Source organism: Haloarcula sp. JP-L23 (genome assembly GCF_011602445.1).
GTDB lineage: Archaea > Halobacteriota > Halobacteria > Halobacteriales > Haloarculaceae > Haloarcula > Haloarcula pellucida.
Genome location: NZ_CP050014.1, coordinates 1,012,775 through 1,067,969, shown reverse-complemented (window position 1 = coordinate 1,067,969; position 55,195 = coordinate 1,012,775). Strand labels below are relative to the sequence as shown.

General features: G+C 66.0%; 59 protein-coding genes and 1 tRNA gene (2 of these 60 cut by a window edge). 29 read left to right on the top strand and 31 right to left on the bottom strand.

Annotation, left to right across the window (positions count from 1 at the left end; all coding sequences use genetic code 11):
• From tuf to G9465_RS05365, 6 genes are all read right to left on the bottom strand, one after another.
• Positions 1-329 carry the beginning of a translation elongation factor EF-1 subunit alpha gene (tuf, locus tag G9465_RS05390; protein WP_166968188.1) on the bottom strand. It extends 937 nt beyond the left edge of the window, so 329 of the gene's 1,266 nt are visible here — the first part of the coding sequence; its start codon is at positions 327-329; its stop codon lies off the left edge, out of view.
• A 300-nt stretch (positions 330-629) separates the two neighbouring features.
• Positions 630-803 carry a hypothetical protein gene (locus G9465_RS05385; RefSeq protein ID WP_166968187.1) on the bottom strand — a complete coding sequence of 58 codons (174 nt, stop codon included), beginning with the start codon at positions 801-803 and terminating at the stop codon, positions 630-632.
• A gap of 69 nt (positions 804-872) precedes the next feature.
• Positions 873-1,826, bottom strand: coding sequence for a homoserine dehydrogenase (locus G9465_RS05380; protein WP_166968186.1), 954 nt, complete (start codon positions 1,824-1,826; stop codon positions 873-875).
• Positions 1,823-2,356, bottom strand: a complete 534-nt coding sequence (locus tag G9465_RS05375) for an amino acid-binding protein (protein WP_166968185.1) — start codon at positions 2,354-2,356, stop codon at positions 1,823-1,825. The genes G9465_RS05380 and G9465_RS05375 overlap by 4 nt, the downstream gene beginning before the upstream one ends.
• Positions 2,357-2,445: 89 nt before the next feature.
• Positions 2,446-2,667 carry a hypothetical protein gene (locus G9465_RS05370; protein WP_166968184.1) on the bottom strand — a complete coding sequence of 74 codons (222 nt, stop codon included), beginning with the start codon at positions 2,665-2,667 and terminating at the stop codon, positions 2,446-2,448.
• Between the two features lie 164 nt (positions 2,668-2,831).
• A complete protein-coding gene (locus G9465_RS05365) occupies positions 2,832-5,018 on the bottom strand; it encodes an elongation factor EF-2 (protein WP_166968183.1) in 2,187 nt (728 codons plus the stop codon).
• Positions 5,019-5,207: 189 nt separating this feature from the next.
• Between G9465_RS05365 and G9465_RS05360 the strand changes: the two genes are divergently transcribed.
• Positions 5,208-6,005, top strand: coding sequence for a DUF5781 family protein (locus G9465_RS05360; RefSeq protein ID WP_166968182.1), 798 nt, complete (start codon positions 5,208-5,210; stop codon positions 6,003-6,005).
• Here G9465_RS05360 and G9465_RS05355 read toward each other — a convergent pair.
• The 5 genes from G9465_RS05355 to G9465_RS05335 form a co-directional block, all read right to left on the bottom strand.
• On the bottom strand, positions 6,002-6,715 hold the full coding sequence (locus tag G9465_RS05355; protein ID WP_166968181.1) for an energy-coupling factor transporter transmembrane protein EcfT: 714 nt from the start codon (positions 6,713-6,715) through the stop codon (positions 6,002-6,004). The two genes, G9465_RS05360 and G9465_RS05355, sit on opposite strands and share 4 nt — an antisense overlap.
• The gene (locus tag G9465_RS05350; RefSeq protein ID WP_166968180.1) at positions 6,709-7,413 is read right to left on the bottom strand and encodes an energy-coupling factor ABC transporter ATP-binding protein; all 705 of its coding nucleotides are present in this window, start codon (positions 7,411-7,413) and stop codon (positions 6,709-6,711) included. The genes G9465_RS05355 and G9465_RS05350 overlap by 7 nt, the downstream gene beginning before the upstream one ends.
• Positions 7,410-7,994: a biotin transporter BioY gene (locus G9465_RS05345; RefSeq protein ID WP_166968179.1), complete on the bottom strand. Its 585-nt coding sequence runs from the start codon at positions 7,992-7,994 to the stop codon at positions 7,410-7,412. Before G9465_RS05345 ends, G9465_RS05350 begins: the two co-directional genes overlap by 4 nt.
• Positions 7,995-8,146: 152 nt before the next feature.
• Positions 8,147-8,764, bottom strand: a complete 618-nt coding sequence (locus G9465_RS05340) for a 30S ribosomal protein S7 (protein WP_166968178.1) — start codon at positions 8,762-8,764, stop codon at positions 8,147-8,149.
• 2 nt (positions 8,765-8,766) lie between these two features.
• Positions 8,767-9,195: a 30S ribosomal protein S12 gene (locus G9465_RS05335; protein WP_135305350.1), complete on the bottom strand. Its 429-nt coding sequence runs from the start codon at positions 9,193-9,195 to the stop codon at positions 8,767-8,769.
• 214 nt (positions 9,196-9,409) lie between these two features.
• Between G9465_RS05335 and G9465_RS05330 the strand changes: the two genes are divergently transcribed.
• Positions 9,410-11,818: a methyl-accepting chemotaxis protein gene (locus tag G9465_RS05330; protein WP_166968177.1), complete on the top strand. Its 2,409-nt coding sequence runs from the start codon at positions 9,410-9,412 to the stop codon at positions 11,816-11,818.
• A 16-nt stretch (positions 11,819-11,834) separates the two neighbouring features.
• Here G9465_RS05330 and G9465_RS05325 read toward each other — a convergent pair whose 3' ends face one another.
• From G9465_RS05325 to G9465_RS05300, 6 genes are read right to left on the bottom strand one after another with little or no spacing between them, the layout of a single operon-like run.
• The gene (locus G9465_RS05325) at positions 11,835-12,260 is read right to left on the bottom strand and encodes a NusA-like transcription termination signal-binding factor (protein ID WP_166968176.1); all 426 of its coding nucleotides are present in this window, start codon (positions 12,258-12,260) and stop codon (positions 11,835-11,837) included.
• A complete protein-coding gene (gene rpoA2, locus G9465_RS05320) occupies positions 12,260-13,435 on the bottom strand; it encodes a DNA-directed RNA polymerase subunit A'' (protein ID WP_166968175.1) in 1,176 nt (391 codons plus the stop codon). The genes G9465_RS05325 and rpoA2 overlap by 1 nt, the downstream gene beginning before the upstream one ends.
• A 2-nt stretch (positions 13,436-13,437) precedes the next feature.
• The gene (locus G9465_RS05315) at positions 13,438-16,347 is read right to left on the bottom strand and encodes a DNA-directed RNA polymerase subunit A' (protein WP_166968174.1); all 2,910 of its coding nucleotides are present in this window, start codon (positions 16,345-16,347) and stop codon (positions 13,438-13,440) included.
• Between the two features lies 1 nt (position 16,348).
• The gene (gene rpoB, locus G9465_RS05310) at positions 16,349-18,175 is read right to left on the bottom strand and encodes a DNA-directed RNA polymerase subunit B (protein ID WP_166968173.1); all 1,827 of its coding nucleotides are present in this window, start codon (positions 18,173-18,175) and stop codon (positions 16,349-16,351) included.
• A gap of 1 nt (position 18,176) precedes the next feature.
• Positions 18,177-19,742 (bottom strand): DNA-directed RNA polymerase subunit B'', encoded by a 1,566-nt coding sequence (locus G9465_RS05305; protein ID WP_166968172.1) that lies wholly within the window; start codon positions 19,740-19,742, stop codon positions 18,177-18,179.
• Positions 19,742-19,969, bottom strand: coding sequence for a DNA-directed RNA polymerase subunit H (locus tag G9465_RS05300; RefSeq protein ID WP_166968171.1), 228 nt, complete (start codon positions 19,967-19,969; stop codon positions 19,742-19,744). Before G9465_RS05300 ends, G9465_RS05305 begins: the two co-directional genes overlap by 1 nt.
• Positions 19,970-20,257: 288 nt before the next feature.
• Here G9465_RS05300 and G9465_RS05295 point away from each other — a divergent pair.
• From G9465_RS05295 to G9465_RS05280, 4 genes are all read left to right on the top strand, one after another.
• Positions 20,258-20,330, top strand: a tRNA-Asp gene (locus G9465_RS05295).
• Positions 20,331-21,002: 672 nt separating this feature from the next.
• The gene (locus tag G9465_RS05290; protein WP_166968170.1) at positions 21,003-21,653 is read left to right on the top strand and encodes a hypothetical protein; all 651 of its coding nucleotides are present in this window, start codon (positions 21,003-21,005) and stop codon (positions 21,651-21,653) included.
• A gap of 320 nt (positions 21,654-21,973) precedes the next feature.
• Positions 21,974-22,279, top strand: coding sequence for a winged helix-turn-helix transcriptional regulator (locus G9465_RS05285; protein WP_193571736.1), 306 nt, complete (start codon positions 21,974-21,976; stop codon positions 22,277-22,279).
• A gap of 46 nt (positions 22,280-22,325) precedes the next feature.
• Positions 22,326-22,814, top strand: coding sequence for a metallophosphoesterase family protein (locus G9465_RS05280; protein ID WP_166968168.1), 489 nt, complete (start codon positions 22,326-22,328; stop codon positions 22,812-22,814).
• Between the two features lie 12 nt (positions 22,815-22,826).
• Here the strand turns inward: G9465_RS05280 and G9465_RS05275 are convergent, their stop codons facing one another.
• A complete protein-coding gene (locus G9465_RS05275) occupies positions 22,827-23,189 on the bottom strand; it encodes a hypothetical protein (RefSeq protein WP_166968167.1) in 363 nt (120 codons plus the stop codon).
• A 92-nt stretch (positions 23,190-23,281) separates the two neighbouring features.
• On the opposite strand from G9465_RS05275, the gene G9465_RS05270 reads away from it, so the two are divergent.
• Together G9465_RS05270 and G9465_RS05265 are read left to right on the top strand one after the other, a co-directional pair.
• Positions 23,282-24,055 (top strand): coenzyme F420-0:L-glutamate ligase, encoded by a 774-nt coding sequence (locus G9465_RS05270; RefSeq protein WP_166968166.1) that lies wholly within the window; start codon positions 23,282-23,284, stop codon positions 24,053-24,055.
• Positions 24,042-25,025: a 5,10-methylenetetrahydromethanopterin reductase gene (locus G9465_RS05265; RefSeq protein ID WP_166968165.1), complete on the top strand. Its 984-nt coding sequence runs from the start codon at positions 24,042-24,044 to the stop codon at positions 25,023-25,025. Before G9465_RS05270 ends, G9465_RS05265 begins: the two co-directional genes overlap by 14 nt.
• On the opposite strand, the gene G9465_RS05260 is transcribed toward G9465_RS05265, so the two are convergent.
• Positions 24,973-25,200, bottom strand: a complete 228-nt coding sequence (locus G9465_RS05260) for a hypothetical protein (protein WP_166968164.1) — start codon at positions 25,198-25,200, stop codon at positions 24,973-24,975. The two genes, G9465_RS05265 and G9465_RS05260, sit on opposite strands and share 53 nt — an antisense overlap.
• 91 nt (positions 25,201-25,291) lie before the next feature.
• Between G9465_RS05260 and G9465_RS05255 the strand changes: the two genes are divergently transcribed.
• The 6 genes from G9465_RS05255 to G9465_RS05230 all read left to right on the top strand — a co-directional run bounded on the left by G9465_RS05255 (position 25,292) and on the right by G9465_RS05230 (position 31,746).
• The gene (locus G9465_RS05255) at positions 25,292-25,582 is read left to right on the top strand and encodes a hypothetical protein (RefSeq protein WP_166968163.1); all 291 of its coding nucleotides are present in this window, start codon (positions 25,292-25,294) and stop codon (positions 25,580-25,582) included.
• A 171-nt stretch (positions 25,583-25,753) separates the two neighbouring features.
• Positions 25,754-26,713: a MoxR family ATPase gene (locus G9465_RS05250; RefSeq protein WP_166968162.1), complete on the top strand. Its 960-nt coding sequence runs from the start codon at positions 25,754-25,756 to the stop codon at positions 26,711-26,713.
• A gap of 1 nt (position 26,714) precedes the next feature.
• Positions 26,715-27,689 carry a DUF58 domain-containing protein gene (locus G9465_RS05245; RefSeq protein ID WP_166968161.1) on the top strand — a complete coding sequence of 325 codons (975 nt, stop codon included), beginning with the start codon at positions 26,715-26,717 and terminating at the stop codon, positions 27,687-27,689.
• Positions 27,686-29,908, top strand: coding sequence for a DUF3488 and DUF4129 domain-containing transglutaminase family protein (locus G9465_RS05240; RefSeq protein ID WP_394353975.1), 2,223 nt, complete (start codon positions 27,686-27,688; stop codon positions 29,906-29,908). Before G9465_RS05245 ends, G9465_RS05240 begins: the two co-directional genes overlap by 4 nt.
• A 54-nt stretch (positions 29,909-29,962) precedes the next feature.
• Positions 29,963-30,256 (top strand): stress response translation initiation inhibitor YciH, encoded by a 294-nt coding sequence (gene yciH, locus G9465_RS05235; RefSeq protein ID WP_004516073.1) that lies wholly within the window; start codon positions 29,963-29,965, stop codon positions 30,254-30,256.
• A 137-nt stretch (positions 30,257-30,393) separates the two neighbouring features.
• Positions 30,394-31,746: a HAMP domain-containing sensor histidine kinase gene (locus G9465_RS05230; protein ID WP_166968160.1), complete on the top strand. Its 1,353-nt coding sequence runs from the start codon at positions 30,394-30,396 to the stop codon at positions 31,744-31,746.
• A 187-nt stretch (positions 31,747-31,933) separates the two neighbouring features.
• Here G9465_RS05230 and engB read toward each other — a convergent pair whose 3' ends face one another.
• Complete coding sequence (engB, locus tag G9465_RS05225; protein ID WP_166968159.1) at positions 31,934-32,551, bottom strand: GTP-binding protein EngB; 618 nt, start codon at positions 32,549-32,551, stop codon at positions 31,934-31,936.
• A gap of 193 nt (positions 32,552-32,744) precedes the next feature.
• Here engB and G9465_RS05220 point away from each other — a divergent pair, with 193 nt between their 5' ends.
• The 4 genes from G9465_RS05220 to G9465_RS05205 all read left to right on the top strand — a co-directional run bounded on the left by G9465_RS05220 (position 32,745) and on the right by G9465_RS05205 (position 36,077).
• A complete protein-coding gene (locus G9465_RS05220) occupies positions 32,745-32,921 on the top strand; it encodes a hypothetical protein (RefSeq protein WP_166968158.1) in 177 nt (58 codons plus the stop codon).
• Between the two features lie 39 nt (positions 32,922-32,960).
• Positions 32,961-34,241: a TIGR00341 family protein gene (locus tag G9465_RS05215; protein WP_166968157.1), complete on the top strand. Its 1,281-nt coding sequence runs from the start codon at positions 32,961-32,963 to the stop codon at positions 34,239-34,241.
• A gap of 61 nt (positions 34,242-34,302) precedes the next feature.
• Entirely contained in the window at positions 34,303-35,016 is a 714-nt protein-coding gene (locus G9465_RS05210; RefSeq protein ID WP_166968156.1) for an SIMPL domain-containing protein, read from the top strand.
• Between the two features lie 77 nt (positions 35,017-35,093).
• Complete coding sequence (locus G9465_RS05205) at positions 35,094-36,077, top strand: calcium/sodium antiporter (RefSeq protein ID WP_166968155.1); 984 nt, start codon at positions 35,094-35,096, stop codon at positions 36,075-36,077.
• An 8-nt stretch (positions 36,078-36,085) separates the two neighbouring features.
• On the opposite strand, the gene G9465_RS05200 is transcribed toward G9465_RS05205, so the two are convergent.
• Positions 36,086-37,084, bottom strand: coding sequence for an NOG1 family protein (locus tag G9465_RS05200; protein ID WP_166968154.1), 999 nt, complete (start codon positions 37,082-37,084; stop codon positions 36,086-36,088).
• A gap of 126 nt (positions 37,085-37,210) precedes the next feature.
• Between G9465_RS05200 and G9465_RS05195 the strand changes: the two genes are divergently transcribed.
• Positions 37,211-37,528 carry an ASCH domain-containing protein gene (locus G9465_RS05195; protein ID WP_166968153.1) on the top strand — a complete coding sequence of 106 codons (318 nt, stop codon included), beginning with the start codon at positions 37,211-37,213 and terminating at the stop codon, positions 37,526-37,528.
• A 65-nt stretch (positions 37,529-37,593) separates the two neighbouring features.
• Here the strand turns inward: G9465_RS05195 and G9465_RS05190 are convergent, their stop codons facing one another.
• The 3 genes from G9465_RS05190 to pdxT all read right to left on the bottom strand — a co-directional run bounded on the left by G9465_RS05190 (position 37,594) and on the right by pdxT (position 39,725).
• Positions 37,594-38,310: a hypothetical protein gene (locus G9465_RS05190; RefSeq protein WP_166972910.1), complete on the bottom strand. Its 717-nt coding sequence runs from the start codon at positions 38,308-38,310 to the stop codon at positions 37,594-37,596.
• Positions 38,311-38,795: 485 nt separating this feature from the next.
• Positions 38,796-39,089: a phosphoribosyl-ATP diphosphatase gene (gene hisE, locus G9465_RS05185; RefSeq protein WP_166968152.1), complete on the bottom strand. Its 294-nt coding sequence runs from the start codon at positions 39,087-39,089 to the stop codon at positions 38,796-38,798.
• Positions 39,090-39,131: 42 nt separating this feature from the next.
• Positions 39,132-39,725 (bottom strand): pyridoxal 5'-phosphate synthase glutaminase subunit PdxT, encoded by a 594-nt coding sequence (gene pdxT / locus G9465_RS05180; RefSeq protein WP_166968151.1) that lies wholly within the window; start codon positions 39,723-39,725, stop codon positions 39,132-39,134.
• Positions 39,726-39,853: 128 nt separating this feature from the next.
• Between pdxT and G9465_RS05175 the strand changes: the two genes are divergently transcribed.
• Entirely contained in the window at positions 39,854-40,888 is a 1,035-nt protein-coding gene (locus tag G9465_RS05175) for a PrsW family intramembrane metalloprotease (RefSeq protein WP_166968150.1), read from the top strand.
• Here G9465_RS05175 and G9465_RS05170 read toward each other — a convergent pair.
• A complete protein-coding gene (locus G9465_RS05170; protein WP_166968149.1) occupies positions 40,885-41,463 on the bottom strand; it encodes a riboflavin synthase in 579 nt (192 codons plus the stop codon). The genes G9465_RS05175 and G9465_RS05170 overlap by 4 nt on opposite strands.
• A gap of 154 nt (positions 41,464-41,617) precedes the next feature.
• Between G9465_RS05170 and G9465_RS05165 the strand changes: the two genes are divergently transcribed.
• Positions 41,618-41,761, top strand: coding sequence for a hypothetical protein (locus tag G9465_RS05165; protein ID WP_166966280.1), 144 nt, complete (start codon positions 41,618-41,620; stop codon positions 41,759-41,761).
• Here the strand turns inward: G9465_RS05165 and G9465_RS05160 are convergent.
• Together G9465_RS05160 and gap are read right to left on the bottom strand one after the other, a co-directional pair.
• Positions 41,758-42,963, bottom strand: coding sequence for a phosphoglycerate kinase (locus G9465_RS05160; RefSeq protein ID WP_166968148.1), 1,206 nt, complete (start codon positions 42,961-42,963; stop codon positions 41,758-41,760). The two genes, G9465_RS05165 and G9465_RS05160, sit on opposite strands and share 4 nt — an antisense overlap.
• Positions 42,964-43,118: 155 nt before the next feature.
• On the bottom strand, positions 43,119-44,126 hold the full coding sequence (gene gap / locus G9465_RS05155) for a type I glyceraldehyde-3-phosphate dehydrogenase (protein ID WP_166968147.1): 1,008 nt from the start codon (positions 44,124-44,126) through the stop codon (positions 43,119-43,121).
• A gap of 198 nt (positions 44,127-44,324) precedes the next feature.
• On the opposite strand from gap, the gene G9465_RS05150 reads away from it, so the two are divergent.
• On the top strand, positions 44,325-44,711 hold the full coding sequence (locus G9465_RS05150; protein ID WP_166968146.1) for an Hsp20/alpha crystallin family protein: 387 nt from the start codon (positions 44,325-44,327) through the stop codon (positions 44,709-44,711).
• A gap of 63 nt (positions 44,712-44,774) precedes the next feature.
• Here G9465_RS05150 and G9465_RS05145 read toward each other — a convergent pair whose 3' ends face one another.
• Positions 44,775-45,638 carry a RimK family alpha-L-glutamate ligase gene (locus G9465_RS05145; protein ID WP_166968145.1) on the bottom strand — a complete coding sequence of 288 codons (864 nt, stop codon included), beginning with the start codon at positions 45,636-45,638 and terminating at the stop codon, positions 44,775-44,777.
• Between the two features lie 120 nt (positions 45,639-45,758).
• Here G9465_RS05145 and G9465_RS05140 point away from each other — a divergent pair, with 120 nt between their 5' ends.
• The 3 genes from G9465_RS05140 to G9465_RS05130 all read left to right on the top strand — a co-directional run bounded on the left by G9465_RS05140 (position 45,759) and on the right by G9465_RS05130 (position 47,827).
• Complete coding sequence (locus G9465_RS05140; RefSeq protein WP_166968144.1) at positions 45,759-47,027, top strand: hypothetical protein; 1,269 nt, start codon at positions 45,759-45,761, stop codon at positions 47,025-47,027.
• Positions 47,028-47,133: 106 nt separating this feature from the next.
• Complete coding sequence (locus G9465_RS05135) at positions 47,134-47,493, top strand: helix-turn-helix domain-containing protein (protein WP_193571735.1); 360 nt, start codon at positions 47,134-47,136, stop codon at positions 47,491-47,493.
• Position 47,494: 1 nt separating this feature from the next.
• Entirely contained in the window at positions 47,495-47,827 is a 333-nt protein-coding gene (locus G9465_RS05130; RefSeq protein WP_166968143.1) for a hypothetical protein, read from the top strand.
• Between the two features lie 68 nt (positions 47,828-47,895).
• On the opposite strand, the gene G9465_RS05125 is transcribed toward G9465_RS05130, so the two are convergent.
• On the bottom strand, positions 47,896-48,117 hold the full coding sequence (locus tag G9465_RS05125; RefSeq protein ID WP_166968142.1) for a hypothetical protein: 222 nt from the start codon (positions 48,115-48,117) through the stop codon (positions 47,896-47,898).
• 163 nt (positions 48,118-48,280) lie between these two features.
• A complete protein-coding gene (locus tag G9465_RS05120) occupies positions 48,281-48,814 on the bottom strand; it encodes a 50S ribosomal protein L16 (protein ID WP_166968141.1) in 534 nt (177 codons plus the stop codon).
• 173 nt (positions 48,815-48,987) lie between these two features.
• Here G9465_RS05120 and G9465_RS05115 point away from each other — a divergent pair, with 173 nt between their 5' ends.
• Positions 48,988-49,986: a glutathione S-transferase family protein gene (locus tag G9465_RS05115; RefSeq protein ID WP_166968140.1), complete on the top strand. Its 999-nt coding sequence runs from the start codon at positions 48,988-48,990 to the stop codon at positions 49,984-49,986.
• A 78-nt stretch (positions 49,987-50,064) separates the two neighbouring features.
• Positions 50,065-50,565, top strand: coding sequence for a type IV pilin (locus tag G9465_RS05110; protein WP_166968139.1), 501 nt, complete (start codon positions 50,065-50,067; stop codon positions 50,563-50,565).
• On the opposite strand, the gene G9465_RS05105 is transcribed toward G9465_RS05110, so the two are convergent.
• Positions 50,562-51,611 (bottom strand): TrmB family transcriptional regulator, encoded by a 1,050-nt coding sequence (locus tag G9465_RS05105; RefSeq protein WP_166968138.1) that lies wholly within the window; start codon positions 51,609-51,611, stop codon positions 50,562-50,564. The genes G9465_RS05110 and G9465_RS05105 overlap by 4 nt on opposite strands.
• A gap of 134 nt (positions 51,612-51,745) precedes the next feature.
• Here G9465_RS05105 and G9465_RS05100 point away from each other — a divergent pair, with 134 nt between their 5' ends.
• Positions 51,746-54,145: a glycoside hydrolase family 15 protein gene (locus G9465_RS05100; RefSeq protein ID WP_166968137.1), complete on the top strand. Its 2,400-nt coding sequence runs from the start codon at positions 51,746-51,748 to the stop codon at positions 54,143-54,145.
• Between the two features lie 79 nt (positions 54,146-54,224).
• Positions 54,225-55,195: the start of a glycoside hydrolase family 15 protein gene (locus G9465_RS05095; protein WP_166968136.1), read on the top strand. Its footprint extends 1,039 nt past the window's final position; 971 of the gene's 2,010 nt are visible here — the first part of the coding sequence; it begins with the start codon at positions 54,225-54,227; the stop codon falls past the right edge of the window.

The following is a 55,195-nucleotide window of genomic DNA, read 5'->3' as shown; positions in this document are numbered from 1 at the left end:
TTGTCGGCCTGGCTCGCGCCCGTGATCATGTTCTTCACGAAGTCGCGGTGGCCCGGACAGTCGACGATGGTGAAGTCGTAGGCGTCCGTGCTGAACTCCTGGTGGGCGATGTCGATGGTGACACCACGCTCTCGCTCTTCGGCGAGGTTGTCCATGACGTAGGCGAACTCGAAGCCGCCCTTGCCCTTCTCCTCGGCCTCTTCCTTGTGCTGTTCGATGACGTGCTCCGGTACCGATCCTGTCTCGTAGAGGAGTCGGCCGACGAGCGTGCTCTTACCGTGGTCGACGTGGCCGATGATGGCCAGGTTCTGGTGTTGTTCGTCGCTCATTGTTGTTTCTCACGCGCAGGGGCGCTATATCGGAGTCTTTGGCCGGTGGTTCATAAAACGATTTCGAAAGCAATCGCGGGCGAGAACCGCGCTGTCTGGCGATTTGGGACGCGGTGTCACGCAACGGGGCCTGCACCCGGTCTCACCGACCGCCTGTCGTTCGGGCAGTCAGTGCACGTCCGTGAAGACTGCACAACCCCTGCGTTCGTATCGTCAGTCGCGTACGAAATTGAGAGTCGCTGCCGGGCAGTGTGTGAAAATGCTGACAGAGTCTGAGTGAGGGAACTGAGAACGGGACGGTTACAGATCCGCACTCAGCTTTTTGCCAGCCTCGTGTAGTTCGTAGGCGAGGTACACCATCCCGACGATGCTGATGGGCGGAATCAGGAGGGCAGCGCCGAGACCCGGTTTCCACCGGGGTAGCAGGGCAAGTCTCGCTTCGACTTTCTCGATAACGTTTCTGCTACGTGTCATAATTCGGCGCTGTTTCGTCGCAATACATATTTGGTGGGGAGTACCGGCACACCTGCGAAACCGCGCTTCCTACCGTTCGGGGAGACGGCCGACGTCGGCGAGGACGGCACTCGCCGTCTCGGGACCGCCGGCACCGCGGCCCGAGATGTTGAGTCGCCCGGCGTGTTCGGTCTCTAGCTGGACGATGTTGCGCGTGCCCGTCGGGGCCAGCGGTGCGTTCTCGGGGACGAGTCGCGGGCCGACTCGGACCTCGCCGTCGGCCACTTCGGCGATTAGCCGCACCGTCCGCCCGTCTTCGGCGGCCAGTTCGAGTGCGCTCCCCTCGATGTCCTCGATGCCCTCGACGTCGGCGTCTTCGAGCGTGTACTCGCGACCATCGTCGGCGAGGACGTTGGCGACGATGACGCCCTTGAGGGCGGCGTCGGTGCCGTCTACGTCGAAAGTCGGGTCGGCCTCGGCGACGCCGAGGTCCTGGGCCTCGGCGAGGACGTGTTCGTAGCCCAGTCCCTCGGCGCTCATCCGCGAGAGGATGAAGTTCGCCGTGCCGTTGAGGACGCCTCGGACCGCGTTGATGTGTTCGGGGTCGAAGTCGTCGATAGTCGAGAGGACGGGCATCGCACCGCCGACGGTCGCCTCGAACAGCACCGTCCCCGCGCTCTCACGTTCGAGTGCGCGCACGTCCGCGTAGCGCTCGGCGACGGGGCCCTTGTTCGCCAGCACGACGTGACGGTCGCGTTCGAGCGCGGCCTCGACGTGACCGAAGCCGGGTTGGGCGTCGCCCAGCGTCGTCGGCGTCGCCTCGACGAGCACGTCGTAGGCGCCGTCGAGGGCGTCCTCGGGGGTGGCGTCGCCGACGATGCCGTCGGTCGCTTTCCGGTCGATGGCGCCAGCCACGTCGATGCCGTCCGGGTCGACGGCGGCACTCTGGGAGTCCGCGTAGGCCGTGACCGTGTGGCCGTAGCCGGCCGCCAGTTCGGCGACCGAGGAGCCGACCGCACCGGCACCGAGGACGGCGAGTCTCATAGGTCACCTCCGGCCGCGAGGGGTTCGATGACGCGTAAGTCCTTCTCGGCCGCGAGGGCACGGACCGTCTCCATCACGCCGTCGGCAGCGCCCTGTTCGGTCGCCAGTCGGATGCGTGCGCTGGAGGCGTCCTCGGTCCCCTCGGGGGCAGACAGCGAGAGGTCGGTCACCGTGGCGTTCGTCGATTCCTGGATGCGCGAGAGCGTATCCGAGAGGTCCGTGTTGATGAGATGTCCCGAGAGGACGACCGTCAGCGTCTCGCTGTAGCGTTCGGCACCGGCCTGGATGACGTTGATGCCGGCGTCACGGACGGCGTCGACGATAGCCTCGAATCGCTCGGGGGTCGCCTCTAGGTCGACCTCCACGGGGATGTGCCCGCGGGGCGTGACGTTGCCCCGCTCGTGGAAGATAGAGAGGAGGTTCCCGCCGTTGTTGGCGATGGGTTCGAGCGCCCGCAACAGCTCGCCCGGTTCGTCGACCAGTTCGAGCCGCAGTGTGTAGGACCGAACCTCGTCGGTCGAGTCGCTCATCGCCCGCTCACCTCCTGTGGAGTAGTACCGCTCATTGTGGGTGACTCAGCAGGGGCACGTATAAGAAACCGTCCGTTTGGTCGGCGGTGTCAGGGCAAGTACTGGTCGTAGAGGTCGTCGATCCACTCGTTGTACTCCTCGCCGCGCGGAGAGCCCCACGGGTTCCGCGAGAAGTAGTAGATGGCCGCAAACAGCGTCGATATCCAGAGCGCGATGGCCGGCGAGACGACCAGTTGCCAGAGGAACGTCGACGTGCCGGCGACGAGCGCGGCGATAAGGAGGTCGACGATTTGGTGGAGTCGGTTCGACATATCCGTCGGTTAGCCGTGCAGTGGCCTAAGCGTGGGGGCTCGTCGCCGTACGTCGCTCCGCGGCGGACAGACAACTACACGACACCGTCGCTCGGTACCGAGACGGCAGGAGAGAGAGCGAAATCGCGGACCACGCCCGGTGGCGCGGCCGTCTCGCGAACAGGTTAGAAGTAGTCGATAGCGGCGGGCAGTTCCGTCTTCATGCCCTTGCGCTCTCGAATCTCGGTGATCTTCTCGGGCTGGAGGTTGTCGGCCATGACCTGGAAGCCGGCGTTCTCCGTGTTCCAGGAGGCACGACCCTCGGTGGCCGAGCGGATGTCAGAGGAGAACCCGATCATCTCGTCGACGGGCGCGACGCCCTCGACGACCATCAGGTCCCCTTCCTGGTACATGTCGTCGACGCGGCCACGGCGACCCTGAATCTCGCCGGAGGCGGCGCCCATGTGTTCGTTGGGGACGTCGATGCGGACCTGCTGAATCGGCTCCAGCAGTTTGATGTCCGCGTCGATGAGGGCGTTGTGGACGGCCTCACGCACGGCCGGGATGACCTGGGCCGGACCGCGGTGGATGGCGTCCTCGTGGAGACGGGCGTCGTGGAGACGCAGGAGCGACCCCTGGACCGGCTCCGCGGCGAGGGGACCGTCATCGAGGGCCTCTTCGAGCCCCTCGATGACCAGTTCCATCGTCTCGTTGAGGTGCTGGATACCCTTCGTCTCGTCGAGCAGGATGTTGGTCCCGTGGATGTGCTCGATGTTCTGGGAGTCGTCCTTGTCCATGCCGGCCTCCTGCAGCGCCTCGCGGCGCTCCAGTTCGGGCATGTCCATCGAAGCCTCGCCGAGCTTGATGGTCTCGACGATGTCGTCGCTGAGCGGTTCGACGGTGATGTAGAACCGGTTGTGGTTGTTCGGCGAGCGACCCTCGACCTCGCGGGACTCGCTCTGGGGAGCCTCGCGATAGACGACGATCGGTTCCCCGGTGTTGATGGGGATACCCTGGTTGCGCTCGATACGCTGCCCGATGACCTCGAGGTGGAGTTCGCCCTGCCCGGAGATGAGGTGTTCGCCGGTGTCCTCGTTGATCTCGATCTGGATGGTCGGGTCCTCCTTCGCGACCTGCTGGAGCGTCTGGATGAGCTTCGGCAGGTCGTCCATGTTCTGTGCCTCGACGGACTTCGTGATGACCGGCTCCGAGATGTGTTCGATGGACTCGAAGGGGGTCATCTCGACGGAGGACACCGTGGAGCCGGCGATGGCGTCCTTCAGACCGGTGACGGCGGCGATGTTGCCGGCGGGTACTCGCTCGACTTCCTCGCGCTCGCCACCCATGTAGATGCCGACGCTCTGGATGCGGTTCTTGCCCGCGGTCCCGGAGACGTACAGCTCCTGGCCTTTCTCCAGCGTGCCGGAGAAGACGCGGCCGGCGGCGATCTCGCCGGCGTGGGGGTCGACGCCGATGTCGGTGACCATCAGGACGACCTCGCCGTCCTCGTCGACCAGTCGCATCTGCTCGGCGAGTTCGGACTCGGCGTCACCACGCCAGATGCGCGGGATACGCATCGGCTGGGCGTCGACGGGGTTCGGGAAGTGCTCACAGACCATGTCGAGTACGACGTCCGACAGCGGCGTGCGCTCGTGGAGCTCCTGGCGCTTGTCGTTGCGCTCCAGTTCCATGATCTCACCGAAGTCCATCCCGGTGCGCTGCATCGACGGCATCGAGACGCCCCACTTGTAGAGGGCGGACCCGAAGCCGACAGTCCCCTCCTCGACGGAGACCGTCCAGTCCTCGACGTCGTCCATCTCCTCGGTCATCCCGCGGATGAGCTCGTTGACGTCCTGGATGACCGCGAGAAGACGCTGTTGCATCTCTTCGGGACCTTCCTGCAGTTCGGAGATGAGGCGGTCGACCTTGTTGATGAACAGCGTCGGCTTGACGCCCTCGCGGAGTGCCTGCCGGAGCACCGTCTCCGTCTGGGGCATGGCGCCTTCGACGGCGTCTACCACGACGAGCGCGCCGTCGACGGCACGCATCGCACGGGTCACGTCGCCACCGAAGTCGACGTGGCCGGGGGTGTCGATGAGGTTGATGAGGTGGTTCTGGTCCTCGTACTCGTGGGTCATCGAGACGTTCGCGGCGTCGATGGTGATCCCACGTTCCTGCTCGTCTTCCTCCGTGTCCATGGCCAGCTGCTGACCGGCCGTGTCGTCGGAGATCATGCCCGCACCGGCGAGCAGGTTGTCCGTCAGCGTCGTCTTGCCGTGGTCGACGTGAGCGGCGATGGCGATGTTCCGGATGTGCTCCGGGTCGTCCATCAGTGTCTCACATTCTTGAACGATTTTCTTACGTCGGCCCATTATACAGAAGCGTATCCACAGGAGGGTCAAAAGGATAGTGTTTCCGTGTGAGCGTGCTATTCGCACGCGAACGTAGTACTCGGGAGACGGGAGGGACGTCGGACCGCCAAGCCGAGCGCCCGGATAGGGAAAAACGGTGTGCAGACCGCCACAAGAGCCATACGTTCTCGACGAGTGTGAACAACACACATGGATGTCCACGTACGGAGTGGGCCGGCGGAACCGTTTCTCAGCGCGCGGGACCTCTTCTCGACCGAGTACGACCTCGACCGCCCGGTGACAGTACGGGTGGAAGCGGACCCGGACGAACGGACCCGCGTGAGTCACGACGACGACAGCCACCGACTGACGATCTCACGGAAGGCCGCGACGAGTGCGATGGCCCGCGAACTCGCACTCCACGAGTTCGCACACATGCACCACTACGAACGGGGCCATCCCTCACACACGCAATCGACCGAGGAGGCCATCTACCTCGCACTCGCCGGACGCTCGGTCGAACGGCGGAAACTGATTCACTGTTATCAGATCGCGAACCACATGAAAGACGTCTACGCCGACGACGTCTGGATGGCGATGGCGCCGGGCGACAAACTCGTCGGCTTCCTCGAGGCGAGTCTGGCGGCCGCAGTCGCCGACCGCCCGGCCGAGATGCGCGGGTGGGGGAGTATGGCCGCCCCACCCCGGCATCGGCGAGCGAGCGATGCAGCGACCCGTCTCACGCCTGCCGCGGACCCGGACATCACGGCGGTCAATGCCGCCTTCGCGCTGGCACTCTGTGAGCGCCACGGCCTCGTGGCCGACGGCCACCGACTGTACGACCTCGCGCACGCGGCCGCACACGACGCCGCCGACGTCGACCTCGTGGAGTTCAAGCGCCATTTCGAGTCGCTCGCGCCGGACCCCGACGAGTCGGAGTTCCGCAAGGCGCTGGTCGACGTGACCAGAGCGTACGCCAGCGACGAGAGCGGTCGCGCCGCCGACTAGAAGAGAGTCAGCACCGGCGAGAGCGTCAGTGCCAGCCCCAGCGCCAGCACCGGGTAGTCGGCCCGAGCGAACGCGAGGGGCGGGAGCGTCGGGTTCCACGCGAAACAGCGCGCCCGGAGCGCGACGCCGAGTCGGTCAGAGCGGGCAAGCGTCCGCTCTAGGGACCGGACGACGAGCAATCGCGCCCGCTCCCACGGCGGGCGACGCTCGCCACCGCGGGCCCGTATCGCGTCGCGAATCTCGCGAACGTCGACGAGGACGACGGGAAAGAGCCGAACGACCAGCGCCGTGCCGACGCCGAGCAACTGCCCGGCTTTCCCCGGGACGAGACGCTGGACCGCCGCACGCGTCTCCCGGACCGGCGTACTCCGCAGGTAGGCGGAGCTTACGAACAGGACGGGAACGACCCGAGCGACGAGACGTGCCGAGCGAAGCGCCGGGTCGACCCGAAACCACGGCGGCCCCAGCGTGACGCCGGCGAGCAGCGGCGCGAGTGCCAGCACCACGAGGACGACCCGGTACGACCGGACGACGGCCAGCGGCGAGAGTCTCGCCGTCGCGGCCGCTAGCAGGCCCAGCACCGTCGCGCCGGCGAGCCACGGCACCGTCGGGTGGGCGACGACGGCGACGGCGAGGCCGAACTGGACCAGCAGTTTCGACCGGGGGTCCAGCCGATGGGCGAACGTATCGCCGGGTCGGTAGCTCAGCATCGCGGGTCACGCACGCCGAGGTCGGTGACGCCATCGAGCGCCGTCTCGGGGTGGTCGTCGAGGACGACCCGTCCCGCCCGCATCCCGACGACGCGGTCGGCCCGTTCGTGGAGGTCACGCAGGTCGTGGGTCACGACGAGGAGCGCGGTACCGTCGGCGTAGAGCGAATCGAGATGCGAGAGGACGCGCTCACGGGCCGGCCAGTCCAGCCCCGCCAACGGTTCGTCCAACACGAGATAGTCTGGTTCCATCGCGAGCGCGCCCGCGATGGCCGCACGCGCCTGTTCGCCGCCGGAGAGTTCGTCGAGTCGTTCGTCGGCCCGGCCGTCCAGCCCCACGGCCGCGAGCGCGTCCTCGACGCGCCTGTCTATCTCGACTCTGTCGAGGCCGAGGTTCTCCGGACCGAAGGCCACGTCGGCGCCGACCGTCGCCGCGACGAACTGGTCGCGAGGATGCTGGAACACCATGCCAACCGTCGTCCGTGCGACTACCGGCGCCTCGCTCACGTCGGTCCCGTCGACTTCGACCGCCCCGCTGTCGGGAGTCAACAGCGCGTTCAGGTGGCGGACGAGCGTCGTCTTCCCGCTCCCGTTGGGGCCGACGAGCAGACAGAACTGGCCCTCGGGAATCGAGAGCGACACGTCGTCGAGGACGACCCGGTCGTCGTACCGGAAGGTGAGGTCCCGAACCGTTATCATCGCCGTACGAGGTAGCCACCCTCGACGATGGCGACGGCGATACCGAGTTTCAGCAGGTCGAGCGGGACGTACGGCGCCATCACCCCGGCGGCACGCGGGAGCGGGAGACCGGTGACAGCGGAGAGCCACGGGACACCGATGGCGTAGACGACGACGAGCGACGCGAACAGGCCCGTGACTTGAACGAGAACGGACACCGAAGAGAGGGAACGCGGTTCGACGCCCCGGTGGACGATGGCACCGGCGACGACGGCGCCGACGAGAAAGCCGACGAGGAAGCCGCCGGTTCCCTGTCCGACGAGGACGTAACCCAGTCCGGCATTGCCGTTCGAGAACACCGGCACCCCGGCGATACCGACGAGGATGTACAGCGTCAGCGCGAACCCGCCCCAGAGCGGTCCGAGGAGGAGGCCCGCGAAGAACATCCCGAACGGCTGGAGCGAGAACGGTGGCAGCGTCCCCGGAATCGGTATCGACACCTGGGAGAGCGCCGCCGTCAGCGCTGCGACGAGGACAGCTTTCGTGAAGTGCTTGACCGTCTCCTCGCCCACCAGTTCGACCGACTCGTGCTGTTGTGACATGCGCTATCCTCTCTCGTCAACCAGAATATAACCGACGGTTGACGGCCTCGTGCTGGCGGTCGGCGCGTCTCGGACCGACCAGCGAACCGACGAGCCAGACGGCGACGCCGCGGCTGAGCGGGCGAGAAAATCGAGAAAGACAGTCGGTCAGATTAGCGAGCGGCGGCCGCGACGCGCTCTTTTTCCTCTTTCTGGTTGACGGCGTACGTCTGGACGTCGTCGTTGGCGGCACCGATGAGCTGCTGGGCGAGTGCCTCGGCAGCGCTGGTGGTCGTCTTGTACGTGCTCCCGTAGACGCCCTCGGAGAGGTACTTCAGGGCCTGATCGACGCGGCGCTGGGGGGCGACGTCGACGGCCTTCGGGACGGAGATGCCACCGTACTTCAGGCGGACGGTCTCCTCTCGGGGGGCGCTGTTCTCGACAGCGCGGACGAGCACCTGCACGGGGTTCTCCTCGGTGCGCTCGTGGACGATGTCGAAGGCGTCCTGCACGATGGAGGTAGCGAGCTGCTTCTTGCCCGTGTTCTCGTCGGTCTGCATCAGACGGTTGATGAGACGCTCGACGACGCTGATCTCGGACTTCTTGAACTGCTTGTCCGCGTGGCGACCCATCGTGTGGGCGATGGGCGTCACGGTGATGTAGCGCTCGGTCGAGGGGTCGGTGTACTCGATGTCGGTGACCGACCACGTACCGAACAGTTCGGCGCGGGCCGTCTCTTCCTCGTCTGTGCCGGCGGGTGCGTCGGGTTCGGGTTGTTCTTCCTCGCTCATGATTATCGGACCGGTTTCTCGGCGTTGCCGCGGACGAGTTCGATCATGGAGACGCCGTTGACCTTCTCGACCTTGTAGTTGACACCGGAGAGGTCGCCCATCGCACGACCCTTCGCCCCACCGATACCGGCGATGGTGACCTCGTCGTGCTCGTCGATGAAGGAGATAGCGCCGTCACCGGGACAGAACGCAGTGACCTGCTTGCCGTTCTTGATGAGCTGAACACGCACACATTTCCGAATCGCTGAGTTGGGCTGTTTCGCTTCGATGCCCACCTTCTCCAGTACGATGCCTCGACCCTGCGGCGCGCCCTCGAGCGGGTCGGACTTCTTGCCGAGTCCGCGTTCGCGGCGCGCGTAGTCAGAGTCGGACCACCGGTGCTTCTGGCGGTCCTTCTTGAGTTTGCGCGCGGCGTATTTGCCGTTTGCCATAGTAGGCATCGTTATCCTGCCGAGGTACTTAAGACTCCTCTTTTGTCGGCGCCGTACCGCCCGCCTGAGGCGGTCTCCCCCACGTGAACCGGTCACATCGTCAGCCCCGATATTTGTTGTTGATAACCGGGGAGTAGCCTTTACAATTCCCTTTAGGAAAGTAGGGGCAACGTACACGACCGAATATGGCCGCAAAAGAATCCGACACAGACCCATGAATAGTGCGAAACTCCTCCCTGACGCCGTTCGGCAGAGCTACCTCCGGAAGTTCGCACTCGCCGTCGCCGTCATCGCGGTGGTGGTCACGAGCGCCGGCCTCGTCGCCCAGAGCACCATCGCCGCCGAACTCACCGAGCAACGCGAAGGCGAACTCTCGACGACGACACAACAAGAGGCCCAGTCGATGTCCGACTGGCTCGAACGACAGAAACGGACGACGAGGCTCCTCTCGAATCACTACTACGTCGCCGGCGCGACCGCGACGCGAGCACAGGGAACCTTCGAGAACGAAAAGCAACGTCTCGATGGCTCCGTCCACGCTATCAACTACGTCTCGTCGGCGACCAACCGCATCGAGCGAAGCACGGTCAACGCCTACCGCGACCAGACGCTGAGCGACTTCGGCATCGCGTGGCATCGGGGCGTGCTCACGTTCGAGGACGCCGACGACGTCGCCCGGTCGCGCGTGTTCCGCTACGACGGTCACTTCTACATCGCGTTCGCGAGCACCATCCCAGAGAGCGAGTCTCACACCGTCGTCTTCTACAACGTGAGCAAGCGGTCACAAGCGTTCAGTAACTCCATCGAGGGGAGCGAGACGTACGTCGTCGAGTCGACCAGCGGTCGGAACGAAATCGTCTTCGCGGACAACGTGTCCCAGATATTCGGTTTCTACGACGGTCCGTCCGAATCGGCGGCCGTCACGGCCGCTGCCAACGGCACCAGCGGCATCGTTCAGACGGACGAGTCGGTGCTGAGCTATGCTCCCGTCGAGGGGACCAACTGGGTCGTCGTCAAGAGCGCGCCGACGGGGAACGTCTACGCCCTCCGTAACCAGGTCGAGCGAGATCTGTTCGCGCTTATCGGCCTCGCGCTGGTCGGATTCGTCGTCTTCGGAGCGTTCGTCGGCCGCGACATCCGACGCTCGCTGACCCGGGTCGCCGACCGCGCCGAGGCGTTGGCCGCCGGTCGTATCAACGAGGGCAGCGAGACGAGCGACCGACTCGACGAAATCGGGCAGGTCGAGCGGGCGTTTACCGACATCCAGTCCTATCTGGGGACCGTCGCCTCGCAGGCCGACGCACTCTCCAGACAGGAGTTCGACGACCCGGTCCTCGAAGAAGACGTTCCGGGACGCCTCGGGGAGTCCCTGGACGCGATGCGGACCGACCTCCAGCGGTTCATCTCGGAGATAGAAGACGCGAAGGCCGACGCCGAGGATGCACAGCGGGAGGCCGAAGAACTGGCGAACTCGCTGGAACAGCAAGCCGAGGAGTTCTCGGCCGTGATGCGCCGGGCCGCCGACGGCGACCTGAGCCAGCGCCTCGACACCGAGACGGGCACCGATGCGATGGACGAGATAGCGCGGGCGTTCAACGACATGCTCACCGAGCTGAGCCAGACCGTCGTCCACATCCGGGAGTTCGCTACCGAGGTCGACGGTTCCGCCGACCAGATAACGGCGAGCGCCACCGAGGTTCGGGACGCGAGCGAGGAAGTCAGCGAGTCCGTTCAGGAGATCGCAGGCGGGGCCGACCGCCAACACGAGAACCTCCAGCAGGCCGCCGACGAGATGTCGAACCTCTCTGCGACCATCGAGGAGGTCGCCGCACAGGCCAACGAGGTGGCCGGCACCACCGAGGAGGCCGCCGACGTCGGTGAGACCGGGAGCGAACGTGCCGGCGAGGCCATGTCGGTCATGAACGACATCGAGCGCCGGGCCGACGAGACGATCGCCCGCGTGGAGGCACTCGACGAGGAGATGGCCCACATCGGCGAGGTGGTCGACCTCATCGACGACATCGCCGAGCAGACGAACATGCTCGCGCTGAACGCCTCTATCGAGGCCGCCCGCGCCGGCGAGGCCGGGTCCGGGTTCGCCGTCGTCGCCGACGAGATAAAGCAACTCGCCGAAGAGACCGGCGAGGCCACCGACGAGGTGTCTGCGGTCATCACCGACGTGCAGGACTCGACCGACGAGGCCGTCTCGGACATCCGGGAGATGGGCGACAGCATCACCGAGGGCATCGACACCGTAGACGACGCCATCGAATCGCTGGAGACCATCGTCGACCGGGTCGAGAACGTCAACGACGGCATCCAGTCCATCAACGACGCGACCGACGAACAGGCCAGCGCCACCGAGGAGACGGTCGCGATGGTCGACGAAGTCGGCTCCATCAGCGAAGAGACCGCCAGTCAGGCCGAGGACGTCGCTGCCGCCGCAGAAGAACAGACCGCGACAATCAACGAAGTGACCACGAGCATCGAATCGCTGTCGGCACAGGCGACGGACCTCCGTGAACTCCTCACGCAGTTCGACGTCGAGACCGGGCAACACCACGGGAGCGATACCGACGTGTTTGACCCCGACGTCGCCGCCGACGGCGAGGGCGACGACTAAAAGAACCGGGCGTCGCTCAGGTCAGTTCGATGCCGTCGATCTCGAAATGCCGTTTCGCAAGCATCCGTGCGGCGTCGATGTTGCGACCCTCACGACCGATGGCCGCGCCGCGGTCCTCCTGTGCGACCTCGACGTAGGCGACGGTGTCGTCGTTCTCCGAGACGGTGACGTTGTACACCGCCGCCGGAGCCAGCGCGTTCGCGACGAAGTTCTCCGCCGTCTCGGCGTCCTCGACCAGTTTCACGTCGCGACCGAGTTGCTCTTCGACGGCTTCGACCGTCTGCCCGCCGGGGCCGATGGCGTCGGCCATCTGGCCGTGTTTGACGAGGTAGACGATCTGGTCGTGGTCCTCGTCGACGACGCAATCCCGGACGGTGACGTCGGCCTCGTCCTCGAAGAGGGCGACCAGTCGGCGCGCTTCGTCCGAGATTTCGACCCGCATCAGTCCTGACTGGTGCCCATGCGGAGGTCGACGTCGCCGGTGCCCAGTTTGATGGGCTTGCCGACGATGACGTTCTCGGTGACGCCGTCGAGTTCGTCGACTTCGCCGTGGATGGCGGCGTCGAGCAGGTGGTTGACGGTGACCTCGAACGCCGCACGCGCGAGCACGGAGTCTTTCGACCCGCTGATTCCGTGGCGGCCGATGGACTCGATAGTCCCCTCGTTGGTCATGATGTCCGCGACCAGCATCAGGTGCCGGACGTTCACGTCGTCCAGCCCCTGCTCTTCGAGGGTGTTCATCGTCTCGTTGATGAGCGTCTCGCGGGCCGCTTCGACGCCGAGGCTCCGGTATATCTCGTGGATGTTGTTACACGTGGTGCGGGAGGCGTCGACGCCCTCGATGCCAAGCACCTCGCCGAAGTCCGACCCCTCGGTGTAGAGGACGAACTCCTCACCGTTGTCGGTCTCCTCCTTGCGGATGACGACGCGGGAGATCTCCTCGATGCCCTTGAAGACGATGTCGCGCAGTTCCTCGACCAGTTGGAGGAGGTCCCGGTAGCTCGGCTCCTCGGGGCCGAACTCGATGACGGTGCCGGCCTGCCGGGTCTGGACGCTGAGATTCGACTCGATAGTCTCGGCTATCTCCTCGGCGATGGCCTCCGTGTCGTTCACGGTCGGCCAGCGTTCCAGCAGCGTGTCCTCGTTCAGGTCGATCTGGACGAGCATGTCCGCGACGTTCGTCGAGATGTCACCCAGCGCGAGGATGCGCGTGGCCTCTATCTTCCAGACGACCTCGTGTGCGCGCTCGCGGTCGTCGGCGTACTCCTCGTCCAGATGGACGGTCATCATCGGCGTGTCAGGCGTCTTCCGGGCGTCCACCAGTTCGATGAGGCGCGGCAGCCCCTGCGTGACGTCGATTTCGGCGACCCCCGCGTAGTGGAACGTGTTCATCGTCATCTGGGTCCCCGGTTCCCCGATGGACTGGGCCGAGACGGTCCCGACCGGGTCGAGCGGGTCGACACGCGTGTCCATGTAGCGGGACTCGACGGCCTTCGCGATTCGGTCGGCGTCCTCGACGCCGACGCCCTTGGCTTCTATCGTGCTGTACACGTCGTCTTTCAGCCGTCGCGGGAGTTCAGTGTCCTCGACGACGGCCTCGATGTCTTCGGATACCATGGTTAGTCATCACCCTCGGCCATCCACCAGTCGTCGGCGTGTTCCGAGAGGTTTGTCCGCTCGGTGCGCTGCCCGAGGAAGCTCTCTTTCTGTTTCTCGCTCTCGAACTCCTCGTTGAGGACGCTGTCGGCGATCTTCTCGACGTCGACGGCGGCCTCGTCCTGACTGGAGGAGACGTCGACCGGCGACGTGCCGTCCTCGCCGAACTCGAACTGGACGATAGTGTCCGAGGTGTCCCGGACGGTGCCGTCGTACTGGGTCTCCAGTTCGGAGAGCGCGTTGATGAGACGGCGCTGGAGGTACCCGGACTTCGAGGTCCGGACTGCCGTGTCGACCAGCCCCTCGCGACCACCCATGGCGTGGAAGAAGAACTCCTTCGGCGAGAGGCCCGAGCGGTAGGAAGCTTCCACGAAGCCGTGGGCGTCCGCCGAGAGGTCACCCTCCTCGAAGTGCGAGAGAGTACGGTTCTCGTAGCCACGGTTGATACGCTCGCCGCGGACTGCCTGCTGACCGACACAGCCGGCCATCTGGGTCAGGTTCAGCATCGACCCACGCGCGCCGGACTCGGCCATCACGACGGCCGGGTTGTCGTCGTCGAAGTGGTCTTCGGCGATGTCACCGGCAGAGTCACGCGCCTTGCCGAGCGTCTGCATAATCTTCATCTCTAGGGTCTCGTCGACGGTCCGGCCCGGCAGGGATTCGAGATCACCGCGCTCGTAGGTCTCGATGAGTTCCTCGACGCGGTCGTAGGCGTTGTCGATGGCGTCGTTGATCTGCTCTTCGGCCGGCCGCGGAATCGACTCGTCGTCGATACCGATAGAGAACCCGAAGTGCATGATAGAGCGCATCGCCAGCGCCGACACTTCGTTGACGAGGATGCGGGCACGCGTCTTCGAGTAGTCCTTCGCGATGGTGTCGACGACTTCGCCGCCGAAGGCCCCGACGGCGTCCTCGTCGATGGTCCCGGAGGTCATCTCGCCGTCCTCGATGGTGACGGTGTCGCCGGCCGAGGACGTAAACTCGAGATTGAGGTCGTCCGGCAGCAGTTCCGAGAACAGCGTGCGGCCGGTCCAGTACGCCTCGCCGGTGTCGTCGACGCCGTCTGCCTCGGGCAGTTCGTCGATACGAGTCGCACGCAGGAGGTCCAGCGCCTGCGTCTCGTTGAACTGCGGGTTGGTGTGAGTCAGCAGATAGGTCCCGCTGATGTGGTCCTGAATCGCGCCGATGATGTTCTCACCGAAGCGCGGCGAGAGCATCTGTTCCTGCACGCGCATGAGGACGCGAGCCTCGGCCCGGGCCTCCTCGTTTTGCAGGGCGTGCATGTTCATCTCGTCGCCGTCGAAGTCGGCGTTGTACGGCGGGCAGACGACGGTGTTCAGCCGGAACGTCTTGTACGGCATCACGACCACTTCGTGGGCCATGATGGACATCCGGTGCAGCGACGGCTGCCGGTTGAAGATGATGATGTCGCCGTCCACGAGGTGGCGGGACACTTCCCAGCCGGGTTCGACCTTCTCGGCCAGTTCCTCGCAGTTCTTCTCGGTCACTTTGAGTCGGCGGCCGTCCGGTCGTCGGACGTAGTTGGCACCGGGGTGGCCCTCGGGGCCGTTGGCGACGTAGCGACGAGCGTTGTCGAGGTTGCGCTCGTTGACGTTCATCGTCTGGGTCATCTCGCGAGCGACGCGTTCGGGGACGCCGACCTCGTTCAGCGAGAGGGTCGGGTCAGGCGAGATGACGGTACGCGCAGAGAAGTTGACGCGCTTCCCGGACAGCGAACCACGGAAGCGACCTTCCTTGCCTTTGAGGCGCTGAGAGAGGGTCTTCAGCGGGCGGCCGGAGCGGTGTCGCGCCGGCGGCGTGCCCGAAATCTCGTTGTCCATGAACGTCGTGACGTGGTACTGGAGCAGTTCCCAGAGGTCCTCGATGATGAGTTGGGGCGCACCGGCCTCGCGGTTCTCCATGAACCGCTGGTTGATGCGGATGATGTCGACCAGTTTGTGGGTGAGGTCGTCCTCGGAGCGCTGGCCGTTGTCGAGCGTGATGGAGGGGCGAGCGGTGACCGGCGGCACCGGCAGCACCGTCAGAATCATCCACTCGGGGCGGGACCGCTCGGGGTTCATGCCGAGCACCTCGATGTCCTCGTCCGGGATGTCCTCGAACCAGTCCCGGATGTCCGAGGGCATCAGTTTGTTCATGTCCTCCTCGGTCAGGTCGACCGAGAGCGCCTTCTCCAGTGCGCGGCGGTCGTCCTGTCGCGGGCGAAACTCGCCGCTTAGAATCTCTTGTACGCGCCCGCTGTCGATGCCGGTCTCCTCTGCGAGGTCCGTCGGTGCGATGCGTTCGTCGGACTCCTCCATCGCCTCGGCGATGCGGTCGGGGTAGTCCGCGGCCAGGACCTGCTGGACCTCGTAGTAGGTCGTCGGCTTCTCGTGTTTGATGTCGTACTGCTTCTCGCCGCAGTACGGACAGCGGTCCTTCTTGCGAGCCTGTCGGATGGCGGCCTTCGTCACGTCGTTGAGGTCGCGACCGAGGTCACGCGAGCGCTGGAGTTGCTCGGTGAACTCCTCGCGTTCGCCCTCGTCGAGACAGAGCCGTGAACACTCACGGCAGGTACCGCGCAGGAGCCGTCGGATGAGCTTCGCGAACCCGACGTGGATGACCGGGGCGGCGAGTTCGATGTGGCCGAAGTGGCCGTTACACGACCCGCTGTGTTTCCCACAGGTCTTACACTCCAGTCCGGGGTCGATGACGCCCAGCCGCGGGTCCATCAGCCCCATGTCGATGGGGAAGCCGTCGTCGTCGTAGGTGTCGGCCGTGATGACCTTCGTGGCCGACATCTCTCGGTACTCCTCGGGGTCCATCAGCCCGAAACTGAGCTGACCGATTTCCTGTGGTGTCTGTTGGGAACTCATGCTAGACTGCGTCCTCCAGTTCGATTCGCGGAGCGATGCCGAGTGCCTTCATCTCGTCGAGCAGAAGCTTGAACGCGTAGGACATCTCTACCTCGTGGATGTCCGTCTCCTCCTCGCAGTTCGGGCAGTAGATGCGCCGTTGTTCGACGTTCTCGACGGCGGTCATGCCACACTCACCGCAGACGTTGATCCACTCGCGGTCGGACTCGTCCAGCAAGCGCTCTTTGAGCGCCATCGCCGCGCCGTGCCCGATGAGCACGTCCCGTTCCATCTCACCCACGCGGAGGCCACCCTCGCGGGCGCGCCCCTCGGTGGGCTGGCGGGTAAGCACCTGCACCGGCCCGCGCGAACGGGCGTGCAGTTTGTTCGAGACCATGTGGTAGAGCTTCTGGTAGAAGATGTCCCCGACGAAGATGTCGGCTTCAATCTTCTCGCCAGTGACCCCGGAGTACATCGTCTCCTTGCCGCTTGAGTCGAAGCCGTGGGCTTCGAGCGACCCGCGGAGTTCGTCCTCGTCCTCGCCGGTGAAAGCGGTGCCGTCGACACGGCGGCCTTCGAGTGCGCCGACCTTGCCGCCAATCATCTCCAGGATGTGGCCGACGGTCATGCGCGAGGGGAGCGCGTGCGGGTTGATGATGAGGTCCGGCACGACGCCCTCCTCGGTGAACGGCATGTCCTCCTGCGGTGCGATGTGACCGACGACGCCCTTCTGGCCGTGCCGGCTGGCGAACTTGTCCCCGAGTTCGGGGATACGCTCGTCGCGCACGGACACCTTCGAGAGCTTCGAGCCGTCTTCGCCCTCCATGAGCGTGACGGTGTCGACGACGCCGGACTCACCGGAGCGCATCGTGACGCTCGTCTCTCGGCGTTTCTGGGGGGAGAGTCCGCCCATGTCGTCCGGTTCTTCGAGGAACCGGGGCGGCGACGTCTTCCCGAGGAGGACGGCGTTCTCGCCGACGTCCGTCTCGGGGTTGACGAGGCCGTCGTCGTCTAAGTGCGTGTACGCTTCCTCGCCGCGAGCGCCACGGACCTCGTCGTCAGGCATCTCGAAGCGGTCTTCCTGTCCGCCGGGGTAGCGACGTTCCTCGCCCTCGTAGGTCCGGAAGAAGTGCGACCGGGCGAGTGCGCGGTCGACCGACCCCTTGTTCATCACGAGTGCGTCCTCGATGTTGAACCCCTCGTAGCTCATGACGGCGACGACGAAGTTCTGTGCGGCCGGCCGGTCGTCGTAGCCGATCTGCTCGGTGGTCTGGGTCTTGACCATCGAGAGCTGTGGATAGTGCAGGAGGTGCTGGCGGGTGTCCGGGCGGATGCGGTAGTTCGCGCTCGGCAGCCCCAGCGACTGCTTGATCATCCCCGACCCCATCGTAATCCGCGGGCTGGCGTTGTGCTCGGGGTACGGAATCATCCCCGCACCGATACCGAACATCAGTTGCGGGTCGACTTCGAGGTGGGTGTGGTTCTCGGTGAGTTCGCTCTCGTCGACGCCGACGAGGATGTCCTCCTCTTCCTCGGCGTCGATGAACTCGACGACGCCGCGCTCGACGAGTTCCTCGAACTCGAGTTCGCCCGCTTTGACCTGCTCGACCTCCTCGTCGGACATCAGCGGTTCGCCGTCTTCGACGACCAGGAGTGGTCGGCGGGCGCGGCCCGCGTCGGCGTTGATGATGACCTCGTCGGTTCGGTCCTTGACCGAGACGTTGACCATCTGGGAGACGTCTCCCCGGCGTCGCGCCTGTCGGACCTGATCTGCGAGCTGTTCGGGGTCGGGATGTGTCCCGACCAAACTACCGTTGACGTATACCTTGGCTTCTCGTCCCTGACTCATGTTAGTCGTCCGCGGGCTGCTGTTGGATGGATTCGATACCGGGGATGCCCTGAACCCCCATATCTGCGAGTTCCTGTTTGAGACCCTGTGCGTCTTCGACGTCCTGTGAGAGCTCCATCGCCTGCGCGAAGTTCTTCACCAGCCCACAGTTCGGTCCCTCCGGCGTCTCGGAGGGACAGATGCGACCCCACTGGGTCGCGTGCAGGTCCCGCGCTTCGAAGTGTGGCTGTGAACGACTGAGCGGCGAGCGCAGCCGTCGGAGGTGTGAGAGAACCCCCATGAAGTCGGTCCGGTCGACCAGTTGGGAGACACCGGAGCGGCCACCGACCCAGTTCCCCGTCGCGATGGGGTGTTCGAGTCGTTCGGTCAGCACGTCCGAGCGGACGACAGTGGAGACAGAGAGCTGTCGGTTCCGCATGTTCGCGCGTTCGAGCTGGTACTTCACGTCCCGGGCGAGCTTGTTCAGCGCCGTCCGGAACAGGTCAGTCATCAGGTCGCCGCTGACCTTCAGCCGCTTGTTGGCGTAGTGGTCCTTGTCGTCGGACTCGCGCCGTTCGAGGGCGAGTTCGAAGCAGGCCTCGGCCATCCGGCAGAGGTAGTACGCCTTGTTGATGCGGACCTCTTCCTCGTCGACGCCCTCCTCGTGGAGGTGTGGCAGGAGGTAGCGGTCGATGACGTAGTTGGCGCGTTTGAGCTGGTAGTTCTTGCCCTGTCCGGAGGCGACGCGCTGACCGAGCGTCTCGATGGCTTCCTCGGTCGTCTGGACCTCGGCTTCCTCGAGGTTTTCGAGCATGAACTTCACGATTTCCGGGTCCTCGGAGACGCGATGGACGATCTCCTCGTCGGATTCGAGACCCAGCGCGCGCACGAGCGTCACGAAGTCGATGCTGCCGGAGACAGACGGGAAAGAGACTTCCAGCAGGCCGTCGCGGGTGCGCTCACAGAGAACGAGTGCGCGGTAGCCACGGCGCTGGGAGAACGTCTTAGCGACCTGCACTTCGTCGCCGTACTTGGTGTCGTACTCTGCAAGAATCTTGTTCGGCGCGAGGTCCTCGCTGGTCATCAGGACTCGCTCGGAGCCGTTGACACAGAAGTAGCCGCCGGGGTCGGCGGGGTCCTCGCCGATGTCGATGAGTTCCTCGTCGGAGAAGCCGGCGATGTTACACTTGTTCGACCCGACCATGATGGGCATGCGCCCGATCTTGGTCTCGGTCCGGTCGACGACTTCCTCCGGTTCCTCTTCACCGCCGCGGACGATGGCCATCTCCATGAACACCGGCGCGGAGTAGGTGATGTTCCGGAGTCGGGCCTCCTGCGGGTAGAGCAGTTCCTCGCTCCCGTCGGCTTCCCGCACTCGGGGGGTGACGACGCGGACGTCGCCGAGTTCGACCCACACCGGTTCCTGTCCCTCCTTGTCGCCGATGTCGGTGTCGATGGTCTCTTTCTCGTCGACCACCTGCTGCATCCCTCGGTCGAGGAAGGCGTTGAACGAGCGGAAGTGATGTTCTGCGAGCCGTTCCTTCGCGAAGTACTCGCGCGAAATCGCGCGTCGGTCCTGTGTGTTCATTATTCCACCACCAGCCGATAGACGACTGCCGTATCGGTCGTTCGCGAGTCGCGTTCGATGCGGATGACGTCACCGACCTCCGCGTCGTCCGGGAGTCCCGGGTCGGCGCGTTTTATCTTCGGGAGGTCGGTCTTCTTGATGTCGTACTCGTCGAGCACTGCCTCGAGGTCGTCCTCGTCGACGACACTGTGGTCGGGGACGAGATCGTGTTGACTTACATCTACCATGTGTGTGTGCGTGCGTGGGGCCTGCTGCTGGAGAAGGTGGCTGTCACGAGATACTACAGGTCGGTATTGTCGGGACGCATATAACACTTACCAACTTGGCCTGCTGTAGCTACTGGAGCCCACAGCGCCCGCACACAGGCGGCCGTGGGATGACCTCGCGTACCAGCCAGTTCGGCCAGACCGGATATAGAAGTTTGGGTCCCGTCACGGGTACCCATAACAGGGCGCCTTCCTTTGGAAAGCCTTAATACTACCACCGGGATACGAATGAATGCAGCAAGGCAGCGTGCCCGGATGGTGTAGTGGCCCATCATACGACCCTGTCACGGTCGTGACGCGGGTTCAAATCCCGCTCCGGGCGCTTTCTGACGCGAACTATCCCGACGAGCGCCGCGTAGCGTGTGCTCGTCTCCGTGAGCGTCGAAACGCAGACGAGCTGAGTCGAACCCTGCCAGTCGCGCGCAACGACCGGAGGGAGAGCACGTCTGGCTCCGGTACAAATCCCGCTCCGGGCGCTTCTTCGGAATCAAATCGACAAGCGACGCGTTTCGTCGGCCCGTCCCGAGTTCGCTGTGTGACTGCGAGGGGTTCGACTCACACGAAACGACAAATACGGGTCTCAGGACCGATAACGACTGGTAGCGACGGTATAACCATACACGCGGGCCGAGAACTGCGGCGCGTGAGGGGGAGTCCCCCCTCTCCCTGTCATAGGCCCGCCGCGACGGCGGACGTACAGACACTAACAGCAGTCCGGCATAGGCTTTGTCCCACCCGCAGTGGGCGGTGTGTAGTGACGAGACAGTCACGGAGCAGCGCGGTTCAGACAGGCAGAACGGCCCACCCGAAGCTGGCTGCTCGAACGGGCGGGCGTGCGGCCGCGCTCTCAGCGACCCCCGACGACGGCCCACGCAAAGCGCGCAGCGAGTCGCGGGCGCCGAGAGCATCGGGACGCTCTGACACTGATACCGCTAACTGAACACCACGGTCAGGCGCCGACAGACTGTTTAGTGGCGCCGTTCCAACAGGGAGCATGGACGACGTGGACGGCGAGGAGATGCCCGGCGCCATCGTCGAGGCGTTCCTCGAACGCGAGGAGGGCGTGCGGGCGCTACTGGAGGAACTGGAGAAGTTGACCATCGAGGGGCGCCACGAGGAGGTGCGCGAGCGTCTCCGGAACCTCGCCGACAGCGACGAGTCGGTGTTCTACACCGTCGCGTTCAGCCTCACCACCTCCCGGCAATTCTTCGGCGACGTGGAGGCCCAACTGGACGTGACCGCCGCCGACCGCCTGCGCGACCTCGCAGAGACGTACTCGACGCTCGCCGAACCGTTCAACATCGTGCGCACGGAGCGAGCAGAGGACCGGCTAAACCCGGTGACCGACACCAGCTACACCGTCACCTACCACCACGCCGTCGAGTCACCGATGATCACGTACAGTCCGCTCTCTGGCGACCAGCAGTTGTACGAGTCTCGCGGGACTCCCAGCGAGGTGTTGCGGGTGGCGACGGACCTCGCGTCGGCGACGACCGACGGCCTCGACGTCGCCTTAGAGAACGACTACTCCGTCAACACCGAGGAACTGAGTACGCTCATCGACCGGCGAGAGGAGTTAGAGACGGAGTTATCGAAGCTCAGGGACCAACTGGACGAGTTGCGGCGGACACCCGTAGAGGAGTAGCGAGGGTGTGAGCGGGGGGAACGGTCTCGGAGTACGAACGGTGAATATAGTGAGCCGTGAGTAGGGTGGGGCGCGAGCGAAGCGAGCGGCCCACCTCGAAAGCGAGCGGTGAACGGAGTGAACCGCGAGCAGTAGCGACGGTCTGAGCGGAGCGGAGACTCCCGGCGGAACGGGGAACGAAGTGACCCGTGAAACGAGAGCGAGAGCGCGACCTTCGGACTCCGAACGGGAAGAACGTGCCACCCGACGAGACTGACACGGCCACAACTGGAGCGTTTATATAGCGCCACACATAACCGTAGGTACGATTCTCAATGGGCATGGAGCGACTCGCCAATCAGGTGGAAAAGGAGAGCAGGGACCTCGCGATTCTGGAAGTCGTCATCGAACAGGGACCGATCGGTATCGTTCGGCTCTCTGAGGAGACGGACATCCCCGAACACAAGGTACGGTATTCGCTGCGGATGCTGGAAGACGACGAGCTAATCAACCCGACGCCACAGGGGGCGATTCCGGCGGACGACATCGACCAGCGCGTGGCGGCCATCAACCAGGGTATCGACGACCTCGTCGACCGACTCGAAGAACTCGAAGGGCTCATCCCGGCGACCGAAACGGCCGAGTGACACAGACCGGCGAACCGTTTTCACCGGGGCTGTCGAATCCGTTTCTATGGACGTCGCACTCATCAGCGACACGCACATCCCCTCACGAGCGAGCGCGATACCCGACGCGTTTCGCGAGCGCATCGAGGCCGCCGACCACGTCGTCCACGCCGGCGACTTCGACAGCGAGGGGGCGCTGTCGAACGTCAGAGCGATGGCCGCACGACTCACGGCCGTCGGCGGGAACATGGACCCGAGAATCGGCTTGCCGGACGTGGCGACGGTCGACCTCGGCGGCGTCACCTTCGTCGTCACGCACGGCACCGGCGCACGCCGGGGCTACGAGGACCGCGTGGCGGGCATCGTCCGCGAGGAGGCGGGACCGGACGCCGTCGGCGTCTCGGGCCACACCCACGAGGTACTGGACACCACCCACGGCGGCGTTCGGTTGTTGAACCCCGGGAGCGCGACGGGCGCGTCGCCCGCGGACCGAGCGACGATGATGACCGCTACCGTCGCCGACGGCGACCTCGACGTGACGCTCCACGAACAGTAGCCGTCCGGGTTCTCACGACCGTGTCGTCGAGTCGCGTCGCGACCCACCGACGAGACGCCACAGCGCCCAGAGACATCCCACGGTCCCGACGGCGGCGAGGACGGTGCTGACCGGGCGGAACAGGGCGGCCGGCAGCGACGACAGCACACCGGGCGTCACGGCCGTCGGCACCAGCAGGAACCGCAGGCCGAGGCCGACGACGACGAACAGGCCACCGAGCGCGTAGTCCCGGCGAACTGACGACGACGGGACCGCCCCGGAGAGCGTCCGGACGAGGTGAAAGACGAACGCAGGCCGGCGGTCGACCCCATCGCGTGCCGGAAGCGGAGCGCAGCGAGGCGAGCGTCCATACCGTCCTGCGGACCCGGACCCCAAACCGCACGGGCGGGCTACCGGCAGCGATTGCCACCGCTGGACGTGCTTGCTACTAACGGCGTCCTTTTTCCCGCGGAACCCGCAGGGGGAGTATGGACGTCTTCGCGGTCGAGGGACTTCCCGAGGTCCGCCCCGGCGACGACGTGGCCGAACTCGTCGCCGAGTGTACGGACCTACAGGACGGCGACGTGCTCTGCGTGGCCAGCACCATCGTCTCGAAGGCGGCGGGTCGGCAGGCCGACCTCGACGACTTCGAGGCGAGCGAGCGCGCCCGCGACATCGCCGACCGTATCGCCGCCATCGCCGACGAGGAGAAAGACCCCCGCTTCGCACAGGCAGTCATCGAAGAGAGCGAGGAGATTATCCTCGATGCGCCGTTTATCCTCGCGGTCACGCACTTCGGCCACATCACGGTCAACGCGGGCATCGACCGCTCGAACGTGCCCGACGCCGACCTGCTGTTGCTCCCCGAGGACCCGACCGACTGCGCCGAGCGGATTCGGGCGGGCATCCGCGAGCGAACCGGCGCGGACGTCGCGGTCGTCGTCACGGACACCTCGGGCCGGCCGTTCCGCCTCGGGCAACGCGGCGTCGCGCTGGGGTGGGCCGGCATCCCTGCCGCCCGGGACTGGCGCGGCGAACACGACAGGGACGGCCGCGAACTCGGCGTCACGGTACAGGCCGTCGTCGACGAACTCGCCGCCGCGGGAAACCTCGTCACGGGAGAGGGCGACGGCGGAACGCCGGTCGCCCGCATCCGCGGATTCGAGTTCGGCGACCACGGCAGCAGCGACGACCTCTACCGCTCGCCGGAGAGAGACGTCGTCCGGCAGGCGCTCAAGGAATGGTCTCATGTACGGGATTGAACTCACTCCGGAACACCCAGTCGCACAGCTATCCGACTTCGCCGTGCAGGCCGAGGAGAGCGGCTTCGACGCCGTCTTCGCCAGCCACCACTACAACAACCGCGACCAGTTCATGGCGCTGGGCGGGATGGCCAGTCGGACCGACGAGATACTGCTCGGGCCCGGCATCGCCAACCCCTACGAGACGCATCCGGTGACGCTGGCCTCGCGGGTGGCGACGCTCGCGGAGATGAGCGACGGCCGTGCCCTCTTCGGCGTCGGTCCGGGCGATAAGTCCACCATCCGCAATCTCGGGTTCGACCACGACGACGCCCTCCGGCGCGTGCTGGAGACGTTCAAAGTCGCCAAACGGCTCTGGGACGGCGAACGCGTCGACCACGACGGCACCTTCACGGCCGACGACGCGGGCCTGAACTACGAGGTCGGGGAGATTCCGGTCTACGTCGGCGCGCAGGGGCCACACATGACGCGGATGGCCGCGAAACACGCCGACGGGGCGCTGTACAACGGCGCGCACCCGGCGGACCTCGCGTGGGCCCGCGAACAGGTCGAGGAGATGGCCGAGGACCGCGTCGCCGACACCGAGTTCGACCTCGCGGCCTACGCCAGCGTCTCCGTCGCCGAAGACGCGGAGAAAGCCAGAGCGGCCGCCCGCCCGCCGGTCGCGTTCGTCGCCGCCGGGTCGCCGCCGCCGGTGCTAGACCGCCACGGCATCGACCACGAGGTGGCAAGCGACGTCGGCGACGCCATCTCGGCCGGCGAGTTCGAGGAGGCGTTCGGTCTCGTCACAGAGCCGATGCTAGAGGCGTTTTGCATCGCTGGCACGCCAGCGGACGTCGCCGAGCGAACCGAAGCGCTCCGAGAACACGCCGACAGCGTCGTCTTCGCGTCGCCACTGGGTCCCGACGTAGAGCGGGCTATCTCGCTTCTCGGGGTGGCGGTGAACGGCCAGTACTCCCCGGCCGAATGAACAGCGAGAGGGCCGCACCCAGCGTCAGGTAGCCGAAGACGACGGAGGCGGCGCCGACGAACAGCGTCCCGAAGAGGATGAGGATGGCCGACAGCGGGTCGGCGAGTGCGACGTCGGCGAACCGAGCCGGCATTTCGACGATACTCTGGATAAGCTGTGTGAGTAGCCCTTGCATACGCGCCGCTTAGCAGTCGCCCCACTTTGTGCTTCCGTTCGCGGCGACCGAGCCACACAGCTATTTGGCGCTCCCGACCGCACTGCGCGCCATGGGAGAAGACACCTCGCTAGACCAGTTCGTCGGCGGTTCGGGCGACGAGGACGACACCAGCGCGAACGACGAGAGCGACGGTGAGACGGCGGCGGCCGCCAAAGAGCGACCGAACGAGGCCGCCGACGCCAAACCCGCGGCCGAGGACGGCCCGACGCCGGCGACGACCACCTACGCGTGGACCGGCGAGGGCGCGCAGTGTGCGGCGTGTGGCGAGGTCGTGGAACGTCGCTGGGAACAGGACGGCGTCCTCGTCTGTACAGATTGCAAGGAGTGGGACAGGACCTGACACGGTCGTGTGTCACAGGTGCGCATCCAGCAGAGTTACGTATTCTCGCCCCGAACTACGGGCAACTGGAACTTCGCACTGTGGTGACGGGCACGGGGACAAAACACTTACTCGGCGTCGCACCAACGCAGGATGCCCTGTGGTCTCTACCACCGTGCGGACCCTCCACTCATGACAGATACGGACACTACACGCGGCCGACAGTCGGACAGCGCGCTCCGCGACGCGACTCGCGTCGCGACACAGGTAATCGAGAACGTCGAGGAGGTCATCGTCGGCCACCACGACGAAATCGAGCACATCGTGACGGCGATGCTGGGCCGTGGTCACATCCTGTTAGAGGACGTCCCCGGCGTCGGCAAGACGATGCTCGCCCGGTCCGTCGCCGCCTCGTTCGACGGCGAGTTCAAGCGCGTCCAGTTCACGCCGGACCTGTTACCGACTGACGTCACCGGGGTCAACGTCTTCAACCAGAAGACACAGGAGTTCGAGTTCCGCCGCGGCCCCATCTTCGGCAACGTCGTGCTGGGCGACGAAATCAACCGCGCGCCGCCGAAGACCCAGTCGGCGCTGCTCGAAGCCATGGAGGAGGGACAGGTCTCCGTCGACGGGACGACCCACAGCGTCCCGCAACCGTTCACCGTCATCGCCACCCAGAACACCGTCGAGCAGAACAAGGCCTACGACCTGCCGATGGCCGAACTCGACCGGTTCATGACGAAACTGCATCTGGGCTACCCCGACGAGGGCGAGGAGACGGCGATGCTCGGCGAGGTGGTCGGCCACCACCCGATAGAGGAGCTGAAACCGGTCGCGACGCTCGAAGACCTGCAGGCGGCCCGGGACAGCGTCGCCGACGTGACCGTCGAGGAGCCGATTCGGTCCTACGCGACGCGACTCGCCCGCTACACCCGCGAACACGCCGAGTTGGGCGTCAGCCCACGCGGGAGCATCTCGCTGTTGCGTGCCGCGCAGGCCCGGGCGGTCCTGAACAACCGCGCGTACGTCGTCCCCGACGACGTCCAGCAGGAAGCCCCCGTGGTGCTGCCCCACCGGATTCGGACCGACAGTAGCGAGCAGACGGCCACGGACCTCGTCACGGCGGCGCTTGACACCGTCGACGTCGAGTAAGATGCGACCGACACGTCGCGGCGTCGGCGTCCTGCTGGTGGCCGGCGTCGCCGCCGCCGTTGGGTCCCAGTTCGGTCAGCAGGCCCTCGGCGCGGTCGCTGGCCCGCTGTTGGTCGCCGTCGGCGTCGCCGCCGGGCAGGTGTACTGGGCCGGTACCCCGACCATCGAGCGGCAGCCACCCCGGCGCGGGTTTCCCGGCGAGCGCCGGACCGTCGAACTGACCGTCGACGGGAGCGGCATCGCCACGCTCACCGACCGCCTCTCTCGGGGCATCGACGGGGCGGCGACGGCCGTTCGCTCGCTGCCGGCCACCGTACACTACGACGTGACTTACGAGCGGCGCGGCGAGCACCGAATCGGTCCGGTCGACGTTCGAGTAACCGACTCGCTCGGCCTCGTCGTCGCCTCGACCACCGTCGACGTGACCGACGAGATACTCGTCTACCCGTCCGTCTACCGACTGGGAGGGCCGGAGGCGTTCGTCCGAACGCTCGTCCCCGACGCCGATGACCGGCAGGCGTTCGACCGACTGCGAGAGTACGTCCCCGGCGACTCCCTGCGGGACGTCCACTGGAAGTCGAGCGCGAAGCGCGAGGCCTTGCTCGTCAAGGAGTTCGCCGACCGCGACAGCGACCACAGCCTCGTCGTCGTCGCGGAGGCCGACGACGACTACGCCGACGAGATGGCGGCCGCCGCCGCGACGGTGACGATGGGCGCACTGGAGAGCGGCCTCGCCGTCGAACTGGTGACACCCGGCGGGAGCGTCGACGCTGGCTACGGCGACACCCACCGGGTTCGCCTGCTGGAGACGCTCGCACGCACCGACGCCGGGACGACCGGACGGAGCGGCGACGCGGACGTGCTGGTGACCGCAGACGACGATGGCGTCACGGTCACCGTCGAGGGGCGACAGCAGGCCTTCGAGGACGTGACGGTGAGTCACGACAACCCTCTCGCCGGGGAGGTGGGGTCGTGAGCGTCGTCGCTCGCGTCCGCAGGCGGGTGCCGTGGGACGAGACGCGACTGCTGGCGTTGCTGTCGGTCGCACTCGCACTCGGCGCGCCGCTCCGGACGATGTACCACCTCATCGACGTGGTCGGGTCGCCGACGGTGTTTCTCGTCGTGACGGCCGTGTCGCTGGCCGCGGCGGCCGTCCTCGCGCGAGTGTTGCGTCCGATACTCGCCATCACTGTGGGTGCGGTCCTGTTCGGCGCCGGCCTCGTGTGGTACGTCACGAACCTCTCGACGGACCCGGCGTTGGCCGCCCTCCTCCGGGACACCGTGGCGCTGTTGACCGGTCGTCGACTGCTCCAGATAGCCAACGTCCGCCTGTGGGTCATCTCCTTTGCGCCCGCGCCGGTGTTTCTCACGACGTACTTCGCGCTCCGGCGGTGGTACGTCACGGCGACGCTCGCGGCCGGGACGGCGCTCGGGTTCTTCGTCCTGACGACGGACGCAGACGTAGTGACGACGTTGCTCGGCGTCGTCGGTGCGTTCGCGACTATCGGGTTCGGTACGCTCGACACCATCGACCATCCCGACGAGCGGCGGTCACCGGGCGACGGGGGGCCGGTCGCGACGGGTGCGTCGGCCACGGTTGACGATCAGGGCGTCGACTCGGGCCGCCGTAGCGTCCTCGAACAGTTGGCGGCGGTCATCGTCGTGCCGGCGGTCATCTCACGACTACCGTCGGTCTCCGGCACGTCGCTGTCGTTTGTCGACGAGGAGCAGGCGACCGTCGAGGGGAGTCTCGTCGACGCCGACGAGTCGATGACAATCCAGGGGGATATCTCGCTGACCCCGACGGTCCGATACACCGTCGAGAGCGAGGCAGCGCGGTACTGGCGCGTCGCCGCGTACGACCGTTACACCGGCGACGGGTGGGTCCGGACGGGCAACAGCAGTCCGTACGACGGGACCCGTCTCGCCGAACCGCCGGGCGACAGTCGGACGGTCCGCCAGTCCTTCGAGGCCGAGTCGGACATCGGCACGGTCCCCGCCGTCTGGAAGCCGGTGCGATACGACGGGGACGTAGACGTCAAGCTCACGACGCACGATGGCTTCCAGCCCGTCGACGACCTCACTGCCGGCGACAGCTATCAGATCGTAAGCGAAGTCTCGGTCGCGACGCCGCGGCAGTTGCGCGAGGCCGGGACCGAGTATCCCGACAGAGTGACCCGCCGCTATCTGCAGCTGCCCGAGAGTACGCCAGACCGGGTCGGCGAGACGACGGCGACGCTGACCGAGAACGCACAGAACCCCTACGAGACGGCGCTCGTCGTCGAGCGCTGGCTCCAGAACAACCGCGAGTACTCGCTGGACGTCGAACGGCCCGAGCGGAACGTCGCCGACCGGTTCCTCCACGCGATGGACCGGGGCTACTGCGTCTACTTCGCGACGACGATGGTGACGATGCTGCGCACGCAGGACATCCCCGCGCGGATGGCCGTCGGCTACACGCCCGGCGAGCAAGTCGACGAGAACCGGTGGGTGGTCCGCGGTCTCGACTCACACGCGTGGGTCGAGGTCTTCTTCCCCGACCACGGCTGGATCCAGTTCGACCCGACGCCGAGCGAGCCACGTGCGGCGGCCGAACAGGCACGCATCGAGGAAGCTCGCTCCGAGGGAGACGGTACGGTCGACACGGGCGAGACGGGCACCGACTCCAACGTCACCGAGACGGAGACACCGACTCCGCCGCCGCTGACCGAGACGAACGAGACGACGGAGACGTCGACGCCAGCGAACACCAGCAACGAGACGGCGACCCCGTTCGGCGAGGGCAGAGCGAACAGCAGTACCGAGGGGTCGGCGGGCCCGCCTCTCCCGGACCTGCCGTCCCGCGAGGAGACGGCGCTGGGACTGGTCGCGCTGCTGGGGACGGCCGCCGGCCTCCGTCGGTCGGGCGTCACGAAGCGCGTCTCACGGGCCATCTGGCTCCGATACCAGCGCCGCGAGGACCCCGAGACGGACGTCGAACAGGCGTTCCAACGGGCGATGTACGTCCTCGACGACGAGTACCGGCCTCGCGAGAGCGGCGAGACGGTCCGGGACTATCTGGACGACGTCGACGCCGGCGAGGACGTCCGTCGCCTCGCAATCCTCCGCGAACGACTCCGGTACGGTGGGACTGTCTCCGAAGAAGCAGCCGATGAGGCCGTCGAAATCGCCGATAGCATCGTCTCGAACCGGTAAGCTCCGCTTTCCCCCGACAGTGTTTAATACGAAGGTTTCGTACGCCCCGATGTAATGTCGGAAGTCTGCTCGACGTGCGGGCTGCCTGAGGAGCTCTGCGTCTGCGAGGACGTCGCCAAAGAGTCCCAGGAGATTAACATCCGCATCGACGAGCGCCGCTACGGTAAGGAGGTAACGATCATCGAGGGGTTCGACCCGAAAGACGTCGACATGGACTCGCTGTCCTCGGACTTGAAGAGCAAGTTCGCCTGCGGCGGGACCGTCGAAGACGGGCAAATTGAGCTCCAAGGCAACCACACTGGTCGCGTCGAGGACTTCCTCCGCGACAAAGGCTTCAACGTCGCCTGACCTCCCGACCGTCAGAACGGTTCTGTGGTAGCTACGGTACGAGTGCCGACAGTCACGCGAGTGGCCCGACTCCGAGCAACCATCGGAACGACCAGCCGAAACAGTAACGTTGGAACATATCTTGGTACTGGTCATAGATGGGGAGAGACCCGAAGTCGGTACTCGTCGTCGCCGACGACGAGGCAGCCGAACTCGAGTCTGGGTTCGACGAGGGGGCCGTTGCAGTCACCGTACTGACCGACCGTCGGAACGTCTTCGACGAACTGACACACGGCGTCTATCAGTGTCTCGTCCTCACGGCGACCGTCGGTGGCCAGTCAGGGACAGACATCGCCTATGGCATCACGAAACTGTTTCCCGACCTCCCAGTCGTCGTCGTGGGCGTCGACCCGGCGGTAGTGCCGGACGACCTCGACGTCCGCGCCGTCGCGTCGCCGGACCTCGGTTCGCAGGCCGTCGTTGACGCGATAGAAACCAGCCTCGACGGTGACGCGCCGTCCGTCGCCGGGCGGTCACCCTCGCCCATGGAGACGCTGTTGCTCTCGCTGTTCAACGAGATGCCGGACCACCTGTACGCGAAAGACGACCAGGCGCGACACGTCCTGATGGGACGTGGGTTCAACGAGCCGACCGACCGGGTGGGACTCACAGACCGGGAGGTATCGGAGCTAGCGGACGAACACGGCGAGGCGGCCTACCGCGACGAGATGGGCATCCTCGAAGGGGAGGTGGACCGAATCGACGTCGAGGAGTTTCTCGACCTCGCGGCGCCGTACGTGCGAACCCGCAAGGTCCCGTGGTACGACGCCGACGGCGAGATTCAGGGGCTCGTCGGGCTCACACAGGACATCACCGCGCGCAAGACCCGCGAACACGACCTGCGCCGCCAACACGAACGGATGGTGAAAGTGGCGCTCGTATCGGCCCACGAGTTACGGAACGAACTGCAAATCGCACACGGACGCCTCGAACGACTGGACGACGACACACAGACCGCTCCCATCGAGGAGTCGCTGTCGCGCATCTCCTCGCTGGTCGATACGGTCGTGCAACTCTCGACGAGAGAGTCAGATCGACAGGAACAGAAGCCGGTGTGGCTCTCGCGACTCAGTCGGGAGGTGTGGGAGACGGTCGCCGACGCGCACGCGGCCCTCGAAATCGACGACGACGCTCGCTTCCTCGCGGACCAGGAGTCCGCGAGCCTGCTCCTGCAGTTCCTGTTTCAGAACGCGCTGGAACACGGGGCGTCGACCGTCACCGTCGGCACGACGCCCACCGGGTTCTACGTCGCGAACGACGGCCCCGAAATCGAGATCAGTCCGCCCGAGCGAGTGTTCGACGCCGGGTACACGACGGTCAAGGGCAACACCGGGTTCGGCCTCTACATCGCGAAATCGGTCGCGGAAGACCAGGGCTGGACGCTCTCGCTCACCGACGCCACCGCCGGGTCGGTCAGATTCGACGTCGAGAACGTCGACCTCCGCGGGTAGGAGCGGCGTCCAGTCGAAACGTGCGGCGCGAGCGGCGCGGGCGGGTCACCGTCAGCGCTTCGCGCTGAGTCCTCGTTCGCACCGCTCGCGAGTACCACCGGACTCGCCGACGGCGAGTCCAGTCTTTTTCGTCGACGTGTTTCGAGGAGTGGTTCGCGCTCCGCACGAACCCGACGAGAACGGTCGTTCAGAAGAACTGGAACAGGTCGTCGCGCTTGGCCTCGTGGAGGTGGTGTCGGACCGCCTCGTTCAGCGCCGAGATGCTGCCCCGTTTCGCCGAGATGGGCGCGATGGTCTCCTGCCACTGTTTCCACGGGGGATAGAGACCGAGGCGGTCACACAGGTCGTTCAGGCGTTCGTCCTCGTCGTCGACCTTGTCCATCTTGTTGACGGCGACGACGGGTTCGACGCCCACCTCCCGGAGGAAGTGGAACATCTCGACGTCGTGGGGGATCTCGTCGGGACCGGAGTGGCGGTCGATGATGTCGATGACGGACTTCCCGTCGACGACGAGGATGCCGACCAGAATCTTCTCGGCGTTTTCCTCGACGTAGCGGACGACGTCGGTCTTTATCTCCTCGCGGACCTCCTCGGGGACGCCCTTCATGAACCCGAACCCGGGGAGGTCGGTGATCATGAAGTCTGGACCGGTCCAGTCGTAGTGGTTTGGGCTCCGGGTGACACCGGGTCGCTGTCCGGTGTCGAAGGTGTGCCCGGTCACCTCCCGCATCAGCGTCGACTTGCCGACGTTCGACCGGCCGACGAGCACCACTTCGGCGTCGCGGTCCGGGCGTGACTCGAACATACCTCCGTTACAGCGTCGAAGGGGAAAAGCGCGTCAGTTTCAGAGACACGGGTTTGTCGCGGGCCGACGACACCGCCGGACATGGTGTATCGGGGACGCAAGGCGACGGGAGCGGTAGTGAGACTGCTGGACGGACTGGCCGTCGGCCTGCCGGTCGCGTTCGTCGTCGGAGCGCTGCTGGCCGGCGAGGTGGGTGGGTGGGTGGGCGGGCGTCGACCCGGCCACAGTTGCGTGGCGGTCGGCGATACCGGCCGGCGCGGCCGCCGTCTACCGCGGTCGGCAGTTCTACCGCGAGGTGCAGGTGTTCGCGACCCGCGTGACCGTCGTCGGCCTCGCCGTCAAACACCTCGCCAGGCGGCCGAGATGGTGACCACCCGGATTTTTGTCCGCCGCCGTCGCACGGATAGCCGTGCGGTTGGTACATCTCTCGGTCCCGACGGGCAAGCGCGAGGCGGCGCTCGGCGTTCTGGACGACGAGGGCGTCGACTACGTCGTCAGCGACGAGACGAGCAACCGCGATATCGCCGCCGTCGTCTCCTTTCCGCTGCCGACGAACGCCCTAGAACCCGTCCTCGAAGCGCTGCGCGAGGTGGGTATCGACGACGACGCATACACCGTCGTCGTGGACGCCAACACGGTCATCTCTCGCCAGTTCGAGACACTCGAAGACCGCTTCGCCGAGGAAGAAGACGAGGACCGCATCGCCCGCGAGGAACTGACTTCGAAGGCCAACGACCTCGCCCCGTCGCTCTCGACGTATGCCATCATGACCGTCATCAGCGCGGTCATCGCCACCGCCGGCCTCCTGCTGGACTCGCCGGCCGTCGTCGTCGGGTCGATGGTCATCGCGCCGCTCATCGGCCCGGCGATGACCGCCAACGTCGGCACCGTCGTCGACGACCAAGAACTGTTTATGCGCGGGGTCAAGTTGCAGGCGGTCGGGTTGCTACTGGCTATCGTCAGCGCCACCGTCTTCGCCGTTTTCGTCCGGACGGCCAACGTCATCCCGCCGCTCGCGGACGTCACGTCCGTCGAGCAGATACGCGAGCGAGTCGCGCCCGACTTCCTCTCGCTGGTGGTGGCACTGGGCGCGGGCGCGGCCGGCGTCATCAGCCTCACGTCGGGCGTCTCGACGGCGCTCGTGGGGGTGATGATAGCCGTCGCACTCATCCCGCCGGCGGCGACGGTGGGTATCGGCATCGCGTGGGGCGAACCGCTGGTCAGCATCGGGTCCGGCGTCCTCCTCCTCGTGAACGTCCTCTCTATCAACCTCGCCGTCCTCGTCGGCCTCTGGTATCAGGGCTATCGCCCGGAACACTGGTTTCGGGAGGGGAACGCCCGGTCGGCGACGGTCAAGCGAATCGGCGTCCTCGTGGCGGCCATTCTCGTGCTGTCGGCGTTCCTCGGCGGCGTCACGCTGGACTCGTTCCAGCGAGCGACGACCGAGGCGGCGATACAGGACCAGATCGAAGGGGCCGTCGACGCGCCCGCCCGCGTCCTCTCCGTCGAAGTAGAGCGGACGAACACGGTCATCTTTCAGAAACCGCGCCGCGTCGTAATCACGGTGGGCATCCCGCCGGAGACCGACCCGCCCGGACTGGTGTCGAAACTGGACGACGTGGCCGACGAGGCGGCCGGTCGCGACGTCGAGACGTCGGTTCACTACGTCGTCGTCGAGACGGCCGCCTGACGCTCAAATTCGGGTTTGAGCGTCCGACGGGCTAAATACGTCGGCAGGCGTTCGCGTGGGTATGGTCTCCAAACCACTCGCAATCGCAGGCGTCGTGGCGGTCCTCCTTGCCGGCGGTGCCGGCTTCGCACTCGCAGACAGCGGCGGGACGCCGACGGCAGAGAACGCGACAGTCAGCGTCAGCGCGGACGCGACGGTCGAGCGCGCACCCGACAGGGCGACGGTCACCGTCGCCGCCGTCGGTCGTGGTGAGACGGCCGCGGCCGCCCGGGACAACCTGACCGGTGACGCCGACGCCGTCCAGCAAGCCCTCGAAGACGAGGGGGCAAACGTCACGTCCTCACGGTTCAGCGTCCACCCCGAGTACGAGCGCACCGAGACGGGCCGTGAGCAGGTCGGCTACATCGCGGTCCACACCGTCGAAGCCGAGACGAGCGACGTGGACTCGGTCGGGACACTCATCGATACCGCCGTCGACGCGGGCGCGGACCGCGTGGAGGGCATCCGCTACGAACTGAGCGAGGCGACCCGGCAGGACGCGCGTGAGGACGCCCTGACGACGGCGATGGAGCGGGCCCGTGCCGACGCCGAGACGGTCGCCGCCGCCGAAGGCCGGAATGTCGACGGCGTCGCCACCATCCAGACGAGCGACAGCGGCCGATACGTCGTTCGGACGGAAGCCGCGTTCGCGGCCGACTCCGGCGGGAGTACGACCATCTCTCCCGGCCCGGTCACCGTCGACGCTGCGGTGCAGGTGACCTACGAACTCGAATAGCGAACGGGGCGCAGTCGTCCCCGGACCGAGTGCGGACGAACTTTCATTTCCCCGCCGCCGGTGATACTACCCACAGTATGGTCAGCGGAGGCCCCCTCGTCCAAGTCGGCGTCGTCGTCCTGTCTGTCCTCGGGTTGTGGGTCGGGGCCCGGTTCCTCGTCGACGCCGTCGTGCGACTCGCCCGACGGTTCGGCCTCTCTGACCTCACGATTGGACTGACTATCGTGGCGATGGGAACGTCGACGCCGGAGTTGGCCGTCTCCGTCGACGCCGCGTTGAAGGGCTTGGGCGACATCGCCATCGCGAACGTCCTCGGGTCGAACATCTACAACCTCGCGTTCATCCTCGGCGTCGTCTCGCTGATTCGAGTGCTCCCGATTACCGAGGGGCTGGTCCACCGAGACGGACTGGCGTTGCTCGCGAGCACGCTCCTCGCCGGCCTCGTCCTACTCGACGGGACGGTGACGCGGACGGAAGGGGCCGTTCTGTTCGGGGTGTTCGCCGCCTACACCGCGTACCTGCTCCGCGCGGAACAGTCCACGACGGAGACGACTCCGGAGTCGCCACAGGAAGGCGCTGTGACGCGAGCAGTCACCGAACGAGTGGCCTTTCGCGGCCGGGACGCCCTGCTGTTGGTCGGTGGCTTGGCGCTCGTCCTCGTGAGCGGGGACTACATGGTACTCGCGGCGTCGGCATTAGCGCGGGGAGCGGGCGTCTCAGAGTGGGTCGTCGGCGGGACCATCGTCGCGGCCGGGACGTCGACGCCGGAGTTCGCCGTCTCGCTAGTGGCGATTCGCCGCGGGAGCCTCGGCGTCTCAGTCGGCAACGTCGTCGGAAGCAACGTCTACAACGTCACGGGAATCGTGGGCGTCGCGGCGCTCGTCCGGCCGCTCACGGTGGCCGGGGCGGCGATGGAGACGGTACTGTGGCTGGCGGGTATCTCGCTCCTGATGGTCGCGGCGCTGTGGACCGGCCGAGTGTTGTCGCGCGTCGAAGGGGCGCTGTTCGCGGCCTCGGAGGTGGTCCGGTGGGGGCTCGGACTGCTCGGCGTCCTCGGCTGACTCGCGATCTACTCGTCGTCGAACGGCAACTCTATCTCGTAGCCGACGGCGTCGATGGCCGCCTGCAACACGGCGTCGACGTTGTCGTTCTCGGTGACGCTCATGTAGTGGTCGGCCTCGACGTCGGTCGAGCGGTCGCTCTTGTTGGCGATGGTCAGCACCGGCGCGTCGAAGCGGGACTCGATGTCGTTTCGCAGTTCGAGTTGCTGTTCGAGGGGGTAGCCACACTCCTCGCTCGGGTCGACGAGGACGAGGACGGCGTCGGCGACGTGTTCCAACGCACTCACCGCTTGTGACTCGATTTCGTTGCGCTCCTCCGGCGGGCGGTCGAGCAGACCCGGCGTGTCGACGAGTTGGTAGCGGATGCGGCCGTCCTCGAAGTGACCGACGCGAATCTGGGTCGTCGTGAAGGGGTAGGAGGCAATCTTGTTGTCGGCCCGAGTGACGCGGTTGACGAACGAGGACTTCCCGACGTTCGGGTAGCCCGCGACGACGACCGTCGGTTCGTCCGGACGGATGTCCGGGATGCCTTTCAGCGCGTCACGGGCCTTCGAGACGGCCGCGAGGTCGTCTTCGACCTCCTCGACGACGTCGGCCATGCGGGCGAACGCCTGCTTGCGGAGTTTCCGGGCGGTGTCCTTGTCTCCGCGGACGAGACGGCCCTCGTACTCCTGTCGAATCTCCTTGGCCTTCCGGCCGGCCCACGACACCTCGGAGAGGTGCTGTTTCAGGGCGTCGATGCCCGGGTCGTCGTCGGCGGGGTAGGCGTCGCCGACGATGGCGTCGGCCAGTTCCACGTAGAAAGGGTCCAAATCGTCGATAGTCGGCCACGACTGGGCGACGTTCTGGAGGTTGTCCGAGACGATGTTCGAGGCCGTCATCAGCATCGACTGCTGGGCCTCGATACCGTCCTTGCTGCCGCCGGCCCGCGTCGCACGCGAGAAGGCCTTGTCGATGACCTCCTCGCCGGTCGGCGTCGTCGGTAGATTCTCGAAAGGATTGCTCATTACGGCGTCGTAGACGGTCGGCGCGTAAAAGCGCGTCCAATCGGTGACAGCCGTGTGAGACGTATGCGTGGGCGGACCCAAACAACTGCGACCCACGCTTTTCACCGTCGGCCTCGTACCGCCGCTATGGCACACATCGACGCCGGCGAGATTCTGCCCAACGAGCACGTCCAGCAGATGGCCGCCGCGGGCGAGGTGACACAGATGCACCGCGGCCACCAGTACGCCGAGGAGGGCGACACCTTCGACATCGACGGCCGGCGGTTCGAGGTGACGGACGTGACCCACCGGACGCTGGGCGACCTGTCCGACGAGGACGCACAACGCGAAGGGTCCGAGGACCTAGCGGCGTACCGCGAGCGGTTGAACCGCGTCCACGACGAGTTCGAGTGGGACGACGACAGCGAGGTCGTCCGGCACCGGTTCGAAGTCGTAAGCGAGTAGCGAACGACTTCGCGCCCTTGCAGACGAAGTCTAGTTCTGGTTCGACCCGGTCGAGGAGTCGCAATTCAGAACCCGCCGTACCGGAGGTACACCATGTCCGCGATGAGCAGGAGTTGGACGAGTCCCTGCACGCCGCCGAGCATGGCGTTCTGCTGCCCGATAGCCGAGATGACGCTGGCGTCGGGCGCAGGTGAGGTCATCTCCTTGTAGATGCGGATTTCCCCGGGCATCAGGAAGCCAAAGCCCTGCACCGATAGAACCGTGACGAGAGCGAGGGCGACGACGATAGCCGGTTCGGTCATCTGGAACTGGCCGATAGTCGTCGCGACCCACGCAAGCGACCCGAGGGTGGCGACGGCGAAGGGGAGTTGCCACCGCCAGTCCGACCACGCGTTCAGCCGCCACCCCAGCAGGAGGAACACCGGAATCAGGTTCGCCGCCGTGAACAGCGCGAGCCACGGACCCGGGTTCGTGAAGAGGTCCAGTCGGAGCGCTAGAGCGAGGCCCGACGCGATGGTGAGAAACGCCATCGACGGCAGGTAAAAGGACGTCTTCGGCGTCAACTTCTCGAAGACGGCTGCGCTCTGTTCCTCGCCGAGACTCCCGACGACGGGGCCGAGGATGGCGCCGATAAAGATGTCCGTCCCCGTCCAGAGGACCCCCGCCATGACGTGGACGTAGGTGTGGTGCTGGATCGACGCCCCCGTCGTCGCGTAGGCCAGTGCCGCGACTGCGACGACGACCACACCGGCGGCGAACGCCGGATTTGCCCGTTCCCCCATCCCCGCGACCGTCCCGCGAACCGTCGACGTACTCATACGGCATGTCGGTGCTTTGGGGACGGGATAAATGTCACGCACGTTTCGGGCGCCGAAATGGCCGCTCGGTAGCCGAGACCGACCGCCTCACGCCTCGGGAGTGTCCACGCCGGTTATCTCGAACCTGTCCTCACCGTCGGCGCTCTCGGTGACCCGCACGTCCCAGCCGTGGGCCTCGGCGATTGCCCGACGATGGCTAGCCCGAACCCGGTGCCGTCGGTCCGCGTCGAGTAGCCTGTCCCGTCGACGGCGACGAGAATCGCGTCGGGCGCGGCGTCCAGAAGCGTCTCGGTGTTTGCTCGGTCTCGGCGGCCGCTCGGGGTCGCGCGGAACCGGTCGACTGTCTACGCGAGCGGCCGACTCGCCGTGTTCGCGCCCCTCGCTACGCTCTACGGCTCCCGGTGGTCGCCGTTCCGCCGAGGGTCGGTCCCGCTGTCGCACGCCCCTCGCTATCTCCGCTCTGCCAGTTCAGCCCGCAAGTCATCGACGTCCATGTCCTTCATCGCCAGCAAGACGAGCAGGTGGTAGACGATGTCGGCCGACTCGTGGGCCAGCTCCTCGTGGTCGTCGTCTTTCGCGGCCAGAATCAGTTCGGTCGTCTCCTCGCCGAGTTTCTCTAACACGGCGTTTTCGCCTTTCTCGTGGGTGAACAGCGAAGCGGTGTAAGAGCCCTCCGGGAGGGTCTCCTTGCGGTCCTCGATGACCGTAAACAGGTCGTCGATGACGTCGTCGGCGTCGTCCATACGCCGAGAATCGGCGGGGTGTGCCTTCAGGCCGTCGAACCCCTACGACTCCACGCTGTCGAAGAACGCGAGGTCGTGGATGCGGGGGTCCTCGGTCAGTTCGGGGTGGAAGGAGGTCCCGACGACGGGGCCGTCACGCACCGCGACGGGGTGGCCGTCCCACGAGGCCAGCACCTCAGCGCCGTCGCCGACGTAGTCGATGACCGGCGCGCGGATGAACACGGCCGGGAACGGATCGTCGAGACCCGCGACGTCGAGTGGTGCCTCGAAGCTATCCTTCTGCCGGCCGAAGGCGTTTCGCTCGACGGTGACGTCGAGGATGTTCAGCGTGTCCACCCGGTCGTCGTGGGCGTCGGTGGCAGCGACGATGAGTCCTGCACACGTCGCCAGTACCGGTTTGCCGGCCTCGACGTGGGCCGTGATTTCGCTGTCGATGCCCGCGCGCTGGACGAGTCGGGAGATGGTCGTCGACTCGCCACCCGGCAACAGGAGAACATCACAGTCAGGGACCAGCCCCGCTTCGCGTATCTCGATGACCTCCGCCGTCTCGCCGTGGGCCGCCGCGGCACGCTCGATGGCGTCAGCGTGCTCGGAAACGTCGCCCTGAACGGCGAGGACGCCTGCCCGTAGAGTCATATCAGGCGATAAGCCGGGCACCGTCAAAACACTCTCGTCTCGACGGAGACCTGTCACGGCCGACGGTCGGGGCCCGACGCCCTACCGAGAGCCAAACCGTTACGTGGCGCGCTGCCGACCGTTCGTGCATGGGAAAGCGACGGCGAGACCCGGTCGCGTCGAACGCCGACCGGTCGACGGACCTCTACGAGATAGCCGACTGGGAGGTCCGCTCACGGTTGGACCGGTTCGCACACTGGCTCTATCACACCGGTCTGTGGGCGCTCCGAGGACTCGTCATCCTCGTTGCCGTCGGGATTCTGGTGTTACAGGTCGCATTCGGCAGTCTGGGCGCGCTGGGCGTCCAGCCATTGTTCGCCGGACTCGCCGCGCTCTCGGCCGTGCCGGCGCTGTTGCTCGCGGCCTACATCTGGTACGCCGACGTGACCACCGCCGAACCGCTGACGCTACTGGTCGGAACGTTCCTGCTCGGCGTGTTGTTTGCCGGGTTCGCTGGGTTGCTGAACGTCGTCCTCGGCGGCCCAGTACAGGCCATCGGCTCCGGGTTCGGCCTGTTTCAGCCGGCCGGGACGTTCTTCTTTTTCTTCCTCGTCGTCGGCCCCGTCGAGGAGAGCGTGAAACTGCTCGCCGTTCGGCTGTACGCCTACCGCGACGACCGGTTCGACGCGGTCATCGACGGTGCGGTGTACGGCGCGGCGGCGGGACTGGGCTTCGCCACTATCGAGAACGCGCTGTACATCGTCCAGAACACGGACGTCGTCACCGGGACGCTGGCGGCGTTCGACGCGGGGAGCGACATCGCGGCGGTGCGGGCGCTGGCCGGCCCCGGCCACGTCATCTACTCCGCGTTCGCGGGCTACTACCTCGGACTGGCGAAGTTCAACCCGGAGGACGCCGGCCCCATCGTTCTGAAGGGGTTACTCATCGCGACGGTCATCCACGCCACCTACAACTCTCTCTCGGGCGTGGCGACCGGCGTCCTCTCGGTGGTGTTCGGCGTCGACCAGTTGGTCGCTTTCTTCGCGTTCGTGCTGGTGTACGACGGCGTCTTCGGCCTGCTCCTCCTGCGGAAACTGGACGCCTATCGGCAGGCCTACCAGACGGCCAACGCGGCGCCGGGCGAAACGACGTACGACCCCGAACGGACCGAGTTCGAGCCCTAACAGAGCTGTTCGACGTACTTCGCGACGACGTCGACTTCCAGATGCACGGGGTCGCCGACCGACTTCTCGGAGAGGGTCGTCTCCGCGTACGTCGTCGGGATGATGGCCACGTCGAAGGCGTCCTCGCGTCGGTCGGCGACGGTCAGGCTGATGCCGTCGACCGTGATAGAGCCTTTCTCGACGAGGTAGTCTCGCTGGCTCTCTGGAAGCGAGAAGGTGAACGTCCAGTCATCTCCCTCCCGTTCGATGCCGACGATTTCGGCGGTGGCGTCGACGTGACCCTGCACGATGTGCCCGTCGAACCGGCCGTCGGCCGGCATCGCCCGTTCGAGGTTGACCGCGTCACCACCCGAGAGGTCGTCGAAGTAGGTCCGAGCCAGCGTCTCGCGGGCGAGGAACACCTCGAACCACTCGCCGTCGGAAACGTTCTCGACAGTGAGGCACGTGCCGCTGACGCTTATCGACTGGCCGTGGTCGAGGCCCTCGAAGGGTGCGCCGATGCGAACCCGTCGCCCCCCTTCGTCGTCTACGACTGCCTGTACCGCACCCGTCGTCTCGACGATACCGGTGAACATACCGAACCGTGGGGCGCTGCCATCGAAAACACTTCGGCTCGGCGGCCCCCGAGGGGCGTCTTCGGTGACCGTCGCCACGACTTACTCGGGACCGAGTTATATTTTTACACCATTAATCACAAGGAATTTACTACAGAGGGTCGTATCGGTTCGTATGCCTGCGATGGCTCCCCGAAAGCGCGACGACGGCGACTGGACGGCCAGACACGCGCGAACGCGCCCCCGAGAGAAGCGGCCAGTGGCAGTCTACGAGCCCAAAGACGGCTGGAAGCAGCGACACGCCGAGACGGACCGTTAGCGCTTGAGCACTTCGACGCCCACCAGTTCTGCACCGGTCAGCGCGCGGATGTAGGCCCCACCCGCGATAGAGACGTGACCGAACTCGTCCTCTGACATCCCGTACATCTCGATGGCCCGAGAGGTGTCGCCGCCGCCGACGACGGAGAAGCAGTCGGTGTCCGCGATGGCTTCGAGGACGCCGGCGGTGCCGACAGAGAAGCGCTCGTCCTCGAACATCCCGAGCGCACCCTTCACGAAGACGGCCTCGGAGTCGCGGATGACGGGCGAATACTCCATGACCGTCTCGCTGCCCACGTCGAGGTAGGAGACGGTCTTCTCGTCGATGTCGTCGACCGATTGCTCGGCGCGGGACCCGTCGTCGTCCTCGTATGCCAGATCGACCGCGAGGGTAATCTGGTCGCGGTGCGCGTCGAGCATCGACTCTATCTTCTCGCTGTTTTTCTCCCACTGGTGGTCATAGAGGTCGGCGTCGTCGATGTCGTAACCGACGGGGTAGCCCGCCGCGCGCAGGAACAGTTCGCCGGCGATACCGCCAAGCAGGAAGTCGTCGACTTTCTCGTCTAAGTGGGTCATCACGTCGATGACGTCGGTGGCCTTGGTGCCGCCGACGACCATCGTGACGTTGCCCTCGAACTCCTTCTCGGCGATGGCGGTGTTGGCCTCGTACTCGGTCTCCATGACGCGACCCGCGTAGGCGTCCATCACCAACGGGAATCCGACGAGCGAAGCGTGCGAGCGGTGGGCCGCCGAGTAGGCGTCGTTGACGTAGGCGTCGAACTCGCCTTTCAGCGTCTGGACGAACTCCGTCTGGGCCTTGACCTCGGGGTCCTCCTCGGGGAGTTCCTCGTCGCACATCCGGGTGTTCTCCAGTACGAGGACGTCGCCGGCCTCCAGCCCCGCTATCTCGTGGATGGCGTCGGGACCGAACGTGTCGGCGACGAACTCGACGTCGCTGTCGACGTGGTCTGCGAGGATGTCTGCGTGCTGTTCGAGCGAGACGAAGTCGTCCCGGCCGGGGCGGCCCTGATGGGCCATCACCGCGACTTCGAAGTCGCGGTCGACGAGTTCGCGAATCGTCTCGGCGTGGCGGTCGAATCGGCGGTTGTCCTGTACGTCGCCGTCCTCTACGGGCGAGTTGAGGTCGAGTCGGACGAGGACGCGCTGGCCGTCCTCGAGGTCGTCGAGCGTCTGGAAAGTCATCACGCGGGACAACGCCGGCCCCGTGTATAGGCGTTTCCGAGTCGAGCGGCGAGTAGCAGCGGTTCGGTCGTCAAGGCCCCAGAGGCGCCCGCGAACGACGGCGAGACCACTCCCGAGGAGACACGCGAAAGAAACACCGCGAGTCGAGACGGCGCTTACTGCTCGGTGATGTACTGAGCGACGTCCAGCATCCGGTTCGAGAAGCCGTACTCGTTGTCGTACCACGTCAGAATCTTCGTCATCCCGCTGACGACGTTCGTCGACTGGAGGTCGACCTGCGTGGAGTAGGGGTCGCCGAGGATGTCAGAGGAGACGACGTCCTCGCTCGTGACGCCCAGCACGCCTTCGAGTTCACCGGCGGCGGCCTCCTCGAAGGCGGCGTTGACGTCGGCCTCGGTGACGTCGTCGTCGAGGTCGACGACGAACTCCGTGATGGAGCCGTTCGGGACCGGGACGCGGATTGCCATCCCGTCGAGTTTGCCTTCGAGTTCGGGCAGGACCTCGGTGGCGGCCTGTGCGGCGCCGGTCGAGGTGGGGATGATGTTCTCGGCGGCGGCGCGGCGACGGCGGGGCTTGCTGTTGGGGCCGTCCATCAGGTTCTGCGAGCCAGTGTAGGCGTGGACGGTCGTCAACTGACCGGCGTTGATGCCGAACTCCTCGTCGAGCACCTTCGCGACGGGGGTGATGGAGTTGGTCGTACAGGAGGCGTTCGAGACGATGTCCTCGCCGTCGTACTCGTCCTCGTTGACGCCGTAGACGATCTGCTTGACCGGTTCATCGCCTTTCGGGGGCGCGGAGATGATGACCTTATCGGCACCCGCTTCGAGGTGCTGGCTGGCGTCCTCTTTGGTACGGAAGATGCCGGTCGCCTCGAAGGCGACGTCGACGTCTAAGTCGTCCCACGGGAGTTCTGTCGGGTCCGTCTCGTGGAAGACGCCCGCCTCGAAGTCGGTGCCGTCGACGGTCAGCACGCCGTCCTCGACGCCTGCACCTTCGAGATTGCCCATGACGGTGTCGTACTGGGCGAAGTAGTCGATCTCGTCGTCGTCCATCACGTCGTTGACACCCACGATTTCGACGTCGTCGTTCTCCAGCGAAGCGCGGAACACGTTGCGGCCGATGCGGCCGAAGCCGTTGAGGCCAACACGAACTGGGTCGCTCATACCGCCTAGTAAACCTGCGCTACGGAGTAAAGTGTTTTCGGAGTTGTTTTCGCGGGTGATTGTTTATGAGCATTCCGTACCGAATCTACGGCCTCACGCGAACGGCGCGGCACGGTCGAGTCGAACCGCCAGAAGTGGAAGCAAAGAGTGAGCCCGTCAGAAGGCTTTTCAGACAGTGCGACGTACCGCCTCGTACTGATGAGACGGGACGACAACGACGACCCCTTCGACGAGTTCTTCCGCGAAATCGAGCGCATGATGGACGAGATGATGGGTTCCGAAGGAGACGTACATATCGACCGCGACAGCCCGAACGGCGGCGGTGACCTCCACGTCGACGTCCACGAGACCGACGACGAGATCCGCGTCGTCGCCGACATCCCCGGCGTCGAGAAGGAGGCTATCGACCTGAAGTGTGACGGCAGCGTCCTCACCATCGACGCCGACAGCCACCAGCGAGAGTACCACGAGCGACTCACCCTCCCCAGCGAGGTCGACGAACACTCCGCGTCGGCCACCTACAACAACGGCATCCTCGAAGTCACCTTCGACCGCGAGGAAGACTCCGCGGACATCGAACTGTAAGGTCGTCCCGTCTCCGTTCTCTCCGTTCTCACGTCGTGTTCGTTCGTGACTGGACAGCGGCGGCTACGCGACTGCAGTCTCGCGAATCAACCCCGCTAAATCGTCCCAAAAGCCGTCCTCGTACTTCGTCGCGCTGTCGATAGTCGGACGGGCGTTCGTCTCGTTGACCACCGCGCGGTCCTCGGTCACCAGCAAGTCGACGCCGAGATACGGGACGTCCAGCACCTCGGCCGTCCGCTCTACGAGAGTGCGTAACTCCTCGGGTAACTCGACGCCCTCGGCGTCGGCACCGCGGTGGACGTTGTGCTTCCAGCGCCCGCGCTCGCGGGCCGCGGTCGGGAGGCGGCGCTCGACCGCCCCGACGTACTCCCCGTCGACGACCATCGCCCGGTAGTCCCGCGCGCCGGGGAGATACTCCTGTACCAGAAACGACCGGTCGCCAGTCGCACGGTAGTCGTGGACCAGATCGAGGTAGTCCGCGACGCCCAGAAACGAGTCGAGGTCGTGGGCCGTCGTCACGCCGACGCCTCGGGTCGTCGAGTTCGGTTTCACGACGACGGGCGACCGCACCTGCTCGAAGGCCGCAACGAGGGCAGCCTCATCGGCCGGGTTCGACACCATCACCGTCTCGGGCACCGGGACGTCGGCGCGGCCGAGTCGGGCCAGCACGTCAGCTTTGTTACGCGACCGGAGGATGGCCTCGCGGTCGTTGACCCACGGGACATCGAGCATCGCGTCGGCGACGGCACCCTCCATGATTCGTGGGGGGTAGACGAACCCCACGTCGTACTCCTCGAACGGGTCCGCAGTCAGCGGTACCGCTCGTTCGCTCGTATCGACGTGGCCGATGGCGATCCCCCGTGCGGCGAGCGGGTCCACCATCCGCTCGAACGTCTCGGACCGCGTAGTGACGGCGAGGTCCAGCATCGTCGTCGCTTGGGGGTATCGCTACATAGGTGTGTGTGCTGTCGAGTCGGGAGTGGGGTGGAAGTCACTACAAAAACCTTCCGCTCGTTTGCAGCGCGTTGCGGGCCATCCGGTCGTATGATGTCCGAGGCGTGTCTCCAGACAGACACAGCGATGAGCGACGACACGACATCACCCTCCGACGGACGGACGCGCCGTGGGTTTCTCCGGGCCGGTACCGCGACGCTCGCGGTCGGGGCCACAGCGAGCACCACGGGGTGTCTGTCCAGCCTCCCCCCGCTCGGCAGTTCACTCTCTTACGGCCGCCTCGACGTACCACCGGCAGACGAACCGGCGTACCGACGGTGGCTCCCCACCCCCGATGCGTTCGAGACGCGCTACGACGACGGCTACAGTTTCGGATCCGTCGAACCCGGCCCGTACGTCGCCGATGCGCCCCGGAAGTTCCGGGCCCGGCGCGCCTTGTTCAAGCTCGAACCGGATTACTTCGGCATCGGGTTCGAGAACTACGACCGCATGGTCACGTCGAACCTCGGCGTCGTCGTCGAAGCGTCGTTCGACCGCGACGCCGTGGCGTCGACACTCATCGGGAGCGGCTACGCTCCCGACGGGACCTACCGGGGGTACGACCTGTTCGCTCGCAGGGACACCGAACGACGGGTCGCCGTCGGCGACGGCGTCGTCGTCTGGACCAACGCGGTGGAACATCCGGCGGCGAATCTGGAACTCCTGATCGACACCGGTGCCGGCGACCGAACGCGGTATCACGAGGCCAGCGACGCGTTCGCGGCGGTCAGTGCTGCCGTCGGCGCGAGCAGACAGGTCATCGCAGGGCCGTACAGCATGGACCCCCGCGGCGACTCGGAGTTCGGTGCCGACGCGTTTAGACTGGGCGACGACGCGACGTATCAGGTGCTCGCCATGCACTTCGCCGCGGGCCGGACGCCAACGCAGGAGTCGCTCGAATCGGCCTTCCGCGAGAGCTACCGACTGACCGAGGAGAGTCAGGGAGCGGAGATCACGGTCGACGGCCGCCTCGCCACCGTCGAGGCGCGGGCGCCGCGCCGGGAAAGCGTCGACCCGACACCGGACATGGACCCACCGCAGGTCACGTGGGGCGCATCGACCGACGCGGGCGTAGAGGCACTGACGCTCCGACACGAGGCCGGAGACGCCGTCCCGGCCGAGTGGCTCTGGCTCGATTTCGAGGACGGAGCAGGCCCCAACGAGGTGGAGAAGGTCTCGCTGTGGCCGGACCGCGAGACGGTCGAACCCGGTGACACCACCACCGTCGACCTTCGTGACCACGGCGACCCCTCGGCGGTCAACGTTGTGCTGTCGAGCGGTGGGACCGATTTCAGGATGCTGTTCACCTACGAACTGGAGTGAGACCGTGACGCTGACCGACACCGGGCTCCCGCCCGTCGGACGAGCGAACGCATCGCGACGGAGTCTAGAGCGACGAAACCATGCGAACGACATTTATCACCCCGGTATGACGGATGAGTCTGTGACCGAGGACGCCGACCTCTCTACGGTCGTCGACCTGTTGGACGACGACCACGCTCGAACGATTCTCGTCGCGACGAGCGCCGAACCGCGGTCGGCCAGCGAACTCAGCGACCGCTGTGGCGTCTCCGTCTCGACCATCTATCGGCGCGTCGATCGGTTGACGGCGGCAGACCTCCTCGAAGAGCAGACCCGGCCCAGAGCCGACGGCCACCACGACACCGTCTACGTCTCGACGCTGGAGCGGTTCGAACTCGCCATCCGCGACGGGGACCTGACGTGGCACATCGAGCGGCGGGGTGAGGACGTGGCCGATCAGTTGAGCCGCCTGTGGGGGAACTTCTGAGATGGCTCCGTTCGCCACTCCCGTCGGCCTCCTCGCCGGCGTCGCCGCCACCGGGTCGGCCGTCGTCGGCCTCTATATCGGCTATCACGCCTACCGCGGCCTCCGGCGGAACGACGACCCGTCGATGCGGTACCTCTCGGTCGGGATGTTACTGCTGTTCGGCCTCGCGTACGCGCTGGCGGTGGCCGGGCAGGGACTCATCGCGTTTCGCGTCGTCTCCATCCAGTACCAGCCAGTCATTCGACTGGTCGTCCGGATGGTACAGCTCGTCGGCCTCCTGAGCATCGCTTACTCGCTTCGTATCGCGACCACCCGCCGGTCGCCGACCGAGTGACGGGACCGACCGGTCCTCACGACCGTGTGCTGACAGCGTCGAAACGCCGAGGGACGACCGCGTTCGGGCTACGCGTCCACTGTTTCCGCCTCGCTGTGACCGCCACCCCGACCCCGGAGCAACACCCATAGCACGATGACGGCACCCTCGATCCGTGCCACGCTGTACACCCACGGTTTGAGTTCGACGTCGCCGTCTTCGGCCGCGAGGTCCATCCAGAAGTCGACCATCTTCCGAGGCGCGGCCAGTTCGAGCAGTCCGACCGCGAGCAGCAGGAGTCTGAGTACCATACCTCACGGTACGACATGTTGACTCAATACTATTTTGGCGGTGCCGCCTGCCTCGTGTGACCCTCGGCGAGTCAGTGACAGCCAAACGACGTATCAGTGCGACCGCTAAGCGCAAAGCGCAGTCGTCCGGGTGGACGACCAGCGTGAGAAAGCCGTCGCGGCGTTACGCGATGAGCAGTTCCTCGCCGCGCTCGACCTTGATGCGGCAGGAGGGCGTGATCTTGTTGTAGGCACGGCGGAACGCCTCTTTGACGTGTTCGGCGTCCTCGACGTTGCAGTAGGCCGTAAAGAGCTGTTCGCCGGCCTGCACGCGGGCGGCGGTGCCGACGATCTTCCCGAAGGCCTGTCGCATCCCGTCGGAGACACGGTCGGCCCCGGCACCGGTCGCCTGCTTGTTCTCGCGCAGGACCTGGTGGGGGAACTTCCGCAGCGTCATCCGGTAGTCGCCCTCCTCACCGATTTCCTTGATGAGGTGGCGGTTGGCCGACAGGCGAGACGCCTCCAGCGAGCCGTGACGGAGCTGGACCGACTCCTCGACGATGAGGCTAATCTGGACGGGGTAGTCGTCTTTCTCGGCCGTCTTGCGACCCATCTCGTGCTGTGCGATCTTCGAACCAGGGATGCCCGTGATGTACTCGCGTCGGGTGTACGAGGGCTTGTCGATGTCCCGGTACATCGAGGCAGGTTTGTCCGACATAGGTACTCTTGGCGAATACGTGGCCGAGCGACCTGATAAGGGCTTCGAAGGGCAGGCGGGCAAGTGGGTCAGACCCACACACTACGCAGCGGCCCAGAGACAGCCGTAGATGGTGACACGAACGTTACCTCGCTCGGGTGTTTATCCGGTTCGAGCCCCAACACGCAGCCACCATGAACATGCTCGTCGACGGCGAGTGGCGAACAGACGCCTACCAGAGTACGAACGAGGACGGAGAGTTCGACCGGCAAGACACGACGTTTCGGGATCGAATCGAGGACGACCCGGACGCACGCTTCCAGCCGGAAGCGGGCCGCTATCACCTCTACGTCTCGCTCGCGTGCCCGTGGGCCCACCGCACGCTCCTCGTTCGCGCGCTCAAGGGGCTGACGGACGCCATCAGCGTCGACGTCGTGGACCCGTACCGCGGGGACGACGGCTGGCAGTTCACCCCCGAGAAGGAGGGCTGTACCGAGGACTCGCTGTACGGCGCCGACTACCTCCGCGAACTGTACGTGAAAGCGGACCCCGACGCCACCTGCCGCGTGACGGTCCCCGTCCTCTGGGACAAACAGGAGGAGACCATCGTCAACAACGAGTCCAGAGAGATCCTCCGGATGCTCGACACGGAGTTCGACAACGTCGCCGCGAGCGACGTGGATCTCTACCCCGACGGGTATCAGGACGAGGTGGACCGCATCATCGACGACATCTACGACCCCATCAACAACGGCGTCTACCGCGCCGGGTTCGCGAACACGCAGGACGCCTACGACGACGCCGTCGAGGAACTGTTCGACGCGCTCGACCACTGGGACTCGGTGCTGGAAGACCAGCGCTACCTCGCGGGTGACCGCCTGACCGAGGCCGACATCTGCATGTTCACGACGCTGGTGCGCTTCGACGAGGTGTACCACACACATTTCCAGTGCAACCACCAGTTCATCCGGGAGTACGACAACCTCTGGCCGTACCTGCGCGACCTGTATCAGACGCCCGGTGTGGCCGAGACGGTGGACATGGACCATATCAAGGAACACTACTACACCACCCACCCGGACGTCAGCCCGAAGCGCATCGTGCCGATGGGGCCCGACCCCGACTTCGAGGCGGCCCACGACCGGGACGAACTGCCCGGCGGCGTCTCCGAGGACCTGCTCGCGACCGTCTAATCGCGCGCTTGCTGTGGCCGGTATCGAGCGACGAATCGATGCGAGCGCTTTTTGAGTCGAATGAGAGAGTGTGTGGATATGGTTCGGGGGAAAGCCCGGGGTGTCAGTCCGGTCATCGGCGTGGTCCTCGTGGTCGCTATCGTGGTCGTACTGGCGGCGACGGTCGGGGCCTACCTCGTCGCGTTCAGCGACGAGCAACCCACACGGGCACCCCAGACCGCTGTCGTCGCCGACTACAGCGAGCGGACGACGGGGAACGGACAGTACCTGAACCTGAGCTTCGAGAGCGGAGAGACGCTGACTCGTGACCGGCTCTCGCTCGCGTTCTCGGGTGCGAGAGACTCGGACGGCAACGCCGCACCGCTGACCGGTGATCCGCTGGGAACACAGGCGCCGACGACCATCGGGTCGGGCGTCGAGATATCGATTCACGCCGACCACTTCGACGAAGTCGACACCGGGGCTGGGGAACACCTCGACCTGAGCGAGGCGACGGTCCGATTGGTCTGGGACCCGAAACCGTCGACAGAGAGCGAGACGTACGTCGTCTACCGGTGGCCGGACCCGAGTCGGCGTTAGGGTTCCGAGAGCGTGACCTCGTCGGCCTCGTAGTCCTCGATGAACGACCCGGGGCCGCCGATGGTCACCGTCTTCTCGCCGGTGTCGACGACGAGCGTGTGTTCGATGGGGTAGGCGTTGGTCTGTGGTTCGGCGAGCCCCTGTCGGGTGTCGACGACCGTTCCCTCGATAGTGCCGGGGTCGTCGGCGGCCTGCACCGGGTGGACGGCGGCGGTGACGTACACCGGTTCGTCCGCCCGAAGGCGGAGCGTCGCCTCCAGAACCGGCTGACGGAAGTTCCGATACGTGGCTGGGAGGGCGCGCGGTTCGGCGACGTATATCTCGCTCGACATCGGCCAGTAGTTCCCGAGGAACGACCCCGAGAGCACGGGAACGAGTTGCTCCTGGACGAAGGCGATGGCGCGTTGGTCTGAGTTCGACCGGATGATGATGTCCGCGGGCGCGACCAGTCCGAACTGGCCGTCGACGGTGAGCATGATGGGCATCTCCTGGTCCCACGCCCGTGCGACCGAGGCCATCCCCGCCACGTCGTCGCCGTCGACGTCCGTCGCGCTGCTGACGACGAGAAGAACGAGGACCCCGCGGTCGACGGCCGCCTCCAGTTCGTCGGCTATCTCGGGGAGGTACTGCTGTGGTACCGACAGCATGACCTCGTTCTCGGCGTTGGCGAGGTACTCGGTGAGCCGTTTGACCACCGTGACGCGGGACTTGATGACGTCGAACTGCTGCGTGCGGCGTTCCGTATCGGAGAACCGCTCGTCGAGTGCCGTCTCCATCTCCTCTAGCTGGTCCGAGAGCGCCGCGATTACCTCCGAGGGCGGGCGGGCGCGTATCGTCGTCGGGACGACGTGGTCGTTGACCTCGACGAACCCACGCTTCTCGAGCGACTCGCTGATACTGTAGACGTACCGCTTCGAGACACCAGTGTCGTCGGCGATTTCGCTGGCCTTCGCCTCCCCGTTCTGGAGTATAGAGAGATACGTATCCACCTCCTTCTCCGAGAGCCCCAACTGTGTGAGCCTGTCCGCGAGCGTCGAATCGTCCATACTAATTTATCATCTCCACTGTGGCAAGTAATTTGGTTCGGTCCCGTCCGGGCCGTCGCTGTCCTGAAGAGATAGTTGTAATAATTCATTACAGCTTGAGAAAGCATTAAGGTACTGGTCGTGCAGGGTCCCGTATGACACAGCGAGAGGTTCCGACTGCCACGGCGGACGCGACGTGGACGGTCGGTGAGAAGTACGGGTTCGGCACCGTCTGTGACCACGACGACGTCGACCCGTCCCGAGTCTGGTATACGCTGACTGAGGGCGCCGTCACCGAAGTTCGGTTCCCCCGCATCGACGTGATGAACGTCCGCGAACTCGACTTCCTGATCACCGACGGCGAGGAGTACGCCGTCCGGACCTTCCGGGAGCGGCGCGACCTGCCAGACACCGTCGAACGGTCGGCGGAAGCGGTCGGTGAGGACGCGCTCCTCTTTCGACAGACCGCGCAACCGACCGACGACCACGACTGGACGCTGACCGTCGACCACGCGACACACCCCGGCGAGGACGCCCTCCTCCTCGACGTCGACTTCGAGGGCGAGGGGTACGACCTCCACGTCGTCGTCGACCCGGCGCTGTCCGCACACGCCGATCACGACGTCGCACGTACCCGCGGGGACGCCCTGTTGGCCGCTCACGACCGACCCGCCGACGCCGACCCCGTCTTCCTGTACGAGAACGGCGATCCGATAGACGTGGGGATGGCGCTTTCGAGCGCCGACGGATTCGACTGGACCACCGCCGACGTCCGCGAGGGCGACGTCGAGACGGCGCTACTGGAGACTGGTTCGACCGACGCACGCCACGCCAAAGCCCGTGGCAACGTCGTCCTCGCCGGGACGCTGTCGAGTCACGACACCACGCTGGCGCTCGGGTTCGCCGAGGACAGCGACGACGAGGCCGCACTGGTGGCCGCCGATGCCGCCCTCGACGACGCGTTCGAAGACGTCCGCGCCGCCTACGCCGACTCGTGGGCGGCCTACCTCGACGAGGTGGCGGTGCCCGACAGCGTCGTCGGTGACGACGACCTGCTGGCTCAGTACAAGACCGCCGTGATGGTGATGAAAGCCGCCGACTCCAAGCAGTTCCCCGGTGCCGGCATCGCCTCCCCCTCGGTCCCGTGGGGCGACGCCGTCGACGCCAACGACCCCATCGACTACGGCTACAACTACGTCTGGCCGCGGGACCTCTATCAGGCTTACACCGCCTTCGACGCGATGGGCGACGTCCAGAGCGCCATCGACGCCACCGAGTACGTCTATGCGTACCAGCAGGACGACGACGGCTTCTTCCCGCAGAACACGTTCCTCGACGGCCGCACCCGCTGGGGTGGCGAGCAGATGGACGAAATCGCCTTCCCGCAGGTGATGGCCCAGCAACTGAAAGCGCGCCACGGCTACGGCCTCGACGAGGCGGGCTACGGCTACGAGAACGTCCGCCGCTCCAGTGACTACGTGGTCGCCACCGGCCCACACACCCAACAGGAACGCTGGGAGGAGGAACCAGGCTACTCCCCGTCGACGACGGCCGCCGAGATAGCCGGCCTCGTCTGTGCCGCCGACCTCGCTCTCGACGCTGGCGAATCCGCCGACGCCATCGCCTATCTCGGCGTGGCCGACCACTGGGTCGACCGACTGGAGGACTGGCACGCGACGACGACGGGCACCGAGAAACACGCGAACACGCCGTACTACGTGCGCATCACCGACGAGGGCAATCCCGACGACGGCGAACTCCGCACCCACAACAACGGCGGCGGGACCCTCGACGAGCGCAACATCATGGACGGCGGTTTCCTCGAACTCGTCCGTCTGGGGGTCCTGCCCGCCGACGACGAGACCGTCCGGAACACCGTCACGGAGTACGACGGCGACATCATGGTCGAGACGCCTCACGGCCCCGCGTGGTACCGCTACACCGGCGACGGCTACGGGGAGAAGCGCGTCCAGCCCGGAGCCCCGTGGATGCCCGACGAGACCGGGAAGGGACGCCTCTGGCCGTTCTTCACTGGCGAGCGCGGCGAGTACGAACTCCTGCTGGACGACCCGACCTTCGACCCCGAGAGCCTGCTGGAGACGCTCGGCGCCTTCGCCAACGACGGACGGATGCTCCCCGAACAGGTGTGGGACGAGGCCGGCGAGAACGACTTCGACTGGGCGTTCGGGTCGGGTACGTCGAGTGCGACGCCGCTGTCGTGGACCAACGCCCAGTTCGTCCGCCTCGCGTGGAGTATCGACGCGGGCGAACCCGTCGAGACGCCCGCCGTCGTCCGCGAGCGGTACGGCGGGTCGGCCCCTGCCGACGGTCCTGACCTCGACGTGACCATCGACCGCGAGGGCGACAGCGCTCGCGTCACCGGCCACACCGACGGCGACAACCTCGTCGTGAAGACACAGACCGAGACGGTACACGTCTCGGGCGGCGACGTCGACGTCACCGCCGCGGCCGAGGCCGACGCGCGCGTCACCGTCGTCGCGGCGAGTGGGAGCCCCCCCGCCGTCGAGACAACTATCGCGTACGAGCGCGTCTGAACGGGCCGACGACCGTCGGTGTAAGTTCGAAAAATAATTACACCATATTTTATGGTGGGGGACGTGTTGCTTAGTGGCAATGACGCTCCGGACATCGCTAGACGACTTCAAACGCCACCGGGACGCAGACCGGAAGTTTCCCGGAGAACTTCGTTCTACGACAGGCCTCTTCGCCGGGCAGGACGACCGCCTCGTGCACGTCGACGCCGACGGCTCACTGCAGGACTACTCCTATCCGCTCAGTGGTCTCTCGGGCATCGACGCATCTCGCTTCGGGGTCGGCGACACCTGGTTCGACGGCGACGCCGACCAGCGCTACCGCGGTGAGACGGGCGTCGTCGAGACGGTCCACGACGAGGGCGCGTGGCAGGTCGTCCAGCAGGACCTGACGCTCGGCCGCGCGCACGTCACGCGATTCGAACTCGACGGCGACGCGCCGACGGACCTCGACCTCCGAGCGTACGTCCGGTTCGCCCCGGACGGCCGCGAGGGCCAGACGAGTCTGCTGGTCCACGACGACGCCGTCGAGGCCTACCACCGCCGCGAACACGACTACGTCGGCGTCTCGACCGACCTGTCGGCGGTCCACGGCCAGATTCCCGAACGGTTCGAGGAACTCGTCGACGACGACCCCGTGGAGTTCCCGCGGACGACCGACGAAGAGCGCTACGAGGACGAGGTGATGACGGCCGGTGCGCTCGTCACCGCGCCCTTCGAGGACGGCAGCGTCACCCTCGTCACCCTCCTCGCCGAGCGCGGCGAGACCGACCGCGAGACCGTCCTGTCGAGGCTCGATAGTCTCACGGGCGAGTACGCCGACGGCTCGGCGCTTGCCAGCGCGAGCGCGGACCGGCGCGAGTGGGCCGTACCACAGACGGCCGCTCACCGCGAGACGGTCGTCGACGACCTGCGCGTCGTCTCCATGCTATCGGCCGAGAACGGCGCCCGCATCGCCGGCCCGGACTTCGACCCGTTCTACGTCACCTCCGGCGGCTACGGCTACACGTGGTTCCGCGACGACGCCGAAATCTCCCGGTTCCTGCTCGACGG

Coding starts and splice junctions, on each gene's coding strand:
- G9465_RS05160 (WP_166968148.1), bottom strand. CDS start 42,963: ATGACTTTCCAGACGCTCGACGACCTCGAGGACGGCCAGCGCGTCCTC.
- G9465_RS05340 (WP_166968178.1), bottom strand. CDS start 8,764: ATGAGCGAGGAAGAACAACCCGAACCCGACGCACCCGCCGGCACAGAC.
- G9465_RS05145 (WP_166968145.1), bottom strand. CDS start 45,638: ATGCTGGACCTCGCCGTCACTACGCGGTCCGAGACGTTCGAGCGGATG.
- G9465_RS05350 (WP_166968180.1), bottom strand. CDS start 7,413: ATGATAACGGTTCGGGACCTCACCTTCCGGTACGACGACCGGGTCGTC.
- G9465_RS05335 (WP_135305350.1), bottom strand. CDS start 9,195: ATGGCAAACGGCAAATACGCCGCGCGCAAACTCAAGAAGGACCGCCAG.
- G9465_RS05250 (WP_166968162.1), top strand. CDS start 25,754: ATGACAGATACGGACACTACACGCGGCCGACAGTCGGACAGCGCGCTC.
- engB (WP_166968159.1), bottom strand. CDS start 32,551: ATGTTCGAGTCACGCCCGGACCGCGACGCCGAAGTGGTGCTCGTCGGC.
- G9465_RS05325 (WP_166968176.1), bottom strand. CDS start 12,260: ATGCGGGTCGAAATCTCGGACGAAGCGCGCCGACTGGTCGCCCTCTTC.
- G9465_RS05255 (WP_166968163.1), top strand. CDS start 25,292: ATGGGAGAAGACACCTCGCTAGACCAGTTCGTCGGCGGTTCGGGCGAC.
- G9465_RS05330 (WP_166968177.1), top strand. CDS start 9,410: ATGAATAGTGCGAAACTCCTCCCTGACGCCGTTCGGCAGAGCTACCTC.
- G9465_RS05375 (WP_166968185.1), bottom strand. CDS start 2,356: ATGAGCGACTCGACCGACGAGGTTCGGTCCTACACACTGCGGCTCGAA.
- pdxT (WP_166968151.1), bottom strand. CDS start 39,725: ATGACTCTACGGGCAGGCGTCCTCGCCGTTCAGGGCGACGTTTCCGAG.
- G9465_RS05210 (WP_166968156.1), top strand. CDS start 34,303: ATGGTCTCCAAACCACTCGCAATCGCAGGCGTCGTGGCGGTCCTCCTT.
- G9465_RS05245 (WP_166968161.1), top strand. CDS start 26,715: ATGCGACCGACACGTCGCGGCGTCGGCGTCCTGCTGGTGGCCGGCGTC.
- G9465_RS05195 (WP_166968153.1), top strand. CDS start 37,211: ATGGCACACATCGACGCCGGCGAGATTCTGCCCAACGAGCACGTCCAG.
- G9465_RS05110 (WP_166968139.1), top strand. CDS start 50,065: ATGGTTCGGGGGAAAGCCCGGGGTGTCAGTCCGGTCATCGGCGTGGTC.
- G9465_RS05165 (WP_166966280.1), top strand. CDS start 41,618: ATGCCTGCGATGGCTCCCCGAAAGCGCGACGACGGCGACTGGACGGCC.
- G9465_RS05285 (WP_193571736.1), top strand. CDS start 21,974: ATGGAGCGACTCGCCAATCAGGTGGAAAAGGAGAGCAGGGACCTCGCG.
- G9465_RS05315 (WP_166968174.1), bottom strand. CDS start 16,347: ATGAGTTCCCAACAGACACCACAGGAAATCGGTCAGCTCAGTTTCGGG.
- G9465_RS05355 (WP_166968181.1), bottom strand. CDS start 6,715: ATGCTGAGCTACCGACCCGGCGATACGTTCGCCCATCGGCTGGACCCC.
- G9465_RS05135 (WP_193571735.1), top strand. CDS start 47,134: ATGACGGATGAGTCTGTGACCGAGGACGCCGACCTCTCTACGGTCGTC.
- G9465_RS05300 (WP_166968171.1), bottom strand. CDS start 19,969: ATGGTAGATGTAAGTCAACACGATCTCGTCCCCGACCACAGTGTCGTC.
- G9465_RS05120 (WP_166968141.1), bottom strand. CDS start 48,814: ATGTCGGACAAACCTGCCTCGATGTACCGGGACATCGACAAGCCCTCG.
- G9465_RS05100 (WP_166968137.1), top strand. CDS start 51,746: ATGACACAGCGAGAGGTTCCGACTGCCACGGCGGACGCGACGTGGACG.
- gap (WP_166968147.1), bottom strand. CDS start 44,126: ATGAGCGACCCAGTTCGTGTTGGCCTCAACGGCTTCGGCCGCATCGGC.
- G9465_RS05115 (WP_166968140.1), top strand. CDS start 48,988: ATGAACATGCTCGTCGACGGCGAGTGGCGAACAGACGCCTACCAGAGT.
- G9465_RS05365 (WP_166968183.1), bottom strand. CDS start 5,018: ATGGGCCGACGTAAGAAAATCGTTCAAGAATGTGAGACACTGATGGAC.
- G9465_RS05140 (WP_166968144.1), top strand. CDS start 45,759: ATGTCCGAGGCGTGTCTCCAGACAGACACAGCGATGAGCGACGACACG.
- G9465_RS05205 (WP_166968155.1), top strand. CDS start 35,094: ATGGTCAGCGGAGGCCCCCTCGTCCAAGTCGGCGTCGTCGTCCTGTCT.
- G9465_RS05260 (WP_166968164.1), bottom strand. CDS start 25,200: ATGCAAGGGCTACTCACACAGCTTATCCAGAGTATCGTCGAAATGCCG.
- G9465_RS05370 (WP_166968184.1), bottom strand. CDS start 2,667: ATGTCGAACCGACTCCACCAAATCGTCGACCTCCTTATCGCCGCGCTC.
- G9465_RS05125 (WP_166968142.1), bottom strand. CDS start 48,117: ATGGTACTCAGACTCCTGCTGCTCGCGGTCGGACTGCTCGAACTGGCC.
- rpoB (WP_166968173.1), bottom strand. CDS start 18,175: ATGAGTCAGGGACGAGAAGCCAAGGTATACGTCAACGGTAGTTTGGTC.
- G9465_RS05175 (WP_166968150.1), top strand. CDS start 39,854: ATGGGAAAGCGACGGCGAGACCCGGTCGCGTCGAACGCCGACCGGTCG.
- G9465_RS05305 (WP_166968172.1), bottom strand. CDS start 19,742: ATGAACACACAGGACCGACGCGCGATTTCGCGCGAGTACTTCGCGAAG.
- G9465_RS05170 (WP_166968149.1), bottom strand. CDS start 41,463: ATGTTCACCGGTATCGTCGAGACGACGGGTGCGGTACAGGCAGTCGTA.
- G9465_RS05150 (WP_166968146.1), top strand. CDS start 44,325: ATGAGACGGGACGACAACGACGACCCCTTCGACGAGTTCTTCCGCGAA.
- G9465_RS05345 (WP_166968179.1), bottom strand. CDS start 7,994: ATGTCACAACAGCACGAGTCGGTCGAACTGGTGGGCGAGGAGACGGTC.
- G9465_RS05105 (WP_166968138.1), bottom strand. CDS start 51,611: ATGGACGATTCGACGCTCGCGGACAGGCTCACACAGTTGGGGCTCTCG.
- G9465_RS05290 (WP_166968170.1), top strand. CDS start 21,003: ATGGACGACGTGGACGGCGAGGAGATGCCCGGCGCCATCGTCGAGGCG.
- G9465_RS05265 (WP_166968165.1), top strand. CDS start 24,042: ATGTACGGGATTGAACTCACTCCGGAACACCCAGTCGCACAGCTATCC.
- G9465_RS05380 (WP_166968186.1), bottom strand. CDS start 1,826: ATGAGACTCGCCGTCCTCGGTGCCGGTGCGGTCGGCTCCTCGGTCGCC.
- G9465_RS05190 (WP_166972910.1), bottom strand. CDS start 38,310: ATGGGGGAACGGGCAAATCCGGCGTTCGCCGCCGGTGTGGTCGTCGTC.
- hisE (WP_166968152.1), bottom strand. CDS start 39,089: ATGGACGACGCCGACGACGTCATCGACGACCTGTTTACGGTCATCGAG.
- G9465_RS05280 (WP_166968168.1), top strand. CDS start 22,326: ATGGACGTCGCACTCATCAGCGACACGCACATCCCCTCACGAGCGAGC.
- G9465_RS05270 (WP_166968166.1), top strand. CDS start 23,282: ATGGACGTCTTCGCGGTCGAGGGACTTCCCGAGGTCCGCCCCGGCGAC.
- G9465_RS05200 (WP_166968154.1), bottom strand. CDS start 37,084: ATGAGCAATCCTTTCGAGAATCTACCGACGACGCCGACCGGCGAGGAG.
- G9465_RS05385 (WP_166968187.1), bottom strand. CDS start 803: ATGACACGTAGCAGAAACGTTATCGAGAAAGTCGAAGCGAGACTTGCC.
- G9465_RS05130 (WP_166968143.1), top strand. CDS start 47,495: ATGGCTCCGTTCGCCACTCCCGTCGGCCTCCTCGCCGGCGTCGCCGCC.
- G9465_RS05360 (WP_166968182.1), top strand. CDS start 5,208: ATGGATGTCCACGTACGGAGTGGGCCGGCGGAACCGTTTCTCAGCGCG.
- rpoA2 (WP_166968175.1), bottom strand. CDS start 13,435: ATGGTATCCGAAGACATCGAGGCCGTCGTCGAGGACACTGAACTCCCG.
- yciH (WP_004516073.1), top strand. CDS start 29,963: ATGTCGGAAGTCTGCTCGACGTGCGGGCTGCCTGAGGAGCTCTGCGTC.
- G9465_RS05230 (WP_166968160.1), top strand. CDS start 30,394: ATGGGGAGAGACCCGAAGTCGGTACTCGTCGTCGCCGACGACGAGGCA.